This is a genomic window from Cognatiluteimonas lumbrici (genome assembly GCF_006476065.1).
Lineage (GTDB): Bacteria > Pseudomonadota > Gammaproteobacteria > Xanthomonadales > Xanthomonadaceae > Cognatiluteimonas > Cognatiluteimonas lumbrici.
The window spans coordinates 52,289-108,184 of sequence record NZ_ML636798.1 but is presented as its reverse complement, the minus strand read 5'-3'; the positions used below and the strand labels follow the sequence as shown (position 1 = coordinate 108,184).

Genomic DNA, 55,896 nt, shown 5'->3' with positions numbered 1-55,896 from the left:
CCCATGAGCAGTTTCCTCGGTTCGGTCTGGTGGATGATCGTCAGCATCGGCGTGCTGGTGACCTTCCACGAATTCGGCCACTACTGGGTCGCGCGCCGCTGCGGCGTGCGCGTGCTGCGCTTCTCGGTCGGCTTCGGCAAGCCGCTGTGGCTGCGCCGGGGGCGCGACGGCACCGAGTACGTGGTCGCCGCGATCCCGCTCGGCGGCTACGTGAAGATGCTCGACGAGCGCGAGGCCGAGGTGCCGCCGCAGGAAGCCGGGCGCGCGTTCAACCGCAAGCCGGTCTGGCAGCGCATCGCGATCGTCGCCGCCGGCCCGCTCGCCAACCTGCTGCTGTGCGTGCTGTTCCTGTGGGCGATGTTCGTGATCGGGCGGCCGGACTACGCGCCCGTGGTCGGCCACGCCGATGGCATCGCCGCCGCCGCGGGGCTGCACGAGGGCGACACCCTGCTGGTCGTCGGCGGCCGCGCGACGCCGACCTGGAGCGAGGCGGCGATGGCGCTGACCACCGCGGCCATGGACCGCGAGGACGTCCGCATCGAGGTGCGCACCGCCGGTGGCGCGCCCGCCGACCGGAAGCTCGCGCTGTCGCGCCTGCCGGCCGACACCGACGAGCGCCGCGCGGTCCAGGCGATGGGCCTGACCCCGCGCCACTTCCTGCTGCCGCCGGTGATCGGCCGGGTCGAGCCGGGCAGCGCCGCCTGGGGCGTGCTCGCCGAGGGCGACCGCATCACCGCGATCGACGCCTCCCCGGTCGACGACTTCGCCGACATCAGCCCGCTGCTGCAGGCGATCGGCGGCGAGCCGGCGATGGTCGAGGTCGAGCGCGACGGCGACCGGTTGGCGCTCGAGGTCACCCCGCAGCGCCGCGACGACGGCGAGGGCGGCAGCTACTGGGCGCTGGGGGTCGCGCCCGCGCCGTCGCAGGTGCCGGACTACGACGCGGAGCTGCGCGTGGGCCCCTGGGCCGCCGTGCCCGCCGCATTCACCGAGTCCTGGCGGCTCGCTCGCGATTCCGTCGCCATGATCGGCCGCCTGCTGACCGGCCGCGCCTCGGTCGAGAACGTGTCCGGGCCGATCACCATCGCCCGCTACGCCAACGCGTCGGCGCAACTGGGCACGGCCTGGTTCCTGAACTTCCTCGCCCTGCTCTCGCTCAGCCTGGCGATCATCAACCTGCTGCCGATCCCCGTCTTGGACGGCGGCCATCTCTTGTACTACCTTATCGAGCTGGCCAAGGGCAGCCCGTTGAGCGAGCGGGCCATGATGGCCGGGCAGTACCTGGGCCTCGCCCTGCTGGCCGGCCTCATGGGCCTGGCTTTCTACAATGACATCCTGCAACTGTTGCGCTGAGCCGGGCAGCAGGTCGAACAGGAACGTCCAACCCCGGAAGTGACGATGACGCGACTCCCCCCACGCCGCCTGCTTGTCCTCGCCCTGGCCGCAGCCGCCTCCACCGGCGCCGCCCCCGCGTTCGCGCAGTCGTCGAACCCCTTCGCGGTGCCGGGCGCGCCCGCCGCGGCCCCGGTCGCGCCGGACCCGGAGGCGTTCACCGTCACCGACATCCGCGTGGACGGCCTGCAGCGGATCTCCGCCGGCACCGTGTTCACCTACCTCCCGGTGGAGCGCGGCGACACCGTGGGCCGCAACCGCATCGCCGAGGCGATCCGGGCCCTGTACGGCACCGGCTTCTTCGAGGACGTGCGCATGGACCGCCAGGGCTCGATCCTGGTGGTGACCGTGACCGAGCGCCCGGCGATCAACAAGCTGACCCTGGTCGGCAACAAGGACATCAAGACCGAGGACCTGACCAAGGGCCTCGCGGACATCGGCCTCGCCGAGGGCGACACCTTCAACCGGCTCAGCCTGGACCGGGTGGTGCAGGAACTGAACCGCCAGTACAACAACCGCGGCAAGTACAACGTGGTCATCACGCCGACCGTGACCCGGCTCGACCGCAACCGCGTCGACATCACGATCGACATCAAGGAAGGCAAGGCCGCCGAGATCCGCCACATCAACCTGGTCGGCAACGAGAAGTTCGACGAGGAGCAGATCCGCGACAACTGGGAGTCGGCCGAGACCAACTGGCTGAGCTGGTACCGCAACGACGACCAGTACTCGCGCGAGAAGCTCTCCGGCGACCTCGAGAAGCTCAACGCCTGGTACCTGGACCGCGGCTACGTGGACTTCAGCCTCGACAGCACCCAGGTCGAGATCAGCCCGGACAAGCGCGACATCTTCATCACCGCCGGCATCACCGAGGGCGAGCAGTACACCGTCTCCAGCGTCGAGCTGACCGGCGACACGGTGCTGCCGAAGGACCTGGTCGAGAAGCGCCTGCTGGTGCGCAAGGGCCAGGTGTTCTCGCGCCGGCTGCTGGACGCCACCTCCAACTCGATCACCCTGACCCTGGCCAACATCGGCTACGCCTTCGCCACCGCCAACGTGATCCCGACGGTGGACCGCGACGCGCGCACCGTGGGCATCACCTTCAACGTGATCCCGGGCCCGCGCGTGCAGGTCCGCCACATCGACTTCAAGGGCAACACCCGCACCGCCGACGAGGTCATGCGCCGCGAGATGCGCCAGTTCGAGGGCGCCTGGTTCTCGCAGGCGGCGGTGGACCGCTCCAAGATCCGCCTGCAGCAGCTGGGCTACTTCGAGACCGTGGACGTCGAGAAGATCCCGGTCGCGGGCAGCCCGGACGAGGTGGACGTGGTGTTCACGGTCAAGGAGACGACCTCGGGCAGCTTCATGTTCGGCGTCGGCTACTCGCAGCTCAGCGGCGTGACCACCTCGGTGCAGCTGTCCGAGAACAACTTCCTCGGCACCGGCAACCGGGTCGCGGTGGCGGCGCAGCGCAGCTACTACCAGAAGGCCTACAACTTCTCGTTCCTCAACCCGTACTTCACCGACGACGGGCTGTCGCTGGGCTACAACCTGCGCTGGAGCGAGTTCGACTACTCGAACTTCAACGTCGCCCAGTACTCGACCAGCAGCGGCAGCGCGCAGGTCGTGCTCGGCGTGCCGATCACCGAGTGGGACCGCTTCTCGGCGATGCTCGGCATCGACAGCAACGAGATCCTGACCGCCGGCGGCAACATGCCGAAGGAGTTCAACGACTACCTGAAGGCGGTCGGCCGGCGCACCTTCCACGCCTGGCGCGGCCAGCTGGCGTGGGCGCGCGACACCCGCAACGACTACTTCATGCCGAGCATCGGCACCTACCAGCGGGTCTCCGCGGAGGTCGCGCTGCCCGGCTCCACGGTCGAGTACTACAAGCTCGAATACGAATACTCCAGGTACTGGCCGCTGAGCCCGTCGCTGGTGCTGCGCACCGGCGTGAACCTCGGCTACGGCGACAGCTACGGCTCGCCGATCACCAGCGACATCTGCTGGACCAGGCCGCAGCCGCCGGTGCCGCCGACCGAGGAGAACCCGAACCCAGAGCAGCCGCCGCCCCCGCCGCCGCCGAGCGATCCGTGCACCACCGACTCGCCGGACTACGTCGAGACCCTGACCGCCGACGGCCTGCCGTTCTTCGAGAACTTCTACGCCGGCGGCATCAGCTCGGGCGGCCGCGTGCGCGGCTTCGTGGACAACACGCTCGGCCCGCAGGTGGCCAACGCCTTCGGCTTCCTGCGCCCGTCCGGCGGCGCGCTGAAGACGGTGGGTTCGCTGGAGATGTTCTTCCCGCGGCTGTTCGACACCAACGCCGCGCGGATCTCCGCGTTCCTCGACTTCGGCAACGTGTACCGCGACATCGACAGCTTCGACGCCAGCCTGCTGCGCGCGTCCGCGGGCGTGGCGCTGCTGTGGCGCTCGCCGATGGGCCCGATCCAGATCAGCTACGCGTTCCCGGTCAAGACCGAGCCGGGCGACCGCACCGAGCGCCTGCAGTTCTCCTTCGGCGGTACGTTCTGACGGCGGCGGGGGCGCCTGCATGCCGTCGTTCACCGCCGCCGAACTCGCCGAGCGCCTCGGGCTCCGCGTCCAGGGCGATGCCGCGGCCCGCGTGAGCGGGGTCGCGACGCTGGCCCGCGCCGGCGCCGGCGACCTCGCCTTCCTGGCCAACCCGCGCTATCGCTCCCAGCTCGCCGGCACCGCTGCCGGGGTGGTGGTGATGCGCGCCGGCGACGCCGAAGGCTACCCCGGCACCGCGCTGGTCGCCGACGACCCCTACGCCGCGTTCGCCCGCGCCTCGGCGCTGTTCGAGGTGCGCGAGGCGCGCGAGCCCGGGATCCATGCCTCGGCCGACGTGCATCCCACGGCCCGCATCGATCCCGGCGCGCACGTGGCCGCGTTCGCCAGCATCGGCGCGCGCAGCGTGGTCGAGGCCGGCGCCGTGGTCGGTCCCGGCTGCGTCGTCGGCGAGGACTGCGTGGTGGGCGCCGGCAGCGAGCTGGTGGCGCGCGCCACCCTGGTCAGGCGCGTGCGCCTGGGCAAGCGCGTGCTGGTGCACCCGGGCGCGGTACTGGGCGCGGACGGCTTCGGCCTGGCGATGCACGGCGGCCGCTGGACCAAGGTGCCGCAGCTCGGCGGCGTGGTGGTGGGCGACGACTGCGAGATCGGCGCCAACACCTGCATCGACCGCGGCGCGCTCGACGACACCGTGCTCGAGGAGGACGTGCGCCTGGACAACCTGGTGCAGGTCGCGCACAACGTCCACATCGGCGCGCACACGGCGATGGCCGGCTGCGCCGCGGTCGCGGGGAGCGCGCGCATCGGCCGCCACTGCCTCATCGGCGGCGGCGCCGGCATCGTCGGCCACATCGAGCTGTGCGACCGGGTGGTGGTGACCGCGATGAGCCTGGTCACCCACTCCATCCGCGAGCCCGGCGAATACTCCTCGGGCACGCCGCTGATGCGCAACCGCGACTGGCGCCGCGCCGCGGCCCGTTTCCGCCGCCTCGACGCGCGGGCCCGCCGCGCGGGCCCTTTGCGCGATAATCCGGACGAGTGACCGCAGCCCCGGCTGCCTGGACAGGGAACCACACCGTGCAATTGCCGATCGACGCCATCGCCATCCAGCGGATGCTGCCGCACCGCTATCCGTTCCTGCTGGTCGACCGGGTGGTCGAGTTCGAGCCGGGGGGGAAGATCGTCGGCATCAAGAACGTGACCGTCAACGAGCCGTTCTTCCAAGGCCACTTCCCCGGCCGCCCGGTGATGCCCGGGGTGCTGGTGATCGAGGCGCTGGCCCAGGCCGGCGGCCTGCTGACCCAGCTCTCCAACGAGGCCGACGCCAGCGGCAAGGTGTTCTACCTGGTCAAGATCGACAACGCGAAGTTCAGCCGCATGGTGGTCCCGGGCGACCGCCTCGAGCTGTGCGTGGCGCTGAAGCGCACCATCCGCAACATGGCGCTGTACGAGGGCGTGGCCCGGGTCGACGGCGAGCAGGTCGCCTGCGCCGAGATCCTCTGCGCCGAAGTGCAGGAGTGACCGTGGCCCCCGCGGCCGGCATCCACGCCACCGCGCTGGTCGACCCGTCGGCCCGGATCGGCGACGGCGTCTCGATCGGGCCCTACACCGTGGTCGGCGCCGGGGTCGAGGTCGGCGACGGCACCACCATCGGCGCGCACTGCACGCTGCAGGGCCCGACCCGGATCGGCCGCGACAACCGCATCCACTCGCACGTGGCCATCGGCGGCGACGCGCAGGACAAGAAGTTCGCCGGCGAGCACGCCGAGCTCGAGATCGGCGACCGCAACGTCATCCGCGAGTTCTGCACCATCAACCGCGGTACCGGCCACGGCGGCGGCTGCACCCGCATCGGCGACGACAACTGGCTGCTGGCCTACGTGCACGTCGCCCACGACTGCCGGGTCGGCAACGGCTGCGTGTTCTCCAACAACGCCACCCTCGCCGGGCACGTGGAAGTCGGCGACCAGGTGATCCTGGGCGGGTTCGCCGGGGTGCACCAGTTCTGCCGCATCGGCGCGCACGCATTCATCGGCATGGGCGCCTTCGTCAACGGCGACGTGCCGCCGTTCGTGCTGGTGGCGCAGGAAGGCTACAGCCGCCCGCGCGGGGTCAACGTCGAGGGCCTGAAGCGACGCGGCTTCGACCCGTCGCGCGTGGCCGCGATCCGCCGCGCCTACAAGGCGCTGTACGTCTCCGGGGCGAAGCTCGAGGACGCCCGCCAGCGACTCGAAGAGCTGGCGCGCGACAGCGAGGACGTGCGCGCGCTGCTCGAGTTCATCGGCTCCGGCGAGCGACCGCTGCTGCGATGAGCGGCCCTCGCAAGCGCTTCGCGCTGGTCGCCGGCGAAGCCTCCGGGGACCAGCTGGGCGCCGGCCTGGTGGCGGCGCTGCGCGAACACCATCCCGACGCGGAGTTCGCCGGCATCGGCGGCGACGCGATGCGCGCGGCCGGCGTGGACACTTGGTTCGACGCCGGCGAGCTCGCGGTGATGGGGCTGGCCGAAGTGCTGCGCGAACTGCCGCGCCTGCTGCGCCTGCGCCGCGAGCTGCGGCGGCGGGTGCTGGCCTGGCAACCGGACGTGTTCACCGGCATCGACGCCCCCGACTTCAACCTCGGCGTCGAGCGCTGGCTCAAGCGCCGCGGCGTGCGCACCGTGCACTACGTCAGCCCCTCGGTGTGGGCCTGGCGCGAATCGCGCGCGGCCAGGATCGGCGAGAGCGCCGACCGGGTGCTGTGCCTGTTCCCGATGGAACCCGCGATCTACGCGCGCCACGGCGTGGACGCGCGCTTCGTCGGCCATCCGCTGGCCGATGCCATCCCGCTCGAACCCGACCGCGCCGGCGCGCGCGAGGCCCTCGGCATCCCGTTCCATGCCCCGGTGCTGGCGGTGCTGCCCGGCAGCAGGCTCGGCGAGATCCAGCGCATGCTGCCGGTGTTCCTGGAAGCCGCCGCCGGCGTCGCCGGACAGGTGCCCGGCCTGCAACTCGTGATTCCCGCCGCCACCGCAGCCTGCCGCGCGTCGATCGAAGCGACGATCGACCGTTCCCCGTTCCCCGTTCCCCGTTCCCTGCTCCTCGACGGCCAGGCCCAGCGCGCCATGATCGCCGCCGACGTGGTCCTGCTCGCCTCCGGCACCGCCGCCCTGGAAGCCATGCTGTGCAAGCGGCCGATGGTCGTCGGGCACCGCATCGCGCCCACCACGCACCGCATCGTGCGCGGCCTGGGCATGCTCAAGTCCGCGCACGTCAGCCTGCCCAACGTGCTCGCCGGCGAAGCGCTGGTGCCGGAGCTGCTGCAGGACGACTGCACCGCGCCTGCGCTGGCGGACGCGGTGTTGCGCTGGTTCCGCGAGCCGGAAGCGGTCGCGGCGCTGCGCCCGCGCTTCCGCGCACTGCATGAACAGCTCAGGCGCGATGCCTCGCGCCAGGCCGCCGAAGCTGTCGCGGAACTCGCCGCGCGCGCTTGAGATTGCCGCGTGCCCGGCAGGTCGGCGACACTGTCGGCATGCCGCTCGCGTTCGCCACGCCCGCCCCCGATGCGCCGTTGCCGGTGGCCGGCGTCGACGAGGCCGGGCGCGGCCCGCTGGCCGGGCCGGTGGTCGTCGCGGCAGTGGTGTTCCCGCGCGGGCGCACGCCGGTCAACGGCCTCGACGATTCCAAGGCGCTGAGCGCGGAACGGCGGGAGCAGCTGTATCCGCGCATCATCGAGCGCGCGCTGGCCTGGCAGGTGGTCTCGATCGAGGTCGAGGAAATCGACCGCCTCAACATCTACCACGCCACCATGCTCGGGATGCGCCGGGCGATCGAGGCCGTGGCCGCGCGGGTCGGCGCGGTCGAGGCGCTGGTGGACGGCAACGCGCTGCCGAAGGGATTGCCGTGCCGCGCACGCGCGATCGTCGGCGGCGATGCCAGCGAGCGCGCGATCATGGCCGCCTCGATCCTCGCCAAGGTGAGCCGCGACCGGTACATGCGCGAGCTGCACGCACGCTGGCCCGACTACGGTTTCGACGAGCACAAGGGCTACGGCACGCCCGCGCACCGCGCCGCGCTGCAGCGGCTGGGACCCTGCCCCGCGCACCGGCGCAGCTGGGCCCCGGTGCAGGCGACGCTGCAGGCGCCGGACCTGTTCGCTGAATGCGTCCCGGGCTGACTTGCCTGAACGATTGCAGTACTGCCACTCGTTGGGCGACTTCCGGGAGGGGACCGGCGCCGTGCAACCGCGCAACCTCGACGTGCATCCAAGGAAAAACGTCCCCCCGCCAGCGGAAGAGGTGCGCCATGGCCGCCGTCGATCCCGTCTTCGCACACGCCCCGTTCCAGCCCGCCGGACTCGACGAACTGCTGGAGGGCCTCGACCCCGAGGCCGCCGACGTCCTGTTGCGCGAGTACCTCGCGGAAGCCGCGCTGCGCCGCCACCTGCGCGCCATCCACGACAGCCACTACGCCAGCGAGAGCCCGCAGCCGCGCGCGCTGTTCCGGATCGCCTGAGCGCATCGCTGGTGCATCCCGGCGGGCGTCGCCGGCGCGGCTGTCAAGCCTTGTCCGGCGCTGGGCGGGGGGCTAGGCTGGGGCGATCCCCCCGCAGCCGCCCATGACCCTCCGGGAAGGCATGCCCGCCCGTTTCGCACACCTGCACCTGCACAGCGAGTACTCGCTGGTCGACTCCACCATCCGCATCCCGGAACTGGTGGCGCGCTGCGTGGAGCTGGGCCAGCCCGCGGTCGCGGTCACCGACCACAACAACCTGTTCGCGCTGGTCAAGTTCTACAAGGCGGCCGAGAACGCGGGGGTCAAGCCGATCGCCGGCGCCGACGTGCTGCTGGCCGGGGACGACGAGGCGCCGACCCGGCTCACCCTGCTGTGCCGCGACCGCGAAGGCTACCTGACGCTGTCGCGGCTGCTGACCCGGGCGTGGATGCAGGGCCAGCGCCACGACGGCGTGGTGGTGCGCCCGGAGTGGCTGCGCGAGGGCAACGGCGGGCTGTTCCTGCTCGCCGGCCCGCACAGCGAGGCCGGGCGCCTGGCCGCGGCCGGCAAGCACGAGCTCGCGGAGCAGTGGCTCGCCGACTGGCAGCGCCACACCGGCGAGCGCCTGCACCTCGAGCTGGTGCGCACCGGGCGCGAAGGCGAGCAGGCGTTCAATGCGTTCGCGCTGCATGCGGCCAGCGCGCGCGGCATCCCGGTGGTCGCCAGCAACGACGTGCGCTTCCTGGATCGCGACGGCTTCGAGGCGCACGAGGCGCGGGTGTGCATCGCCTCCGGGCGCGTGCTCGACGATCCGCGGCGCCCGCGCGACTACACCGCCGAGCAGTACCTCAAGTCAGGCGACGAGATGGCGGCGCTGTTCGCCGACGCCCCCGACGCGGTGGACAACGCGATCGCGCTGGCCACGCGCTGCAACCTGGAACTGTCGCTGGGGACCTACTTCCTGCCGGCGTTCCCGGTGCCGTCCGGGGAGACGCTGGACAGCTGGATCCGGGCCCGCGCCCGCGAAGGCCTGGAGCGGCGCCTGGCGCGGCATCCGCTGGCGCCGGGCAAGACCCGCGCCGACTACGACGCGCGCCTGGAGTCCGAGCTCGACGTGATCGTCGGCATGGGCTTCCCCGGCTACTTCCTGATCGTGGCCGACTTCATCAACTGGGCCAAGGACCACGACATCCCGGTCGGCCCCGGCCGCGGCTCCGGTGCGGGCTCGCTGGTGGCCTGGGCGCTGGGGATCACCGACCTCGACCCCCTGCCCTACGACCTGCTGTTCGAGCGCTTCCTCAACCCCGAGCGCGTGTCGATGCCGGACTTCGACATCGACTTCTGCATGGACCGGCGCGACGAGGTGATCGACTACGTCGCCGCCAAGTACGGCCGCGACCGGGTCAGCCAGATCATCACCTACGGCACCATGGCGGCGAAGGCGGTGGTGCGCGACGCCGGGCGCGTGCTCGGCTTCCCCTACGGCTTCGTGGACGGCATCGCCAAGCTGGTGCCGATGACCCTCGGGATCTCGCTGGACGACGCCCTCGGCCGCACCGAGAAGTCGCGCCACGACGAGAACTGGCGTTCCGACGAGCTGATCGCGCGCTACCAGGCCGAGGACGACGTCCGCGACCTGATCGACCTGGCGCTGCAGCTCGAGGACCTGACCCGCAACGCCGGCAAGCACGCCGGCGGCGTGGTGATCGCGCCCTCGCCGCTCTCCGACTTCTGCCCGCTGTTCGCGGAACACGACGGCCAGGGCGGCGGCCGCAACCCGGTGACCCAGTTCGACAAGGACGACGTCGAGACCATCGGGCTGGTGAAGTTCGACTTCCTGGGCTTGCGGACGCTGACGATCATCGACTGGGCGGTGAAGGCGATCAACCGGGGGAAGGCGGGAACGGGGAACGGGGAACGGGGAACGGTAAAAGCGCTGGACATTTCGGCGATTCCGCTGGACGACCCCGCCACCTACGAGCTGTTCGCGCGCGGGGACACCGTGGCGGTGTTCCAGTTCGAGTCGCGCGGCATGCGCGAGCTGTTGCGGCGGGCGCAGCCGGACCGCTTCGACGACCTGATCGCGCTGGTCTCGCTGTTCCGCCCGGGCCCGATGGACCTGATCCCGGACTTCATCGAGCGCAAGCACGGGCGCGCCGAGGTCGAGTATCCGCACCCGCTGCTGGAGCCGGTGCTGGCGCCCACCTACGGCGTGGTCGTGTACCAGGAACAGGTGATGCAGACCGCGCAGATCCTGGCCGGCTACTCGCTCGGCGGCGCCGACCTGCTGCGCCGCGCGATGGGCAAGAAGAAGCCCGAGGAGATGGCCAAGGAACGCGCCAAGTTCGAGGCCGGCGCGCTCGAGCACCACGGCCTGCAGCCGAAGGACTCCGGCCCGATCTTCGACCTGCTGGAGAAGTTCGCCGGCTACGGCTTCAACAAGTCGCACGCCGCCGCCTACGCGCTGGTCTCCTACCAGACCGCCTGGCTCAAGGCGCACTACCCGGCCGAGTTCATGGCCGCGGTGCTGTCCAGCGACATGGACAACACCGACAAGGTGGTCGGCTTCCTCGACGAGGCGCGGGCGATGGGGCTGGAGGTGCTGCCGCCCGACGTCAACGCCTCGGCCTACATGTTCGAGGCCAAGGCCGCCGACACCATCCGCTATGGCCTGGGCGCGGTGAAGGGCGTCGGCCGCGGCGCCTGCGAGGCGATCGTCGAGGCACGCGAGGGCGGCGGCGCGTTCGCCGACCTGCTCGACTTCTGCAAGCGCGTGGATTCGACCCGGCTCAACAAGCGCGCGCTCGAAGCCCTGGTCAACGCCGGCGCGCTGGACGGCCTCGGCCGCAACCGCGCCTCGCTGATGCTGCAGCTGCCCGAGGTGCTGAAGGCGACCGAGCAGCTCGCGCGCGAGCGCGAAGCAGGGCAGGTCTCGTTGTTCGGCGGTGGCGGCGAGGAGCCGGCGCTGCGGATCGAACTGCCGGAAGCCGGCGAGTGGCCGCTGCTGCAGCGGCTGCAGGGCGAACGCGAGACCCTCGGCCACTACCTCAGCGGCCATCCGGTCGATCCCTACCGCGAGGAGCTGCGCGCGCTGCTCGGCCACGACCTCGGCGACCTCGACCGCCTCTGGCAGGCGCGGCCGCAGGAGGAGCGCCGCGGCTGGCGCCAGGAAACGCCGGCGATCGTCGCCGGGCAGGTGGTGGCGATGCGCAAGCGCGGCGAATCGCAGGCCTTCGTGCAGCTCGACGACGGCCGCGGCCGGATCGAGTGCGCATTCTTCGCCGAGGCCTGGCAGGAGCACGCCGCGCTGCTGACCCGCGACCGCATCCTGGTGGTCGAGGGCGGCCTGCGCGAGGACGAGTTCAGCGGCGGCTTCTCGCTGCGCGCGCGCCGCTGCTGGGACTACGCGCAGCTCTGCCAGCAGCATGCCCAGGGCCTGTCGGTGCGGATCGACCTGCGCGAGGGCGACGCCCTGGCGCGGTTCCTGGAAGCGCTGGAAGGCCACGCCGGCGCCACCCCGCTGCTGGTCGAGGCGATCACCGAGGCGGCGGTGGGCCGGCTCAGCATCAACTCCGGCCGCGGGGTGCTGGCCGACGCCGCGCTCCCCGGCCTGCTGCGCGCCCTCCCGGGCGTGCGCAGCGCCCGCCTGCACCTGAACAAGCCGTGGGCGGGCTAAACTGGACGGATGAACCCGAACTACCTCGACTTCGAGCAGCCGATCGCCGACCTGGAAGCCAAGATCCAGGAGCTGCGGCACGCCAGCCACGGCCCGGCCGTCAACGTCGACGCCGAGGTGCACGCGCTGCAGGACAAGCTGCGCACCCGCACCGCGCACATCTTCCGCGACCTCAGCCCCTGGCAGGTCTCGCAGCTCTCCCGCCATCCGGCGCGGCCCTACACCCTCGACTACCTGCGGGTGATCTGCGACGAGTTCCAGGAACTGGCCGGCGACCGCGCCTACGCCGACGACGCCGCGATCGTGGGCGGGCTGGCGCGGATCGACGGGCGCCCGGTGGTGGTGGTCGGGCACGAGAAGGGCCGCGACACCAAGGCCAAGCTCAAGCGCAACTTCGGCATGCCGCGCCCCGAGGGCTACCGCAAGGCGTTGCGGCTGATGAAGCTGGCCGAGCGCTTCAACCTGCCGCTGCTGACCTTCATCGACACCATGGGCGCCTACCCCGGCATCGGCGCCGAGGAGCGCGGCCAGTCCGAGGCGATCGCGCGCAACCTGATGGAAATGGCCGGGCTGCGCACCCCGATCGTGTGCACGGTCATCGGCGAGGGCGGCTCCGGCGGCGCGCTCGCGATCGGCGTCGGCGACCGCACCCTGATGCTCGAGTACAGCACCTACTCGGTGATCACGCCGGAAGGCTGCGCCTCGATCCTGTGGCGCTCGGCGGACAAGGCCAAGGACGCCGCCGAGCAGCTCGGCCTGACCGCGAAGCGGCTCAAGGAGCTGGGCCTGGTGGACAAGGTCATCCGCGAGCCGATCGGCGGCGCGCACCGCAACCCGATGCAGATGGCCAAGCGCCTGAAGGCGGTGCTGCTGAACGAGCTCGATGCGCTCGTGGACGTGCCGCTCGACGAGCTGGTGCAGCGGCGCTACGAGCGCCTGCGCGGCTACGGCGCCTACGAGGCGGCGTGAGTGGCGCGCCGCCGCTGATCCCGCAGCCCGGCGAACCGCGCCCGGTCCTGCTGGGCTTCAGCGGCGGCCTCGATTCCACGGTCCTGCTGCACCTGCTGGCGGCGTCGCCGTCGCTGCACGGCGGCCTGCGCGCGCTGCACGTGCACCACGGGCTGCAGGCCGCGGCCGATGCCTGGCAGGCGCACTGCGAGGGCGAATGCGCCCGGCTCGGCATCCCGCTGCAGGGCGTGCGGGTGCAGGTCCCGCGCAATGCCGGCACCGGGCCCGAGGCCGCCGCGCGCGCGGCGCGCCACGCGGCCTTCCACGCGGCCCTGCGCGAGGGCGAGGTGCTGGCGCTGGCCCACCACGCCGACGACCAGGCCGAGACCTTCCTGCTGCGCGCGCTGCGCGCGTCCGGGCCGGACGGCCTCGCCGCGATGCAGGCCTGGCGCGCGCACGGCCGCGGTTGGCTGTGGCGGCCGCTGCTCGATGCACCGCGCGACGCCCTGCTGGCGTGGGCGCGCGGGGAAGCCCTCGACTGGATCGAGGACCCCAGCAACGCCGACGACACACTGGATCGCAACTACCTGCGCGCCCGCGTGCTGCCGCTCCTGCGCGAGCGCTGGCCGCACGCCGGGGCGGCGTTCGCGCGCAGCGCGGCGCTTGCGGCGGAGGCCGTGGGATTGCTCGAGGCGGAGGATGCGCGGGCACTGGACTCGGTCCGCGCCGGCGCGGCCGACGAACTCGACGCGCGCGCGCTGCAGGTCCTGCCCCGGGCACGACGCGCACGCGTGCTGCGCCGCTGGATCCACGCGCTGGGATTGCCGCCGCTCCCCGCCAGCGGCGTCGCCAGCGTCGAATCCGACCTGCTCCAGGCCGCGCCCGACTCGGGCGCGACCTACGCCTGGGCGGATGCCTGCCTGCAGCGCTGGCGCGACCTGCTGCATGCCGGCCGGCAACGCGAGCCGCTGCCGCGCGACTGGCGCACGACCTGGGACGGCCGCACTCCGCTGGCACTGCCCGGCGGCGGCGTGCTGCGCCTGGAGGGCGCCGTGTTCGAGCACCCCGTGACCGTGCACGCGCGCCAGGGCGGCGAACGCATCACCCTGCCCGGGCGCAGGCACTCGCACGCGCTCAAGCACGTGCTGCAGGAGCGCGCCGTGCCGCCTTGGGAGCGCGCGCAACTGCCGCTGCTGTCGGACGCGGAAGGCGCCGTGCTCGCGGCCGGCGACCGCATCGTCTCTGCGGCGCTGGCGGCCTGGCTGGAGGCCCGCGGCGCGCGCCTGGCCTGGACCCGGCCCGCGGGGAACGTGTAGGAGCGGCGCCCGCGCCGCGATAGAATCGCGCCATGGTCAAGGACAACGCCGAGCGCTCCCCCGTCGCCGACTTCGAGCGCTCGCTCGACGCGCTCGAGAAGCTGGTCGAGAAGATGGAGCACGGCGACATGAGCCTCGAGGAATCGCTGGCCGCCTACGAGTCGGGCGTCGGCCTCTACCGCCGCTGCCAGGCCGCGCTGGAGCAGGCCGAACTGCGCGTGCGGCTGCTCGGCGACCCGGACGATCCCGAGGGCGCGAAGCCGTTCCCCCCGGCCGGCGACGGCGGCGATGCCTGACGCCGGCGGCGACGCGCACGCGGGCTGGCGCGCGCGCACCGAAGCCACGCTCGAAGCCGCCCTGCCCGACCCCGCGGCCGAACCAAGGCGCCTGCATGCGGCCATGCGCCATGCCGCCCTCGACGGCGGCAAGCGCATGCGCCCGCTGCTGGTCTACGCCACCGGCACCGCGTTCGGCTGCGGCGAGGAGGCGCTGGACCACGCCGCCGCGGCGGTCGAACTGGTGCATGCCTACTCGCTGGTGCACGACGACCTGCCGGCGATGGACGACGACGACCTCCGCCGCGGCAAGCCGACCGTGCACGTGGCCTTCGACGAGGCCACCGCCATCCTCGTCGGCGACGCGCTGCAGTCGCTGGCGTTCGAACTGCTCGCCGCCGCGCCGCTGCCGGCCACGGCGCGCGTGGCGATGCTGGCGGAACTGGCGCGCGCCGCCGGCGTGCACGGCATGTGCGGCGGGCAGGCCCTGGACATCGATGCCACCGGACGCGCGATCGACGCCGACGCCCTGCAGCGCCTGCATGTGCTGAAGACCGGCGCGCTGCTGCGCGCGGCGGTGCGCCTGGGCGCGATCGCCGCCGGCGTGGACGCGCCCGCGCGCGCACGGCTCGACGACTACGCCGACGCGCTCGGCCTCGCCTTCCAGGTGCGCGACGACCTGCTCGACGTCGAGGGCGACAGCGCCACCCTCGGCAAGACCGCGGGCCGCGACGCGGCGCGCGACAAGGCGACCTTCCCCGCGCTGCTGGGCGTGGACGCCGCGCACGCGCGGCTGCAAACGTTGAGCGCCGCGATGGACGCGGCGCTCTCCGGCTTCGGACCGCGGGCGGACGGCCTGCGCCGCCTCGCCCGGCTCGCGGTCGAACGCGACCGCTGAGGCTTCAGCGGGCCCCGGCGTCCTTCAGCCGGGCCAGGCCGTCGAGGTCCATGCTCCCGACCATGCGCTTGAGCTGGCCCATGTCGGCCACCTGGCCGCTGGCTTCGACCTGGAAGCGGTCGCCGACCAGCACGCTGTACTCGCCGTACCCGCTGGTGGCGTCCCAGCGCTCGTGGATGCGCTGGCCGTCGCGCACGTAGGTGCGCTCGTAGCCGCTCTCGCTTTCGCTCTCGGACTCGCCGCCGAACGCGGTCGCCATCGCCATCATGCCGCCGAGCGCGACCAGGTCGGTCACTTCGATCTCGACCCGCTGCGCGTCGTCGGCGTAGGTCGCCGAGGCTTCGCTGACCTGCATGCCCATCGCGGCCTGGCGGTTGGCCGAAAGCGACTGGCGCTCGAGTCCGCCGAGGGTGCCCGGCAGGAACGCCTTGAGCTGGTCGGGCGCCAGCGACTCGGCCGGCTGGCCGTCCTCGCGCCCGGCCATGGCCCCCATCATCGCGGCCATGGCCTGCGCCTGGACCTGCGGGTCGTCGCTTTCCGCGGCCTCCTTGTTGGCTTCGGCGGCGGCCTCCATGCGCCGCGACATCTCGGCCAGGCGCCCGAGGCGGCTGTCCTTGTCGAAGCTGACCTCCGCGCCGTCGCCGCCCATCGCGGCCGCGCCCGCAAGCCCGCCCATGGCGGTGATGCCGCCGACCACCAGCGCCAGGATCCAGCTCAGCACGATGGTCACGATCACGCTGACCGCCGTGTAGCCGATCGCCTTGTCCGGCGGGCACTTCATGGTGTGCGGCAGGCCCAGGTACAGCAGGTAGATGCTGTAGATGCCGCCGGCCAGCAGCACCAGCCAGCCGATCCACGGCACGATGTTCGCGATGCCCGCGACCCAGGACGCGGTCCAGGCGTACACCACCGTCTTCAGCGCCTGCACCTGGTCCTTCTCGCCGCCGAAGCTCGGCGCCAGCGCGTTCACCACCAGCGCGACCACGTACAGCATCGCCAGGCCCAGCGCGTAGCCGACGACCATGCCGACCAGGCCCGCGGCGATCGGCGTGGTCACCGTGACCCCGAACAGGCTGTGCCCGATGAAACTGCCCTTGATGAAGCCGAACACCGCCGGGATGGCGGCGAGGATCATCGCGTAGCCGGTGTACAGGCCCTTGACCGTCGCCGGCTCGCCGGCGATGACCGGCCATTCGGCCTTCGGCGCGAGCAGGATGCCCTTCACCCGCGCGATCAGTGCATTCGAATCCATTGCAATTCCCCTCCCCAGGGCAAGTCCGTGATTGCAGCTTTCCAACTCCGCGCGGAGCATAGCAAAGGGCCGGGACGCAGTATCCTCCCCCTGCAACCCGTCGCACGGGCCGGGCAAGGGGAGACCGAATGCGCTGGACGACGCGCGTCGCGCGCCGGTTCGAGGCCGCCATGGCCTGGGCCAGCTTTACCTTCATCACCCGCTGGGGCGCGCTCGAGCGCGGCTACCGGCGCCCGTACGCGAAGCTCGCGCTGCGCCTGAAGTTCGCCTTCTACCCGTTGCTCGCGGTGGCGGCGCTGGCGTGGCTGGGCTGGGACTGGAGCCATGCGCGCAACCTGGCCGCGGCCGAGGACGCGGTGTTCGACACCGTGATCGGCCTGCGACCGACCGAACCGGTGCCCTCGGGCAAGGTCGTGGTGGTGGAGATCGACGACTGTTCGATCGAGTACTACCGCGCGCGCGGCGAAGGCGGCTGGCCCTGGAGCCGGCAACGCCACGCCGACGTGCTGGACGCGCTCGACCGCGCCGGAGTGCGCGCGGTCGGCTACGACATCCAGTTCATCGAGGCCTCGCGCACCGACCCCATGGGCGACATGGTGCTCGAAGCCATGGCCGAGGGCGGCAACGGGCGCTTCGTGTTCGGCTCGGCGACCGTGGACGAGTCGTTCGCGAATGCCGGCAACACCACGCCCGCCTCGCTGGCGCCGAACGCGTTCGCGCTGGTGCCGGACCCGGCCGTCCCCGGGCCTGGCCTGGTGCTGATGCAGCCCTACGGCGAGGCGATGCGCGCGCACAGCGCCCTGCTGGACGTGGACCGCGGCAACGACGGCGTGCTGCGCGACGTCGGCCTGCGCCACGAAGCCGGCGACTGGGCGCTGCCGTCGCTGGCGCTGCAGGTCGCCAGCGCCGCGAGCGGGCGCCCGGCGGCCTCGTACCCGGCCTCCATCCGGGTCAACTGGCGCGAGCACAGCCGGCTGCCGTTCGCCAGCGCCGCCGACCTGATCGAGGGCGAGCCGGTGTGCGGTGACGCGCTCCCGGACCTCGCCGGCGCGGTCGCGCTGGTCGGCTACACCGCCTCCGGGCTGAACGACGCCAAGCCCACGCCGGTGGACGCCGCCATGGCCGGGGTCGAGGTCCACGCCGAGGCGGTCGAGGCGTTGCTCGCCGGCACCGCGGTGCGCATGCCGCCGGCCTGGTTCAAGTACGTGTTCGCGGCGCTGCTGTCACTGTTCTCGTGCTTCGTGTTCTGGCGCGGCGAGCCGTCCTGGGACATGGACGCGATCTTCGTCGCCAGCAACCTGCTGCTGGTCGGCGCCGCGTTCGTCGGCCTGAGCACGTTCGGGGTGTTCTTCGACATCTTCGCCGCGATCGGTTTCGTCAGCCTGGTGTTCGGGCTGTGCCGCAGCTATGCCGCAACCCAGCGCGGGCGCGCGGTCGGCAACGACGACTACCGCCCGCAGTTCGATCCCGACAACGACCACTGGCTGGCGCTGGTGCGGCTGCGCTTCGACCCGCACGAGGCCGACCTGGGCAGGCGCGAGAGCCGCCGACGTGTCCGCGAGTACCGGCGCCGCCTGCGCGGCTGGCTGTACCGCGGCGCCGAGGCGGTGGCGATCGAGGGCATCGTCGAATACAAGCACTTCCTGTACGAGTCGCTGATGGACATCAACGTGCTGATGTGGCGCGGCCACGACCGCGCCGAGGTCGCGGCGCTGGCCGAACGCGAACTGCGCTCGCTGCGCGACTACCTGGCGGCGAAGGACCAGATCCTGTCGGCCGACGGCGAGGTGCTGGTCGCCAGCCTGATCAGCGCCGCCGTGCACGAGGACGAGACCGCGGAGCAGACGCGCGTCCGCGTGTGCCGGGTCCTGGGCCGGCTGCTCGCGGCCGAGGCCGAGCGCCCGCTGTCGGCCTTCGATGCCTTCGCCGCGGACGAGGCGCCGGACCAGGCTGAATGCGCGGCTGGCGCGCCCGTGTCGCACCCGGGCCCCGGAATCCGTAGTCTTGCAGGAACCACCGCGCCAGCCACGGACAAGGAGTGCAGTCATGATGCGGGCAAGTAGCGGCCCCCGGGGCCTGACCGTCGTCCTCGCCACCCTCGCGCTGCTGTGCGCGGCGGCCCTGCCGGCGGCCGCCGCCGAAATGGCGGCGACCGTGCACAAGCCGAAGGCGGAGGTTCGCCAGGCACCCGACTTCGACGCGCCGAAGGTGGCGGACCTGCGCCGCGGCGACAGCGTCTCGGTCTCGGCGCAGGAGGGCCTGTGGTTCAAGGTCGCGCTCGCCGACGGCGCCAGCGGCTACCTCCGCGTCACCGACGTGCGCATGGATTACGCGGCGCAGGAAGGCGGCGACGCCAACGTGCGCGCGCTGTTCACCGGCCAGGCCGGCAAGGGCCGCGTCACCGAGACCGCGGGCGTGCGCGGGCTGGACGAGAGCACGCTGCAGTCCGCGGCCTTCGACGGCGGACAGTTGCAGGCGATGGAAGCCAACCGCGTGGATGCCGCGACCGCCGCCGCGCACGCCCGTGCGCAGGGCTGGGAAGCGACCCGCTTCGAGTACGCCGCCGAGGCCACCACCGGCAAGCGCGGCGGCGCCACCCAGGCCAGCAAGCGCAAGGGCTTCGGCCTGGCGCGCAGCCTGCTCGGCAGCCTCACCGGCAACACGCTGGGCAATGCCGGCGACGCCGCGCTCGATGTCGCCGACGCCACGATCGGCAAGTCCGAGGAAGAGATCCTGGCCGAGGAGCTGGCGTTGGGGCCGGAACTGGCCGGACGCGTCCTCGGCGCGGCGCCGCTGTGGCAGGACGCGGCGGCGCAGCGGCGGGTGAACGTGCTGGGGCGCTGGGTCGCCTCGCAGACGACCCGCCCCGACCTGCCCTGGGCCTTCGGCGTGATCGATTCGCCGGACATCAACGCCTTCGCCGCGCCCGGCGGCTACGTGCTGCTGACCCGCGGCCTGTACGAACTGCTGGCCAACGACGCCGAAGTCGCCGCGGTGCTCGGGCACGAGATCAGCCACGTCGTCCAGCGCGACCACTACAACGTGATCCACAAGCAGCAGGTGACCCAGGCCGGCGTGCGCGCCGCCGCCAGCCAGGTCTCCACCGGCAACCTAGCCGAGCACTACGCCAAGGAATACGCGACGAAGTTCGGCGCCAGGGCGCTGCTGGCGGGGCTGGACCGCGATGCCGAGTTCCGCGCCGACCAGGCTGCCGAGGTCTACCTGGTGCGCTCGGGCTTCAACCCGCTCGCGCTGTACGCGGTGCTGCAGAAGATGACCGCGTTCGGCACGGAGTCGGCGAGCCTGGCGCAGCTGTACCGCACGCACCCGCCGCTGGACGACCGCCTCGACCACATGGACCGCGGCGGCGTGCCGGGGCTGGAGCGCTACGCCGGCCGCTAGGCAGGTCGCTCAGAGCAGGCGAATCGTGAACGGGTAGCGGTACGGCTCCCCGTTCATCGCCTTGACCGCGGCGATGATGCTGCACACCAGCCAGACCACCGCCACCACCGCGATCGCGAGCAGCAGCACGATCCCGGCCGGCAGCGTCAACAGCAGGCCGATGCCCAGGGTCAGGACCGTGGCGCCGAGCAGCGCGATGCCGATCGCGCACGCGACCAGCGCGTACACGAACATGCTCAGGTTGAAGTTGAACGCCTCGCGCGCGTGCTGCGCGGCGAACGGCGAGTCGTCGCGCTTCAGCAGGTAGACCACGCCGGCGCCGAGCATCCCGGCGACGCCGGCCAGCCAGCTCGTGCACAGCGCCAGGACCAGGGCCGCGACGTGCGCGGCCGCGGCCCAGGTGCGCTCGCCGGAAGCGGGCGCGTCCACCCTACTTCACCAGCCGCAGGGTCATCGGATAGCGGTAGCTGACGCCATCGTTGGCCTTGATCGCGGCGATCACGGTGAACACCAGCCAGGCGATGCCGACGATGATCATCAGCGGGGCGGTCAGCAGGATGCCGATGCCGAGCGTGCCGATGGTGAGCAGGAGCAGCACCAGGAACACGAGCGCCACGGTGATGTTGAAGTTGAGCGCCTCCTTGGCCTGGTCGTCGACGAAGGGCATGGTCTCCTTCTTCACCAGCCAGATCACCAGCGGGCCGAGGAAGCAGCCGATGCTGCCGGCCCAGCCGGCGGTGACCAGGCCGCCGACGATCGCGGACAGGTGCGCGAACATCGCCCACTGCCGCTGCTCCGCCGGAATGCCGCCCTCGACGCTGGCCGGCGCCGGATTGATGTCGTTCATTGCGATGTCCCCTCCATGCGGCGCCACCCGGCGCCTTCCGGCACTCTCGGGGCGGGCCGGGGCCGAGTCAAGCCCCGGCGACGGTCATGCGCCCGACCAGCACCGGGCCGACGCGCAGGTGCGAACGGGTGTCGGCCTCGGCGCCCACGGCCTCGATCGCGGCGAACATGTCGCGCAGGTTGCCGGCGATGGTGATGCCGTCCACGGGATGGGCGATCGCGCCGTCCCTGACCAGGAAGCCGGCGGCGCCGCGCGAGTAGTCGCCGGTGACCGCGTTGACGCCCTGCCCCATGAGCTCGGTGACCAGCAGGCCGTTGCCCATGCCGCGCAACATCGCCTCGAGGTCGCCGGCATTGGCGCCGACTTCGAGCTCGTGCACGCCGCCGGCATTGCCGGTGGTCCGTAGCCCCAGCTTGCGCGCCGAGTAGCTGCCGAGGACGTAGCGCTGCAGCACGCCGCCCTCGACCAGCGGCGACTCGCGCGTGGCCACGCCGTCGGCGTCGAACGCGCTGGAGCGGAAGCCGCGCGGCAGGAACGGCCGTTCGACGATGTCCAGCCAGTCCGGGAACACCTGCGTGCCGGCGCTGTCGAGCAGGAAGCTCGCGCGCCGGTACAGCGCGCCGCCCGACACGGCGCCGACCAGGTGGCCGAGCAGCGAGCGCGCCATCTCGGCGCTGAACAGCACCGGCATGCTGCCGGTGGCGAGCGGACGCGGATCGAGCCGCGCCGCGGTGCGCTCGGCCGCGCGCCGCCCGATCGCGGCCGCGCCTTCCAGGTCCGCTGCGGCCACCGCGGTGCTGTACCACCCGTCGCGCTGCATGTCCTCCATCCGGCCGGCGATCAGCGCACAACCGATCGAGTGCCGCGTCCCGCGCGAGCGTCCGACGAAGCCGTGCGTGTTGGCGTACACCGAGAGCGACTCGCCGGTCGACACCGAGGCGCCATCGGAATTCTCGATCCGGGGATGCTCGCGCCCGGCGTGCTCGCATTCCAGCGCCAGCGCGATCGCGCGCTCGGCATCGAGCTCCCAGGGGTGCCAGCCGTCGAAATCCGGGAAACCGCCTTCGGGCGGGCGCGCCATCAGCGCGGCGTCCGCGAGCCCGGCGGCGGGATCCTCCTCGGTGTGGCGGGCGATGGCGCAGGCCTGGGCCACGGTGGCCTCGAGGCTCTCCTCGCGCAGGTCGGCGGTGCTGGCGCTGCCCTTGCGCTTGCCGAAGTACACGGTGACGGCGATGCCGCGGTCGCGGGTGGATTCGACCGTCTCCACCTCGCCCATGCGCACGTCCACGTTCAGTCCGCGCTCCTCGCTGCAGCTGACCTCGGCCTGGCTGGCGCCCAGCGCGCGGCAACGGTCGAGCAGGCGGGTGGCGACGTCGGCGAGGCGGTCGAGGTGGGCGTGGCCGTCGCGGCCGTTGCGGCCTGTCTGGGGGGGCATGACTTATCCTTGTGCAATGAGAGGACGCGACGAGGACAGCGGCGAGTTCCACGCCCCCAGCCGCAGCGAGCGCCGGCGCGCGGCGCTGGACGTGCTGTCGCTGGGCGAGACCCTGGCCGGGCTGCCGCCGGCGCGGCTGGCGAAACTGCCGGTGCCCGACGCGCTGCTGCCGCACATCGAGGACACCCGCCGCATCACCTCGCACGTCGCGCGCAAGCGCCAGCTCGGCTTCCTCGCCAAGCAGATGCGGCGCGAGGACGAGGAGGTGCTGGAAGCGATCCGCGACGCGCTGGAGGCCGGCGGCGAGTCCGCGCGCCGGGAGACCGCGCTGCTGCATCGCGCCGAGGCCGCGCGCGAGGAGCTGCTGGAAGGCGGCGACGCGGCGCTGTCGGCGTTGCTGGCGTCGCATCCCGGCGCCGACCGCCAGCGCCTGCGGCAACTGGTGCGCAATGCCCTGGACGAGCGCGCGAAGGGCAAGCCGCCGAAGGCGTTCCGGGAGCTGTTCCGGGAGCTCAAGGCGCTGATGGCGGAGTAGCCGGCGCTCACGCCCGCGTCCCGCCCACGATGATCTCGTCCACCAGCAGCGACGGCTGGCCGACGCCGACCGGCACGCTCTGGCCGTTCTTGCCGCACACGCCGACGCCCTCGTCGAGCGCGAGGTCGTGGCCGACCATCTTCACCCGCTGCATGGTCTCCGGGCCGTTGCCGATCAGGGTCGCACCCTTGACCGGCGCGGTGACCTTGCCGTCCTCGATGAGGTAGGCCTCGGTCGCCGAGAACACGTACTTGCCGCTGGTGATGTCGACCTGGCCGCCACCGAAGTTGACCGCGTACAGGCCGCGCCTGACCGAACGGATCATCTCTTCCGGGTCGTGGGTGCCGGCCCGCATGTAGGTGTTGGTCATGCGCGGCATCACCAGGTGCGCGAACGACTCGCGGCGGCCGTTGCCGGTGGGCTGCATCCCCATCAGCCGCGCGTTGAGCGTGTCCTGCATGTAGCCGACCAGCACGCCGTCCTCGATCAGCGTGGTGCAGTTCGAGGGCGTGCCTTCGTCGTCGATGTTGAGCGAGCCGCGGCGTCCGTCGAGGGTGCCGTCGTCGACGATGGTCACGCCCGGCGACGCGACCCGCTGGCCCATGCGACCGGCGTAGGTCGAGGTGCCCTTGCGGTTGAAGTCGCCCTCGAGGCCGTGGCCGACCGCCTCGTGCAGCAGCACGCCGGGCCAGCCGCTGCCGAGCACCACCGGCATCGCGCCGGCCGGGGCGTCCACCGCCTCCAGGTTCACCAGCGCCTGGCGCAAGGCCTCGCGCGCGAGCTTCTCGGGCCGGCCGTCGGTGAACAGCTCGGCGTAGGCATGGCGCCCGCCGCCGCCGGCGTACCCGGATTCGCGGCGGCCGTTCTGCTCCACGATCACCTGCACGTTCAGGCGCACCAGCGGGCGCACGTCGGCCGCGAGCACGCCATCGCTGCGCGCGACCAGCACCGTGTCCACGACCCCGGACAGGCTCGCCACCACCTGCTTCACGCGCGGGTCGGCCGCGCGCAGCAGGCGGTCCAGCGCGCGCAGCAGCTCGACCTTGTCCTCATTGCCGATGCCGTCGATCGGATCGATCGCGGGATACAGCGCGCGCCCCTGCCCCGCGACCAGAGCGCGCGGCGCGGTGGCGTCGCCCGCGCGCGCGATCGCGCGCGCCGAGCCGGCGGCCTCGAGCAATGCCGCGGCGTTGATGTCGTCCGAGTACGCGAAGCCGGTCTTCTCGCCGGCGATCGCGCGCACGCCCACGCCCTGCTCGATCGCATGCGCGCCGTCCTTGACGATGCCGTCCTCCACCGTCCAGCTCTCGCGCCGGGAATGCTGGAAGTACAGGTCGCCGAAGTCGATGCCGGGGCCGAGCAGCGCGCCGAACGCGCGTTCCAGGCCGCCGGCGTCGAGGCCCGCGGGCAGCAGGAGGCGGGACTCGGCGATTTGCAGCGACTGGGACATGCGGGGTTTCCGTGGCGCGACGGGACGGTCGTCCCCATGATCTGCGGGCGCCGCGGCGTGGATCAACCCGCGGGCGAGGGCCCCGCCACCGCGGTCGCCGCCGGCGGGCCGCGACCGACCACTTCCACCTCGGGATCCTTCCACGGGCCGGTCACGCGGTAGGTCTTCGCCGACAGCTCGCCCAGCGGCTTGCGCAGCACGGCGTTGGCGGCGGCGCCGATGGCCGCGCCCATCGGCCCGCCCGCGATCGCGCCGACCGCGGTCAGCAGGTTGCCGGTGCGCGGCACCACTTCGATCACCTGGTCGAAGGTCTGCGCGCGCAGGTCGGCGCCGCCGCGGATCGTGATCTCGGCCGCGGGCCCGGCGATGGTGATGCGCTCGGTGTTGGCGCGCGCGCCGGCCAGGCGCACGCTGCCGTGGATGCGGTCGAAGGCGAAGCCGCGCTCGAAGAAGTCGCTGAAGTCCAGGGTCAGGCGCCGCGGCAGCTGCGCGATGCCGAGCAGGCCGAGCACGCGGCCCGCGCCGGGCTCGATCTCGGTGAGCTGGCCGTCGCGCGCGTCGAGCTCGAGCGTGCCGTCCAGCGCGAGCAGCGAGAAGCCGGCCGGGCTGCCCGGCCAGGTGGCGTCGAGGGTGGCGGTCCCGCTGCCACCGTCGAGCTGGCCGCCGTAGCCCAGGCCGCCGAGCAAGGCACCGAAATCCTCGGTCTGCACGGCCACGCCGACGCGGGTGCGGGCGCGCGCGCCGCTGCCGAGCCAGTCGCCCTGCACGTCGATGCGCTGCCCCGGCGCGGTGGCCTGCAACTGCACGATGCGCAATCCGGCGGGCACCGGACGCGTGCGCACCACCGCGCTGCCGAGCGCGGCGTCGCCGACCTTCAAGGCGTCGATGTCAACGGCGAACGGCGGCAGGGACGCCGGGTCGAGCGTCGCATCGTCGCCACCCGCGGCCACCGCGGTGCCGGGCGGCGACAGCGGCCAGTGCACGCGCTGGAAGCGCCCGGAGACGGTGGCCCCGGTGGCGTCGGGGACGCGGATCTCGCCGGCGATGCCGGCGCCCTCGACCCGTGCCAGCAGGGCACCGGCCGCGGGTTCCAGCTGCAGGCGCGTGTCGGCGAAGCTGGCGCCCAGCAACTGCAGGCGCGATGCGTGCACGTCGATCCCGCGCAACGGGAACGCAGGCGCCGATGGCGCTGCGGTCGGCGACGGCTGCGCGGACGCCGCGCGCGCCGGAGACGCGGTGGCCGCGCGCGCGATGCCGATCCAGCCGAGCGCGTCGAGCGTTCCGGTGCGCCCCGCCACCACCAGTCCCGAGGCCGGCGGCGCCTGCGCCACGGTGTCGCTGCCGAGTACCACGCGCACGCCGGTCGCGCCGCCGCTGCGCGCGCGCACCGCCATGCGCGAACCGAGTGCGACGGTGACCTCGCCCGCTTCCACCGGCAACGCGGTCTCGATCCTGGCCGGCAGGCCGATGCCGGCCACCTTGTCCAGCGGCGCCGGCAGTGCCAGCGCGGTACCGGCGAGGTCCGACTGCAGTTGCAGGCGCGCGGTCCCGGTGCCGTTGCCGGCGCGCGGAATGCTGAGCCGCGCGCTCCAGTCGGACCGGCCGCTCACGTGCGGGCGCAGCCAGTCGAGCGCGTCGACCCGGCGCAGCAGGTCGGCCGCGGCCAGGTTCGCGCGCAGTTCGGCCTCGAAGGCCTGGCCGCGGTCTCGGGTGTCGTCGCCGGCGCGCAGGCTCAGAGTTCCGGGCTCGCCGTCGTGGCGCACCGCGAGGCGCTCGGCCCTGAAGCCGCCGCTGCCGTAGGTGGCGCGCCCGCGCACGTCCTCGAAGGCGAGGTCCCAGCGGCGGTCGGCGAGTTTCGCTCCGGCCAAGGTGACGGTACCGGTGATGTCGGCCGGCGGGGCCTTGGCGTGCAACGGCAGTTCCATCCCGAAGGTCACCGAGGCGAGCCCGCTCGCGCGCAGGTTGTCGAGGGTGTCGCCGTGGCTCGCGTGCAGCGGACTCGCGCGCAGCAGCGACAGCAGCCGCGCGGCATCGCCGCCGCCCTGCGCGGCGACCTCGAGCACGGCGTGGCCGAAGCTGCCGATGCCGGCGTCGAGGCTGCGGATGCCCACGCCCGCGAGCACGCCCTTGCCGTCCAGGTGGAAGCCGTCGGCGACGAACGAGACGTCGGCGTCCACGTGCTCGGCGGCGGGCCAGTCGGGCGCGAACGCGAGGGTGGCGTCGGCGATCCGCGCATCCACCTGGAAGCGCCCGGCGTGCTGGTCGTCGCGGAACGGCCAGTCGTCCAGGTCGCCCGACACCACCGCGCGCGCGCCTTCGAGGCGGCCGCCCTGCAGCGCCTGGTCGAGCCAGTGCACGGTGGCCGGCGGCATCAGGTGGTGCAGCCAGAAGCCGCGCGCCGTGGTCACCGCGGTCGGCTGCACGTGCGCCGCCAGGTCGATCCACGGCCGCGTGCCGTCGCCCTGGAACCACATGCCGCCGCGCACGTCGAGGCCGAAGTCGTCGCCGCGCACCCGCAGCGCATCGGTGCCGACGCGCCAGCCCTCGCCTTCGCGCCAGCCGTTGATGGTGCCGGCGAGGCTGGCCTCGTGGGGAACGCCGAAGCCGCTTGGCCATTCGAAGCGGAAGCGCGCGCGCGGATCGAGTTGCAGGGACAGTGCGTTGCCGTCGCCGAGCAGCCTGCCCGCCAAGCCATGGAAGCCGGGCGCGTCGCCGACCGGCGCGTAGCCCGCGTCGCGCACGGTCGCCGAGGCGCGCAGCGCACCGCCGGGCGCGAGGCCGAACTCCACGTCGTCCAGGCTGGCCTGCGGGCGCGCGGCCAGCAGCCAGCGGCGCATGTCGGGCTGCACGCGGTCGCTGAGCGCCGCGATCGCGAACAGCGGGCCGGCATCCAGGTGGTCTGCGGCGAACGCGGTGCGGCTGCCGCCGGCCAGTGCCAGCCCGTCGAGGACCTGCGCGTCCTGGTCGCTGCCGAAGCGCAGCACCGGAGCGTCGATGCGCCAGTCGCCGCCCTCGCGCTGCCAGCGCGCGCGCGCCTGCACCCGCTCGAAGCGCAGCCGCGGCCGGGTCGTCCCGTCGAGCACCGCGCCGCGCAGGGCCACGTCGTGCGCGTCCGCGTCCACGATCGCGCGCTCGACCCGGTGCCCGCGCAGCAGCACCCAGGCCTGGCCGCGGCCGCGTCCGGCTTCGGTGGCCACGCCCGCGAACCGGAACAGCGGCGACCACGCCGTCAGGTCGAGCCCTTCGGCGCGCACATGGCCGCGGCCGTCGCCGCTGCCGCGGTCCAACTCGAACGTTCCAGAGAGAGGCCCGCCCGCCAGCGGCGCGCCCGCGGAATCCATCCGCGCGCGCAGGCCGGCGCGGACGCGGTCGCCGTCCACCCGCAGGCGCAGGTCCACGCGCGGGACCCGCGCATCGATGTCCAGCGCCGGGGCGAGCACGCGCAGGCGCCCGCCGACGACCTGCAGCTCGCCGAGTCCCTCGAGCGCTGCGAACGGGTCGCCCCCGGACTGCGCCTGGCCCGGCAGGCCGCGCACCTGCCAGGTCCCGTCGGGCTGCCGCTCGACGGTCAGGTCGAGGCCGCGCAGCCGCAGTTCGGTGAACGAACGGCCGGGCAGCAGGCCGGCGTACTGCGACACCAGCACTTCCGCGTCGCCGATCGCGATCGCCTGGTCGCCCTCGCCCAGGCGCAGGCCTTCCAGCCGCAACAGCGGCCCGCGCCGGGTCCAGTCGGTCTCCACGCGCGCGAAGGCGACATCGCGCCCGGCGCGCTCGCCGAGCCAGCGCGCGATGAGGTCGGGATGGCGCTCGGCCAGCGGCAGCAGCTGGCTGAACAGCGCCGAGCCGAGCGCCATCAGCACGAGGCCGATGGCCAGCGCGTACCAGAGGCCGCGGCGCGCGAGTCGCAGGCGGCGGCGGGCGACCGGACTCATCGCGGCCGTCCCGCGGGCTCAGAGCAGCACGACATCGAACTGCTCCTGCATGTACTGCGCGTCGGCCTGGAAGCGGATCGACTTGCCCAGGAACTCCTCGAGCTCCGCGACAGCGGCCGATTCCTCGTCGGTGATGCGCGACACCACCTTGGGCGATGCGATCACCAGCAGCCGCGCGGCGTCGAACTGGCGCACCGCGCGGGTGATCTCGCGGAACACCTCGTAGGTGACGGTCTCGGCCGTCTTCAGCATGCCGCGGCCGCCGCACTCGTGGCAGGGCTCGCACAGTTGCCGCTCCAGCGATTCCACGGTGCGCTTGCGGGTCATCTCCACCAGACCCAGCGGCGAGAAGTCGTACACCGTGGTGCGCGCATGGTCGCGCGCCAACGACTTCTCCAGCGTGCGCAGCACCTGGCGCCGGTGCTCGGCGTCGTGCATGTCGATGAAATCGATGATGACGATGCCACCGAGGTTGCGCAGGCGCAGTTGCCGCGCCACCGCCTGCGCCGCCTCGAGGTTGGTGCGGTAGACGGTCTCCTCGAGGTTGCGCTGGCCGAGGAACGAACCGGTGTTCACGTCCACCGTGGTCATCGCCTCGGTCTGGTCGAACACCAGGTAGCCGCCGGACTTCAGCCGCACCTCGCGCGCCAGCGCGCGCTGGATCTCGTCCTCGATGCCGTACAGGTCGAAGATCGGGCGCGCGCCGGAGTAGTGCTCGATCAGCGCGGCGAGATCGTCCTCTTCCGGCGACATCGCCGACATGTATTGCGCCGCGAACTCGCGCAGGCGCTCGAAGGTCTCGCGCGAATCCACGCGGACCTTCTCGACGTCGCGGCGCATCAGGTCGCGCACCGCGCGCATCGGCAGGCTCAGGTCCTCGTACACGCAGCTGCCGACCGCGGCCTCGCGCACGCGCTCGCCGACCAGTGCCCAGGCACGGCTCAGGTAGGCGATGTCCTCGGCCAGCGCCTCGGCCGGCTGGCCCTCCGCGTTGGTGCGCACGATGTAGCCGAAGCCGCCGTGCGGCGCCGCCAGTTCTGTGACCAGCGCCTTCAGCCGCGCGCGCTCGTCCTCGTCCTCGATCCGGGCCGAGATCCCGACCACCTGCGACTGCGGCAGCAGCACCAGGTAGCGCGACGGAATGCTGATCTGGGTGGTCAGGCGCGCGCCCTTGCTGCCGATCGGGTCCTTGACCACCTGCACCACCACGTCCTGGCCTTCGCGCAGCAGGTCGGTGATCAGCGGCGTCGGCGCGGCCGGCGAGTCGGTGGCATCGGCGCCGCGCGCGGGCAGCGGACGCTGGATGTCGTTGGCGTGCAGGAAGGCGGCGCGCTCGAGGCCGATCTCGACGAACGCGGCCTGCATCCCGGGCATCACCCGCTGGACCTTGCCCTTGTAGATGTTGCCGACCACGCCGCGCGCCCAGCCGCGCTCGATGTGCAGCTCCTGCAGCATGCCGTTCTCGACCACCGCCACGCGGGTCTCGCGCGGGGTGACGTTGACCAGGATCTCCTCGCTCATGCCGCGGCCTGCAGCGTCGGGCGCAGGCCGAAGCCAGCGAGCAGCGTGGCGGTGGCGTGCAACGGCAGGCCCATGACCCCGGAGAAGCTGCCGGAGACGTGCCCGATGAAGGCCTGCGCGCTGCCCTGGACGGCATAGCCGCCGGCCTTGCCGCGCCATTCGCCGCCGGCGACGTAGGCCGCGATCGTCGCGTCGTCGAGTTCCGCGAACCGGACCTCGGACACGTCGAGCGCCTGCAGCTCGCGGTCGGCCGAGACCAGCGACACCGCCGACAGCACCCGGTGCGTGCGCCCCGACAGCCGGCGCAGCATGGCCTCGGCGGCACCCGCGTCGGCCGGCTTGCCGAACACCTCGTCGCCGAGCACCACCTCGGTATCGGCGCCGATCACCAGCACGCCCGGGTTGCCGGCCACCTGCAGCAGGCCCGCGCCGGCCTTCTCGCGGGCCACCCGGCGCACGTAGTCCTCCGGCGCCTCCCCGGGTTCGCGGATCTCCGGGACCTCGGGCGACAGGGTGCCGAACGCCAGCCCGAGCCGGGCCAGCAATTCGCGGCGGCGCGGCGATTGCGAGGCGAGATAAAGCATTGGTCGAAGAATAACCCGCGCCCCCTCGCCGGACCTGCAACCCAGGTCGCGCCGGCAGCGGGCGACTCACCGCCCGTTCACCCCGCCCCCACCAACCTTCACGGGCTGACGAGGCCCACGCCAAGGAGTCCCAATGCGTCGTTTCCGCTCCGCCGCCCCGCTTTTCGCCCCGCTTTTCGCCCCGCTGTTGCTTGCCCCCCTGCTGCTGGCCGTGGCCGGCGCCGCCTGGTCGCAGGTCCCCGCAACCGACGGCACCCTGGTCTCGGTGTCCGCCCAGGCGGAAGCCACCCGTGTTCCCGACATCGCCACCGTCTCCGCCGGCGTCGTCACCCAGGCCGCCGACGCCAATGCCGCGATGCAGGCGAACGCGAAGCAGATGGACGGCGTGATGCGCGCCATCCGCGACGCCGGCATCGCCGAACGCGACGTCCAGACCAGCGGCATCACCCTCAACCCGCAGTACCGCTACGCGGAGAACCAGCCGCCGGCGATCACCGGCTACCAGGCCAGCAATACCGTGAGCATCAAGGTGCGCGACATCGGCAAGCTCGGCCGGGTGCTCGACGCGCTGGTCGCCAGCGGCGCCAACCAGGTGTACGGCCCCGCGTTCGAGATCGACAAGCCCGAGGCGGCCTACGACGAGGCCCGTCGCGCGGCGCTGGCCAAGGCGCAGGCGCGCGCGAACATGTATGCCGAAGCGCTCGGGATGCGCGTGCGCCGGATCGTCAGCATCGACGAGGGCGGCGGGTTCCAGCCGCCGATGCCGATGCCGATGATGGCCATGGGCCGCGCCGAGAAGGGCGTCGCCTACGACACCGCGGTGTCGCCGGGCGAAAGCACGTTGACGGCCCACCTCAACGTCGTGTTCGAGCTGGGCCGCTGACATGGCAGGCACGCACGCGGGCGGCAAGCAGGCGCCCCCGGACGCCGATCCCCGCCCCGGCAGCGAGCCGGGCTACCCCGAGGACCAGCCGCGCGATCCGGACGACGCGCGCCGGGACGGCAAGCCGTCGCAGCCCTCGCCGGACGTCCCGCGGGATCCCACGGGACGCCCGGACGACGAGGCCTAGCGCAGCCTGAAGTCCACCGGCACCAGGCCGATCGCCTGCACCGCCCGGCCGTTGCGCATGGCCGGGCGGAAACGCCAGTGCTGCAGCACCTGGTCGCGGGCCGCGGCATCGAGCCTGCGGTTGCCGCTGCTCTCCCGGACCAGCACGTCCAGCGGGCGGCCGTCGGTGCCGACCAGCACTTCCAGCAGCACGGTGCCCTCGATGCGGGCGCGGACGGCCGCGCGCGGATAGTCCGGCGCCGGCGCGTGCAGGTACTCCAGGCGCACCCCGGCCACCGGACCCGCCGGCGGCCCCATGTCCGCCACCGGGCCTGCAACCGGCGCGACGACCGGCGGGGCCGGCTCGCTGCCCTCCGCCACCAGCACCGGGGCCGGGTCGGCGACCGGCGCCTCCGGGGCACGCGGCAGCACCGCCTCGGGTTGCGGCAGGCGCGGCCTCGGGCGCTCGACCGGCGTCGGCGGGGCCGGTGGAACCACCGGGACCGGCTCGGCCTCGTACCAGATGATCCGCGGCCCCTCGTCGGCTGGCCCGGGCCAGTCGATGCCGCCCTGCATCGGTGCCACCAGGGCCATCAGCAGCAGGGCGTTGAAGCCGAATGCCAGCGCGTATCCGGCGATGCGCTTCGGGTCGGGACGGACTGCACGGGTCGCATGCGTCATGGCCACCTCCTCTGGCGCGGCTGGCTGCCGCACCCCGATCCTGCTCCCGTACGCCTCGGTACGGGGCCGCCCGGGGCCTTCCCGGACAGGCGCCATTCAGCGTCTCAGGCGCGGTGGTAGGGGTGGTTGGCCAGCAGCGCGGCGGCCCGGTAGAGCTGCTCCGCGACCACCAAGCGCACCAGCATGTGCGGCAGGGTCAGCGGGCCGAGCGACCAGGTCTCGGCCGCGGCGTCGAGCACCTCCGGCGGGTGGCCCTCGGGGCCGCCGACCAGGAAGGCGAGGTCCTGCCCGCCCTGGCGCCACTGCTCCAGGCGCGCCGCGAGTTGCTCCGAGGTCCAGGCCTTGCCGCCGCCGTCCAGCACCACGACGCGCGCGTTCTTCGGCAGCGCCGCCAGCACCCGTGCGCCCTCCTCGGCCATGGCCCGTGCCGGGTCGCGGCCCTTGCCGCGCACCCCGGGAGCGACCTCCACCAGCTCCAGCGGCAGCCAGTGCGACAGGCGCTTGCGGTATTCGGCGAAGCCTCCCGCGACCCAGGCGGGCGCGCGCTCACCGACCGCGACCAGCCGCGCCTTCACCGGCGCAGGAAGCGGTAGTAGGCCAGGTCGGCCGGGGTGGTCACCTTGAGGTTCGCCTCGCTGCCTTCGACCAGCAGCGGGCGCACGCCCTGGCGCTCCATGGCCATGGCCTCGTCGGTGACCGCGACCCCGTCGCGGGCCGCGGCCTGCAGCGCGCGCGTGAGCTGCAGGCGGCGGAACAGCTGCGGGGTGAAGGCCCGCCACAGGCGCTCGCGCGGCTCGGTGGCATCGATGCCGCCGTCGTCGCCGGCGCGCTTGAGGGTGTCGCGCACCGGCGCGGCGAGGATCGCGCCCACCGGGTCGGCGCGGCCGCGCTCGAGCAGGCGGTCGAGGTCGGCGCGCGCGAGGTTCGGGCGCGCGGCATCGTGGACCAGCACGAAATCGTCCGCGCGCACGCTCTCCGGTAACGCCTCCAGTGCCGCCAGCACCGAATCGGCGCGGCTGTCGCCGCCGGTGCAGGCGATCACCGGCTTGCCTTCGAACTCGCGCCAACCGGGCCAGTGCGGGTCGCCGTCGGCGAGCGCGACGACCACGCCCTGCACCGCCGGATGCGAGAGCAGCGCGCGCAGCGCGTGCGCGATGAGCGGCTCGCCGTCCACCTCGAGGTACTGCTTCGGCAGTTCGCCGCCGAAGCGCGTGCCGAGGCCGGCGGCGGGAACGATCGCCCAGGTCACGGCGCCGGCTCCACGGCATCGGCACCGGACCCGGGCGGCGGGGGCGCATCGGGCTCCACCACGCGGTAGAAGGTCTCCCCGGGCTTGATCATCCCGAGCTCGTTGCGCGCGCGCTCCTCGACCGCGGCCTCGCCGGACTTGAGGTCCTCGACCTCGGCGGCGAGCGCGTCGTTGCGCTGCTGCAGTCCGGCGTTGTCGCGCGCCTGCGCTTCCACGCGGGCCTCCAGCGCCGCCACCTCGCGCTCGCCGCCGCTGCCGAACCACAGCCGGTATTGCAGCCATGCCAGCAGCACGATCAGCAAGACCAGCAGGATCCGCAGGCCGCGCATGGCGGTCGCGTCAGCGCTTCAACGAGACGAACGCGTCGCGGCCGGCGTACTTCGCATCGGCGCCGAGCATCTCCTCGATGCGCAGCAGCTGGTTGTACTTGGCCACGCGGTCGCTGCGGCACAGCGAACCGGTCTTGATCTGGGTCGCGGTCGTGGCCACGGCGATGTCGGCGATGGTGGTGTCCTCGGTCTCGCCGGAGCGGTGCGAGATCACCGCCGCGTAGCGCGCGGCGTCGGCCATCGCGATCGCCTCGAGGGTCTCGCTCAGGGTGCCGATCTGGTTGACCTTGATCAGGATGGCGTTGGCCACCCGCTGGTCGATGCCGTCGCGGAAGATGCGCGGGTTGGTCACGAACAGGTCGTCGCCGACCAGCTGCACGCGCTCGCCCAGGCGCTCGGTCAGCAGCTTCCAGCCGTCCCAGTCGTCCTCGGCCATGCCGTCCTCGATGGTGGCGATCGGGTACTGCGCGCACCAGTTGCCGAGGAAGTCGGCGAACTGCTCGCTGGTCAGGCGCTTGCCCTCGCCGGTGAGGTTGTACTTGCCGTTCTCGTGGAACTCGGTCGAGGCCACGTCCAGGCCGAGCAGGATGTCCTCGCCGGCGGTGTAGCCGGCGCGGCCGATCGCCTCGAGGATGGTGTCCAGCGCTTCGGCGTTGCTGCGCAGGTCGGGGGCGAAGCCGCCCTCGTCGCCGACCGCGGTGGACAGGCCGTGGCCCTTCAGCACCGACTTCAGCGCATGGAAGATCTCGGTGCCGGCGCGCAGCGCCTCGGAGAACGAATCGAAGCCCACCGGCAGGATCATGAACTCCTGCAGGTCGACGTTGTTGTCGGCGTGCGCGCCGCCGTTGACGATGTTCATCATCGGCACCGGCAACGAGACCGCGCGGCCGTTGGCGAGGTGCTGCCACAGCGGCATGCGCTTCGAGGCCGCGACCGCGTGCGCGTAGGCCAGCGAAACGCCCAGCAGCGCGTTGGCGCCGAGGCGGCCCTTGTTCTCGGTGCCGTCCAGGTCCACCAGGCGCTTGTCGAGCGCGGCCTGGTCGCCGTCGAAGCCGGCGAGCGCCTGGGCGATGGTGGTGTTGACGTTGGCCACCGCCTTGCGCACGCCCTTGCCGCCGAAGCGGACGCGGTCGCCGTCGCGCAGCTCCACCGCCTCCTTGCTCCCGGTCGAGGCGCCCGAGGGCACCATCGCGCGGCCAAAGCTGCCGTCGGCGAGCGTCACCTCGGCTTCGAGCGTCGGATTGCCCCGGCTGTCGAGGATCTCGCGGGCATGGATCTTGGCGATGTTCGTCATCTCTCTCGTCTTGTCACACTTGGAATGGGAATTTTTTTAGCCACAGATTTCACAGATTGAAAAGGATTAAAAAAAGAAGTGCTTTTGCTGTTGTTTCTTATCCTTTTTTCATCTGTGTGATCTGTGGCAAAAATTATGTCTGGCTCTCGAGGAAGCCGGAGCGCTTGGTGGTCTGGTCGATGGCGATGAGGGTTTCGAGGAGGGCTTCCATCTTGCCCAGGGGCCAGGCGTTGGGGCCGTCGCTGAGGGCCTTGTCGGGGTCCGGGTGGGTTTCCATGAAGATGCCGGCGATGCCGACAGCCATGGCGGCGCGGGAGAGTACCGGCACGAATTCGCGCTGGCCGCCGGACTTGCCGCCGGCGCCGCCGGGCAGTTGCACGGAGTGGGTCGCGTCGAACACCACCGGGCAGCCGGTGTCGCGCATCACCGCCAGCGAGCGCATGTCGCTGACCAGGTTGTTGTAGCCGAAGCTCGCGCCGCGCTCGCAGGCCATGATCTGCTGGTTGCCGGTGGCCCTGGCCTTGTCGGTGACGTGCTTCATCTCCCACGGCGACAGGAACTGCCCCTTCTTGATGTTGACCGGGCGGCCGGCGCTGGCCACCTTCTGGATGAAGTCGGTCTGCCGGCACAGGAAGGCCGGCGTCTGCAGCACGTCCACCACCGCGGCGACCTCGTCCATCGGCGTGTACTCGTGCACGTCGGTGAGCACCGGCACGCCGACCTGGCGCTTCACTTCCGCGAGCACCTTCAGGCCCTCCTCCAGCCCGGGTCCGCGGAAGCTGGTGCCAGAGGTGCGGTTGGCCTTGTCGAAGCTGGACTTGAAGATGAAGGGAACGCCGAGGCGGTCGGTGATCTCCTTCAGCCTGCCGGCGGTGTCGAGCTGCAGCTGCATGGACTCGATCACGCAGGGACCGGCGATCAGGAAGAACGGACGATCGAGGCCGACCTCGAATCCACACAGCTTCATGCGCGCCGCTCCTGCTGCTGGCCGCTGCCCGCCTTGTACGCGCGGGCCGCCTCGATGAACCCGATGAACAGCGGGTGTCCGCTGCGCGGGGTGGACAGGAACTCGGGATGCGCCTGGCACGCCAGGAACCAGGGATGCACCGATTGCGGCAGTTCCACCATCTCCACCAGCAGGTCGTCCATGGACTTGGCGCTGATCACCAGGCCGGCCTCCTCGAGCTGGGTGCGGTAGCGGTTGTTGAACTCGTAGCGGTGGCGGTGGCGCTCGCCGACCACGTCCTTGCCGTACAGCGCGTGGGCCAGGGTGCCGGGCTTGATGCGCTGCTCCTGGAGGCCCAGGCGCATGGTGCCGCCGAGGTCGGAGTCCTCGCTGCGGCGCTCGATGTCACCGCTCGCGGTGCGCCACTCGGTGATCAGGCCGATCACCGGGTGTGGGGTCTGCTTGTCGTTCTCGGTGCTGTTGGCGCCCTCCAGCCCGGCCACGTGGCGGGCGTAGTCCACCACCGCGGCCTGCATGCCGTAGCAGATGCCGAAGTACGGGATGCCCTGCTCGCGCGCGTGCCTGGCAGCGAGCACCTTGCCCTCGAAGCCGCGATCGCCGAAGCCGCCCGGCACCAGGATGCCGTCGAGCCCCTGCAGCGCCTTCGCGCCGTCGCGCTCGACCTCGCTGGACTCGAGCCAGCGCAGGGTCACGCGCGTGCGCTGGCGCAGGCCGCCGTGCTTGAGCGCCTCGGCCAGCGACTTGTAGGCGTCCTGGTGGTCGACGTACTTGCCGATGATGCCGATCGTGACCGCGTCCACCGGGCGCTCGACCGCGTCCACCACCGCCTGCCACTGCGACAGGTCGGCCTCGGGCGCGGCCTTGTCGCCCAGGCGCAGCGCGTCCACCACGATCCGGTCCAGGCCCTGGCCGTGGAGCCACATCGGGATCTTGTAGATGTTGTCCAGGTCCACCGCCGAGATCACCGCCTTCTCCGGCACGTTGGTGAACAGCGCGATCTTGCGGCGCTCGCTGTCGGGCAGCGGCTGCTCGCTGCGGCAGACCAGCACGTCGGGCTGGATGCCGATCGAGCGCAGTTCCTTGACCGAGTGCTGGGTCGGCTTGGTCTTGAGCTCGCCGGCGGCGGCGATCCACGGCACCAGGGTCAGGTGCATGAACAGCGCCTTGTCCGGGCCGCGCTCGGTGCGCAGCTGGCGGATCGCCTCGAGGAACGGCAGCGACTCGATGTCGCCGACGGTGCCGCCGATCTCCACCAGGGCCACGTCGTAGCCGGCGGTGGCGTCGTCGATCGAGCGCTTGATCTGGTCGGTGATGTGCGGGATCACCTGCACGGTGCCACCGAGGTAGTCGCCGCGGCGCTCCTTGCGGATCACGGCCTCGTAGACCTTGCCGGCGCTGATCGAGTTGCGCCCGGACAGGCGGGTGTTGACGAAGCGCTCGTAGTGGCCGAGGTCGAGGTCGGTCTCGGCGCCGTCGTCGGTGACGTAGACCTCGCCGTGCTGGAACGGGCTCATCGTGCCCGGGTCCACGTTGATGTACGGGTCCAGCTTCATCATCGTGACCCGGAGGCCGCGCGCCTCGAGGATCGCGGCGAGCGAGGCCGCTGCGATTCCCTTGCCTAGCGAAGACACCACGCCCCCGGTGACGAAGATCAGGGGGGTGACGGGGCTTGCAGGATTCATGGCGCCGGCGGCTCGCTGGAAAGCCACATTCTACCGGATGGGCAGGCCGCGCAGGACGGGCTGGACCGGGCGGCCACGGTTTACCATGGGCTCCTTTTCCACGGGGGAATCCGATGCGCCTCATGTTCCTGTCGTGCAGCGCCGCGCTGCTGCTCGCCACCGCCGCGGGCGCCGCGCAGGCCCAGCAGCGCCCGCAGGCGCGCCCGCCCGAACAGGTGCAGGTCAACGACCTGCTCTCGGAGATCCAGGTCACCAGCGGCTCGACCAGCACGCTGGACCTGGTGTGGTGGATGCCCCCGGCCTTCTGGGACGTGTCGCTAGCCCAGCAGGGCGGGATCCCCGACGACATGCGGGCGGAGATCAACGCGCTGTTCTCGCAGTACGTGGTGCTCGCCGCGGTCAGCGGCTCCATGGGCAACCTGGGGGCCGCGTCGTACATGGGCGAGGCGGAACTGCGCGACAAGCTGGTGCTGGTGGCGCCGGACGGAAGCACCCACAGGCCGCTGCCTCCGGAGGACGTGGATCCGCGGATGGCGGTGCTGGTCGGCGCGCTCAAACCCATGTTCGCCAGCACCCTCGGCCCCGTCGGCAGCAACCTGAACTTCTATGCCTTCCCCGGCCGTGCCGCGGACGGCACGCTGCTGGTCGACCCACTCAGCGACGGCACCATGACGGTGCGCATCGCCGAGACCGAGTATCCATTCCGGCTGCCGCTGGCCAGCCTGTTGGCCCCGGCCCGGGATCCCGCGACCGGCGAGGAATTCCCGGGCAACTACCGCTTCAACCCCTTCACCGGCGCACCGCTGCAGGCGGCGCAGGCCAACCGACCAGGAAACGAATGAGCCGTTACGACGCAGCAGACATCGAGGTCCTTTCCGGGCTCGATCCGGTCCGGCGCAGGCCGGGGATGTACACCGACACCTCGCGCCCCAACCACCTTGCCCAGGAGGTGGTGGACAACGCGGTGGACGAGGCCCTGGCCGGCCACGCCCGCGAGATCGAGGTGGTGCTGCACGCCGACGGCTCCTGCGAGGTCTCCGACGACGGCCGCGGCATGCCGGTGGACGTGCACCCTGAGGAAGGCGTGCCCGGCGTCGAGCTGATCCTCAGCCGCCTGCACGCCGGCGGCAAGTTCAACAACCGCAACTACACCTTCTCCGGCGGCCTGCACGGCGTCGGCGTCAGCGTGGTCAACGCGCTTTCGAAGCGGCTGGAGGTGTGGATCAAGCGCGAGGGCAGCGAGTTCCACATGGCCTTCGCCGATGGCGAGCGCGCCAGCGCGCTGGACATCGTGGGCAGCGTGGGCAAGCGCAATACCGGCACCCGGCTGCGCTTCTGGCCCGACCCGAAGTATTTCGACAGCCCGAAGTTCAACCTGCGCGCGCTGCGCCACCTGCTGCGCGCGAAGGCGGTGCTGTGCCCCGGGTTGACCGTGCGCCTGCACGACGAGCCCAGCGGCGAGCGCGACGAGTGGCGCTACGACGAGGGCCTGCGCGCCTACCTGTCGAGCGAACTGCAGAAGGGCGGGCTCGCGAAGACCGAGCTGCTGCCGCCCGACCTGTTCACCGGCTCGCTCCAGAAGGAGACCGAGATCGTCGACTGGGCGATCGCCTGGGTGGCCGACGGCGACCTGGTGCAGGAGAGCTACGTCAACCTGATCCCGACCGCGCAGCACGGCACCCACGTCAACGGCCTGCGCACCGGCTGCACCGACGCGCTGCGGGAATTCTGCGACTTCCGCAACCTGCTGCCGCGCGGGGTGAAGCTGGCGCCCGAGGACGTCTGGGACCGGGTCGCGTTCGTGCTCTCGCTGAAGATGACCGAGCCGCAGTTCAGCGGCCAGACCAAGGAGCGCCTGTCCTCGCGCCAGGCCGCCGGCTTCGTCGAGGGCGCCGCGCACGACGCGTTCTCGCTGTGGCTCAACGCGCACGTGGAACTCGGCGAGAAGATCGCGCAGCTGGCGATCGAGCGCGCCAGCGCGCGCCTCAAGACCGAGAAGCAGGTGACCCGCAAGAAGGTCACCCAGGGCCCCGCCCTGCCCGGCAAGCTCGCCGACTGCATCAGCCAGGACCTGTCGCGCACCGAGCTGTTCCTGGTCGAGGGCGACTCGGCCGGCGGCAGCGCGCGCCAGGCCCGCGACAAGGACTTCCAGGCGATCCTGCCGCTGCGCGGCAAGATCCTCAACACCTGGGAAGTGGCCTCGGGCAGCGTGCTCGCCTCCAGCGAGGTGCACGACCTCGCGGTGGCGATCGGTTGCGATCCGGGCAAGCCGGACATCTCCGGCCTGCGCTACGGCAAGATCATCATCCTCGCCGACGCCGACTCCGACGGCCTGCACATCGCCACCCTGCTCTCGGCGCTGTTCCTGCGGCATTTCCCGGCGCTGGTGGAGGCCGGGCACGTGTTCGTCGCGATGCCCCCGCTGTTCCGCGTGGACGTGGGCAAGCAGGTGTTCTACGCGCTCGACGAGGAGGAGAAGCGGCTGCTGCTCGAGCGGGTGGAACGCGAGAACATCAAGGGCGCGGTGCACGTCACCCGCTTCAAGGGCCTGGGCGAGATGAACCCCTCGCAGCTGCGCGAATCCACCATCCACCCGGACACCCGCCGGCTGGTGCAGCTCACCGTGGACGACGCCGTGGAGACGACCGCGCTGATGGACATGCTGCTGGGCAAGAAGCGGGCGGGCGACCGCAAGAGCTGGCTCGAGGACAAGGGCGACCTCGCCACGCTGGAGGTGTAACCTTCCGGCAGGCCCGGGGAGGGCCTGCAGACAAGGGGACACAATGGAACAACGCATCGCTGCCTGGATCGGCGGCTTCCTGCTGTGCACGGCCAGCGCGACCGCGGCCGCGCAGGTACCGGTCGAGGACTTCGCGCGGCACGAGGAAATCTCGTCCGCCAGCCTGTCGCCGACCGGCGAGTACGTGGCGCTGGCCGTGCCTACCGAGGACGGGATGGAGACGCGCCTGCACGTGGTCAGGCTGGACAACGGCGACACCCAGGTGCTGCGCTTCGCGCGCGGCCAGCACGTCACCGACCTGGTGTGGAGCGACGACGAGCAGATCGTCGTGGCGCGCGCGAAGATGGAGCCGCTCAAGGCGCGCCCGTACAGCTACGGCGAACTGATGAGCACCGACGTCAAGGGCCGGAACCAGGAGACGCTGTTCGCGTACGTGCCCGACTCCGGTACGCGCCGCGGCCGCCGCAAGGACGAGGGCTTCGCCTCGGTGGTGAAGGTGCTCGAGCAGGAGCCCGGCATGGTGCTGGTGGATTTCACCGCCTGGGCGGACTCCCGCCGCGACGAGGACCGCACCACCTCCATCTACAAGGTCGACACCCGCACCGGTCGTCGCGAGATGCTCGAGCAGACGCGGGAAACCGCGACCTTCCAGTTCGACCATTCCGGCCGCCCGCGCCTCAGGATCACCACCGACGACAACGACGACCCGGTGCTCGCCTACCGGCCGACGCCTGGGAGCGACTGGCAGCCGGTGCCCGGGTCGCTGGCCGGCTACGCGATGTCGCTGCGCTACGTGGCGCCCGACGACAACACCGCCTGGGCCATGATCGTGGACCGGGACGAGCCGGCGCAGCTGTACCGCGTCGACCTCGCGAAGGGCACGCGCGAGCGCCTCGCCGGGCGCCCCGACGTGGAGATCGCCTCGCTCATGTACGCCGGCCACGACGGCCCGCCCTTCGCGGTGGTGTACCGCGAGGACAAGCCGATGGTGCAGTACCTCGACACCGCTTCCGAGTGGGCGGGGCTGCACGCCGGGCTGCTCAAGGCCTTTCCCGGGCAGATGGTGTCCATCCTCGAGTGGACCCGGGACGACCGCAAGCTGCTTTTCTTCGCATGGAGCGACCGCAATCCTGGCAGCTACTACATCTTCGACCGCGACACCAACCGGGTGAAGCTGGTCAACGCGCTGCGGCCGTGGATGGATGCCGCCACGCTGTCGCCCAGCCGGCCGGTCAGCTTCCAGTCGCGCGACGGGCTCACGCTGCACGGCGTGTACACCGCGCCCGCCGGCGACGGCCCCAAGCCGCTGGTGGTGTTGCCGCACGGCGGTCCGCACGGCCCGTACGACACCTGGGGCTACGACAGCGACGTCCAGTTCCTGGCCAGCCGCGGCTACGCGGTGCTGCAGGTGAACTACCGCGGCTCCGGCGGCCGCGGCCGTGCGTTCATGGAGCGCGGCTACGGGGAGTGGGGCGGAAAGATGCAGGACGACATCGCCGACGGCGTGCGCTGGGCCATCGACGAGGGCCTCGTCGACGCCGACCGCATCTGCACCTACGGCGCGAGCTACGGCGGCTACGCCGCGATGATGCAGCCGATCCGCTACCCGGAGCTGTACAAGTGCGCGATCGGCTACGTCGGCGTGTACGACCTCGAGGTCATGAAGCAGGAGGGCGACATCACCGACCGCGCCTCCGGCCGCCGCTACCTCGACCGCGTGCTCGGCACCGACACCGCGCGGCTGAAGGCATGGTCGCCGGCGCAGAACGTCGACAGCATCACCATCCCCGTGCTGCTGGTCCAGGGCAACATCGACAAGCGCGTGCCGATGGAACAGTTCGACGCGCTGCGCAAGGCGTTCGAGGCGCGCGGGGTCCCGGTCGAGACGCTGGTTGCCCGTGGCGAGGGCCACGGCTTCTACAAGCCGGAGAACCGCGCCGAGCTCTACCGGCGCATGGAAGCGTTCCTGGACAAGTACATCGGCGACTGAGCACGCCTGCGGCGGCTGCCCCGGCCGCCGCCGCTACAGCGTGGCTTCGAGCAGGCGGCGCAACAGGGGTTGCAGCCGCGCCGCCCTGTCCGGCTCGTAGGCCCGGCTGTCCTCGTCCATGTAGGTGCGCTGGCTGGTTTCCATCTGCACCGCCTGCACGCCTTCGGCAGGATTGCCGTAGTGGCGGGTGATGTAGCCACCCTTGAAGCGGCCGTTGGCCACCCAGTCGTAGTCCGCCTGGGCCCCGAGCACGGCTTCCAGGCGGGCCTGGAGTTCCGGGGTGCAGCTCGTGCCCCCGGCGGTACCGAGGTTGAGGTCCGGCAGCCGGCCCTCGAACAGGAACGGCACCTCGCCGCGGATCGAATGCCCTTCCCACAGCACCGCGCGGCCATGCTCGGCGCGGATCCGCGCCAGTTCGCTGCGCAGGGCCTGGTGGTAGGGCCGCCAGTAGGTCTCGACCCGCGCCTGCACCTCGGCGGCGTCCGGCTCCGCGCCGGCGCGATAGACCGGTTCGCCGCTGAAGCGGACCGCCGGGCACAGGCCGGTGGTGTTCTGGCCCGGGTACAGCGAGGTGTCGTCCGGGGGCCGGTTGAGGTCCACCACGTAGCGCGAGAAGCGCGGCACCAGCACCGAGGCGCCGAGCTCGCGCGCGAAGTCGTACAGGCGCGAGACGTGCCAGTCGGTGTCCGGCGCCTGGCGCGCCGCGTCGGTCATGCGCGCGGCCAGGCTGGGCGGGATCTCGCTGCCGTCGTGGGGCAGGCTGAGCAGCAGCGGGACGCTGCCGCGGTGGAGCGTGAACACGTCCATGCGCCTGATTTTACGGTATTTCAGGCCCCGACCCGGCGGCGCTCCGCCTCCATGTCGGCGACCGGGCGGACTTCCAGGCTGCCGTAGCGCGCCCACGGGAAACCTCGCGCGATGCGCATCGCCTCCTCCTCGTCGCGGGCATTGATGAGGTTGAAGCCCGCCAGCAGCTCGCGGGTCTCGGCGAACGGGCCGTCGGTGACCCGCTCCTCGCCGCCGCGCTGGCGCAGGGTGCGGGCGGTGGACGGCGCCTCGAGCTGCTGGGCCATGACCAGCGTCCCTTGCGCCTTGAGCTCGTCCGCGTGGCGCAGGCAGCCGCGCATCAGCGCGTCGTATTCGTCGTCGGGGAGCGCCTCGATCAGCGCCTCGTCGATGTTGACCAGGATCAGGAATTGCATGGCAACGGGAAGCTCGGGCGGGGCCCCATGATGCCCCAGCCCGGTCCCGCCCGCGCGGGATGTCGATTTCGTGGCCGCCCGCGCGTCGTACGGAGTGAAGGGCGCGGATTCCCCGGCCCGAAGAAGAGGAAACCGACATGAAGGTGATGGTGCTGGTGAAGGCGACCCCGGAAACCGAAGCCGGGCAGATGCCCTCGACCGAGGAACTGCGGGCGATGGGCGAGTTCAACGACGAACTGATCGCGGCGGGGATCATGCTCGCCGGCGAAGGGCTGCATCCGACGTCAAGGGCGCGCCGGGTGCGCTTCGACGACGGCGGCCGCCATCGCGTCACCGACGGCCCCTTCGCCGAGACCCGCGAACTGCTCGCCGGCTACTGGCTGTGGCAGGTGCGCTCGCTCGACGAGGCCACCGAGTGGATCAAGCGCGCCCCCTTCCAGGCCGGTGCCGAACTGGAGCTGCGACCGGTGTTCGAGATGGAGGACTTCGGCGAGGCCCTCACCCCCGAACTGCGCGCCGGGGAACAGCGCCAGCGGCAACTCACCGGCAACCATTGAACGAGGACGTGGCATGAAACTGATTCCCTTCCTGAATTTCCAAGGCCAGGCACACGATGCGATGGCGTTCTACGCACATGCCCTGGGCGGCCAAGTGGTGTCCGAGACCAGGTACCGCGACTTGCCGCCAATGGACGGAGGCGACGACGGGGGCGACGAAGGATGCGGCGGGATGTCGCCCGAGTCCCTCGACCAGGTGGCGCATTGCCAGGTGGATGCCGGCGGCGCCGTGCTGATGGCAGCCGACGGCCCGCCGCTCGGCGACGGTGCCGACCCCGCGGCCGCCACCACCATCAACGTGGATGTCGGCGACGTCGGCGAGGCGGAGCGGGTGTTCGCGGCGCTGGCGGACGGCGGCAAGGTGCTGATGCCGCTGGGCGAAACGCCGTGGGCGCACCGCTGGGGACTGTTGCTGGACCGCTACGGCAAGCCGTGGATGGTCAATTGCATGAAACAGGGGTGAGGTGCTTTGATCGGCGCATGGACGCGGCCGCGCTGCACGACATCCTGGGCACGCTCTGGCGCATGGAGTCGCCGGGGCTGATCGCGCGGCTGGCGCGCCAGCTCCGCGACCTGGACCAGGCCGAGGACCTGGTCCAGGACGCCTGGATCGCGGCGCTCGAGCACTGGTCGGCCCACGGCGTGCCGGACAACCCCGCCGCGTGGCTCACCACCACCGCGCGCAACCGCGCGATCGACGCGATCCGCCAGCAACGGCGCATCCGCGAGAAGCACGAGCACTGGGGCCCGGAGGAAACCGCGCCGCAAGCCATGACCGCACCCGACGACAACCAGGCACTCGAGGACGATATCGGCGACGACCTGTTGCGGCTGGTGTTCGTCGCCTGCCACCCGGCCTTGTCCGCGGACGCGCGGGTCGCGCTCACGCTGAAGCTGCTGTGCGGCCTGTCGACCCCCGAGATCGCGCGCGCGTTCCTGGTTCCGGAGGCGACCATCGCGCAACGCATCGTGCGCGCCAAGCGCACGCTCGCGCGCGAGCAGGTGCCGTTCGAGGTGCCGCGCCGCGACGCGCTCCCCGAGCGCCTGGAGTCGGTGCTGGAGGTGGTCTACCTGGTGTTCAACGAAGGCTACGCGGCCAGTGCCGGTGACGCCTGGATGCGCACGGGCCTGTGCGAGGAGGCGCTGCGCCTGGGCCGCATCCTGGCCCATCGCATGGCGGACGAGGCCGCGGTGCACGGACTGCTGGCGCTGATGGAACTGCAGGCCTCGCGCAGCGCCGCGCGGGTCGGCGCTGACGGCAACCCGGTCCTGCTGGACGCGCAGGACCGGCGGCGCTGGGACCACGGCCAGATCGCGCGCGGCCAGGCCGCGCTGCAGCGCGCGCTCGCACTCGGCGGCGCGCGCGACAGCTACGTGCTGCAGGCGGCGATCGCCGAATGCCATGCCCGCGCGCGACGCGCGGAGGACACCGACTGGCCGAGGATCGCGGCGCTGTACACCGCGCTGGCCCGGGCCCACCCTTCGCCGGTAGTGGAACTCAACCGGGTGGTCGCGGTGTCGCGCTCGCAGGACGCCGACGCGGCCTGGGTCCTGCTGCAGCCGCTGCTCGGGGAACCGAAGCTGCAGCAGTACGCGCCGCTGCACGCGGTACACGGGGACCTGCTGCAGCGGCTGGGGCGCGCGCGCGAAGCCGGCGAGGCCTTCTCCCGTGCCGCGGAGCTGACCGCGAACGCGGGCGAGAAGGCGGTGTTGTCGGCGCGCGCGGAAGCCGCGCTGCGCTGACCGCTACATCAGCACCACTTCCTCGGCCGAGGTCGGGTGGATCGCCACCGTCGCGTGCAGGTCGGCGAGGGTGATGCCGCGCTTCAGCGCCACCGCGAATCCCTGCAGCATCTCGTCGGCGGCGTCGCCGAGCAGGTGGATCCCGACCACGCGCTGCTCCTCGCCGACGCAGACCAGCTTGAACAGGCTGCGCTGGGGCACATCGGCCAGCGCGTTGAGCATCGGCCGGAAACCGCTGCGGTGCACCGTGACGGTGTCGCCGTGGCGCTCGCGCGCCTGCTCTTCGGTCAGCCCGACCACGCCGACCGGGGGATGCGAGAACACCACGGTGGGCACGTCGTCGTAATCCAGCCTGGCCTCCGCCTGGCCGCCGAACAGGCGGTCCATCAACCGGCGCGCGGCGGCGATCGCGACCGGGGTCAGCTCGATGCGGCCGGTGACGTCGCCGACGGCGTGGATGCCGTCCACGCTGGTGCGCTGGAAGGCGTCCACCACGACGTGGCCGCGCGCGTCCAGCGCCACCCCGGCCTCCTCGAGGCCGATGCCGGCGGTGTTGGGGCGGCGCCCGGTGGCGAAGACGACGCAGTCGAACGCGTCGCTCTCGCGGCCGTCGCCGCCGCGCACGGTGACCGCGCCCGGGCTGCCGCCCAGACCCAGCACCGCGTGCCCGAAGTTCAGGCGCAGGCCCTGCTGGCGCAGGTCCTCGCCGAGCTGCGCGGCGATCTCGCCGTCGAAGCCGTTGAGCAGGCGCTCGCCGCGCACGAACAGTTCGACCCGGCTGCCGAGCGCCTGCAGCACCGCGCCCAGCTCGACCGCGATGTAGCCGCCGCCGACCACCGCGACCCGCGCCGGCGCCGCGGTGAGGCCGAAAAAGCCGTTGGAGTCGATCCCGAGCCCGGCCCCGGGGATGTCCGGCCGCCAGGCGTGTCCGCCGGTCGCCAGCAGCACCTGGCCGGCGCGCAGGCTGACGCCGTTGTCGCAGGCCACAGTCCCCGGCCCGGCCAGCCGCCCGCGCACAGGCATCAGCGCGATCCCGGCCTCGTCCAGGCGCCGCAGGTAGCTCTGGTGGATGTTGCCGATGTAGCGCTGGCGGAAGGCGATGAACGCCGGCCAGTCCAGCGCCGGCGGGCCGTCCGGCAGGTCGAAGCCGAGTTGCTTCGCGATCGCCAGCCTGTGCGCGAGGTCCGCCGCCAGCCACATCGCCTTCTTCGGCACGCAGCCGACGTTGACGCAGGTGCCGCCGAGGTCGCCCGGTTCGAGCAGCGCCACCCGCGCCCCGTGGCGCGCCGCGCGGAAGGCACCGGCGAGCCCACCGGAACCGCCGCCGACGACCACGAGGTCGAAGTCAGTGCCGTCGAAATCCGTGCCCATGCGCCCACCCTACCGCCAACTTGAACCCCGGCGCCATCTCCAAGACCATGGTCCTTCACGCAATGGAAGGAAGCACGATGCACGCACGCACCGGCCAGGTCGCCGGACACCCGTCACCCGCGCTGCACCGCGAAATCGTCCTGGCGGACGAGCATTCCCGGTTCCAGCACATCCGCGTCATCCGGCACCCGCAATACGGCGGCCAGCTGTACCTGGACGGGGACCTGCAGGTCTCCGAATCCGACAGCGCCTACGGGGTGGCGATGACCAGCCCGCTGCTGCAGCTGCGGCGGCTCGAGCGGGTGGCGATCCTGGGGGGTGGCGACGGTGGCGTGCTGTGCGAATTGCTGCGGACCCTGGAACCGCTGGGCCCGATGCCCGCGGAGATCAGCATGATCGAGATCGACGCACGCGTGATGGAGCTGTCGCGCGAGCACCTGCCCGGGACCTGCGGCGACGCCTTCGACAGCCGGCACGCCAAGGTCGTCGTCGGCGACGCCTTCGGCTGGATCGAGCGCGCCCGCGACCTCGACGCGGTGGTCTATGACCTGACCATGGACCCGGTGCGCGAAGGCCAGGGCCGCGCCGAGTTCATCGAGCGCATCATCGCCAACATCGCCCGCGCGCTGCGTCCCGGCGGCGTGCTGAGCATGCAGTGCTGCGGCCACGGCCTGCACGACGCCGGCGACCGCGCCACGCGCCGCGAGCTGCTGCCGCAGATCCGCGCGGCGGTGGACGCGCATTTCGAAGGCCGCTGCGAGCAGGACGTGCTGGTGCCCTCGTACCGCGACCTGTGGACGTTCCTGAGCGCGCGCAAGCCCGCCTGACGCACCTTCAGCGCCAGCCCGGGCGCAACGCGTAGGCCTCGTCGAACAACGCCTCGAGCCCGGCATGGGTGCCGCGGAGGCGGTCGACCACGGCCCGGGCCCAGTCGAAGTATTCGCAGCGTCGCTCGAGCGACCAGCCCTGCGGCGGGGCCGCGACCAGGTCGCGCAGGTTGGCGATCTTGTCCGCGAGCTCCACCAGCCGCGCATCCTCCGGCAGTACGGCGGCGCGCTCCACCTGCGTGCGCTTGCGCTCCTCCTTCGGCAGCGTCTTGTCGTCGCTGCAGGCCTGGACGCAGGCGAGCACCCGCTCGCCGAAGCGCTGGCGCAGGATGTCCGACCCCTCCGCCACGGAGGGTTGGCCCGAGCGGCCGCAGCAATCCTCCAGGTAGTCGTGCAGGACCGCCGCGACCAGCACGTCGGGGTCGCCGACGCCGCCCTCCACCGCGAGCAGCCAGACCAGTTCGATCGGATGGTTGATGTAGGGCGTGACGCGGTCCTTGCGCCGCTGCTCGCGGTGCGCGTCGGCAGCGAACTGCAAGGCGTCGACGACCCGGGCAAGCAGCATGGCCCTGTCGCTGTCCATCGTGTTTTCCCCTGTTCCCCATCATCGAAAGACGGCGGACCGCCGGCAAGCCGGTCAGGCCTTGTCCGCGAACTGTGATGGCCGTCGCAGATGCCCTGCGAACGGCGACGGAGGCGTTAACATCCCGGCATGTCCTCCCTGCCCTGGCTCGCGCCTTCCGCCGCCGCCCCGGAGCTCCGCATCGCCGTGTCCTCGCTGGTCGCGGCACTGGCGATCTTCGTGGCCGCCTGGCTGTTCAACTGGCTGGTGCGGCGCGCGCTCGACCGGCTGTGCAAGCGCTACGACTTCGCGCCGGCGTTCGCGATCGGCACGCGGCGGGCGATCGGCTTCCTGGTCTACACGATCGCCTTCGTGGCGATCCTGCAGCGGCTGGGCGTCTCGGGCTCGGCTCTGTGGGGCACGCTCACCGGCTTCGTGGCGGTCGGCGCGGTGGCCTTCTTCGCGGCCTGGAGCGTGCTCTCGAACATCTTCTGCACGCTGCTGATCCTGACCACGCGCCCGTTCCGCCTCAACGATCGCATCGAACTGCTCGAGAACGGCGAGAAGCCCGGGCTCAAGGGCCGGGTGATCGACATCAACTTCGTCTACACCACGCTGCACGAGACCGCGGAGGACGGCAGCGACACGGTGCTGCAGATCCCGAATTCGCAGTTCTTCCAGAAGATCACCCGGCGCTGGCGCGGCGGATCCGACTAGCGCGCCAGCTCGACCCAGGTGGGGGCGTGGTCGCTGGCCTTGGGCAGGCCGCGCACCCAGCGGTCGACGCCGGCGGCCTTCAGCCGCTTCGCGAGCACCGGGTTCAGCAGCAGGTGGTCGATACGCAGCCCGGCGTTCCTGGGCCAGTGGTCGCGGAAGTAGTCCCAGAAGGTGAACACCTGCTCGTCGGGGAACAGCGTGCGCAGGGAGTCGGTCCAGCCCTGCGCCAGCAATGCCGCGTAGCGTTCGCGCGATTCCGGCTGCAACAGCGCGTCCTTGCGCCAGGAGCGCGGGTTGTAGATGTCGAAGTCCGTGGGCACGACGTTGTAGTCGCCGACCATCGCCACCGGGTGCTCACTGGCCACCAGCGACCTGGCATGGCGCAGCAGCCGGTCCATCCAGCGCAGCTTGTAGTCGAACTTCGGACCCGGCTGCGGATTGCCGTTGGGCAGGTAGAGGCAGGCGACCATGATCCCGTGCACGGCGGCCTCGAGGTAGCGGGCTTGTTCGTCCTCGCGCTCGCCGGGCAGCCGGCGGCGGCTTTCGACCGGCTCGGAGTCGCGCGCGAGGATCGCCACGCCGTTCCAGGACACCTGCCCCTGCCACAGCGCGCCGTAGCCGGCGGCTTCGATCTCGGCGCGCGGGAACGCCTCGTGGCGTGCCTTCAGTTCCTGCAGGCAGGCGATGTCGGGGCGTTCCCGCTCGAGCCACTGCAACAGGTGCGGCAACCGCGAGCGGATGCCGTTGATGTTGAACGTCGCCAGGCGCAGCGGCTGCTTCTTGCGGGGCACCCGCGCAGCCTGTCACCGCCGGCGTGACGGCGCCTTGACGGCCGCCGCGTCCGGGCGCGCGTCAGGCCCAGGGATCGCGCAGGACGATGTTCGCGTCGCGGTCCGGCCCGGTGCTGACGATCGCCAGCGGGCTGCCGGCCAGTTCCTCCAGCGCGCGCAGGTAGGCGCGCGCGGCGGGCGGCAGCCGGTCCCACTCGGTGATGCCGTGGGTGGACTCCTCCCAGCCCGGGAACTCCAGGTACACCGGCTTGCACTCCTCCCAGCCTTCGGCGTCGAGCGGGGCGTACTCGGTGCGCTTGCCGTGGTACTCGTAGGCGATGCAGATCTTCAGCGTCTCGAAGCCGTCGAGCACGTCGAGCTTGGTGATGCACAGCCCGTTGATGCCGTTGATCGCGACCGCGCGCTTGAGCGCGACGATGTCCATCCAGCCGCAGCGCCGCGGGCGGCCGGTGGTGGCGCCGTATTCCTGGCCGCGGTCGCGCAGGCGCTGGCCGTCGTCGTCGAACAGCTCGGTCGGGAACGGCCCGCCGCCGACGCGGGTGGCGTAGGCCTTGGCGATGCCGAGCACGTAGTCGATCGCGTCGGCGCCGACGCCGGTGCCGGCGAGCGCGCCGCCGATGGTGGTGTTGGACGAGGTGACGTACGGATAGGTGCCGTGGTCGATGTCGAGCAGCGAGCCCTGCGCGCCCTCGAACAGCACGCGCTTGCCCTGCTTGCGCAGCTCGTGCAGGACGCCGGCGACGTCGGACTTCATCGGCTCGATGTACTCGCCGAACGCGACCGCCTCGTCGAGGGTCTGCTGGAAGTCCACCGGCTCGACGCCGAGGTACTTCGTCAACACGAAGTTGTGGTAGTCGAGGGTGCCGCGCAGGGTCTCGGCCAACTCGTGCGGGTAGCGCAGGTCGGCGACGCGGATGCCGCGGCGCGCGACCTTGTCCTCGTAGGCCGGGCCGATGCCGCGGCCGGTGGTGCCGATGGCCTTGCCGCCGGCGGCCTTCTCGCGCGCCTGGTCGAGGGCGATGTGGTACGGCATGATGATCGGCGTCGCCGGGCTGATCTTCAGCCGCGAGCGCACGTCCACGCCGGTCGCCTCCAGCTCCTCGATCTCCTTGCGCAGCGCGCCCGGGTGCAGGACCACGCCGTTGCCGATCAGGCACAGCGCGTCGGGCCGCATCATCCCCGAGGGAATCAGGTGCAGGACGGTCTTCTTGCCGTTGATGACCAGCGTGTGGCCGGCGTTGTGGCCGCCCTGGAAGCGCACGACCGCGCCGATGTCCTGCGTGAGCAGGTCGACGATCTTGCCCTTGCCTTCATCGCCCCACTGGGCACCGAGGACTACGACTGACTGACCCATTCACATGCTCCTTGGTGGTGCCGGTGTGGGAGCGCGCCTTGCGCGCGATCGCGGCCAAGGGCCGCTCCCACAGGTCGCGGCGCGAGCGCCGCTCCTACAGTGCCTATGATCGCACGAGCATCAGGGCCAGCAGGCCGCCGGCCATCACCACCGCCCCCAGGCTGCGCAGGGCCCGGTTGGGCAGCGCGTGGAGCTGCTCCGCGGCCCGGCGCCAGGCGTCGGGCATGGCGAACAGCATCAGCCCCTCCAGCACCGCGACCAGGCACAGGGCCGCCCACAGGTCGCTCATCGGTCGTCGCGCAGGTACTCGAGGAAGGGATCGTCCTCGTCCAGCACGATCGCCGCGTTGCCGCCGTCGAAAGCCTTGCGGTACGACTCGAGGCTGCGATGGAAGGCGTAGAAGGCGGCGTCGCGGCCGTAGGCATCGGCGTAGATCCGCGTGGCCTCGGCGTCGCCCTCGCCGCGCAGCTTCTGCGCGTCGCGTTCCGCCTCGGCCAGGATCACCCGCCGCTGGCGGTCGGCCTCGGAGCGGATCTGCTGCGACAGCTCCTCGCCCTCGGCGCGCAGCTGCGCGGCGACCTGGTGGCGCTGCGCGCGCATGCGCCGGTACACCTGCTCGATCACCTCGCCGCCCGGCGGCAGGTCGATGCGCTTGATGCGGATGTCCACGATGCGGATGCCGAGGGTGGCGGCGCCGCGATTGATGGCGTCGAGCTGCTGCGCGACCATCTGGTTGCGGTCGCCAGACACCACCTGCTGCAGCGTGCGCGAGTTGATCTCGTTGCGCAGCGAGTCCTTGATGATCGGTGCCAGGCGCGCCACGGCGATGGTCTCGTCGCCGCCGGTGGCGCGGTAGAAGGTGGTCACGTCCTCGATCTTGCCGATCGAGAAGAAGTCCACGCTCACGTCCTTCTTCTCGCTGGTCAGGTAGCGCTCGGGCTCGGCGTCGAGCACCTGCAGGCGTTCGTCGTAGACGTGCGCGGTCTCGACCAGCGGCCACTTGAAGTGCAGGCCCGGGCCGACGTCGGCGCGGACCACGCGGCCCAGGTTGAGCACGATGCCGACATGGCCTTCGCGCACGACGTAGGTCGAGCTCATCAGCAGCAGCACGGCGGCCACCGCGGCGGCGATCCAGAGGTTCAGTCTCACGGGCGGGCCTCCCCGCGTCCCGACGGACGCGGCTCGCGCACCGGGCGCGTGGTGGTGGGCGGGTTGCTGTCCACGGTCGGCGAGATCATCTCCGGCGTGAGCAGCGGCGGCGTCGCGGCGCTGGCCGGGGACCCCTGGCCCGGCGCCATCGGCACGTAGATCAGCTGGTTGCCATCGGCGCCGACGATGGTGCGGTTGCCTGCCAGCACGCTCTCGACCGTCTCCAGCCACAGCCGCTTGCGCGTCACTTCGGGCGCCTGGCGGTAGGCGTCCAGCAGCAAGCTGAAGCGCTCCGCGTCACCGGTCGCCTCGGCGATGGCGGCGGTCTTGTAGCCCTCGGCCTCGGTGCGCACGCGCGCGGCCTGGCCGCGCGCCTCGGGCACGATCTTGCTGGCGTAGGCCTCGGCCTCGTTCTCCAGCCGCTCCTTGTCCTGCTGCGCGGAGTTTACGTCGTCGAACGCGGGCTTGACCTCCTCCGGAGGCCGCGCGTTGGGCAGGTTGAGCTCGGTCACGATCAGGCCGGTCTGGTATTCGCCCAGCGCCGCCTGCAGGCGCTCGCGCGCCGAGACGGAGAGCGCGCTGCGGGCGCTGAGGACGGTGTCGAGGTCGGAGCGGCCGACCTGCTCGCGCACCGCGCTCAGGGTCGCCTGCTGCAGCACCTCGTCGGCGTTGCGGGTGCCGAACAGGTACAGGATCGGGTCGTCCACGCGGTACTGCACGTTGACCTCGACGGTGACGATGTTCTCGTCGCGGGTCAGCACCGGCACGGTGTCGTTGAAGTTCTTGATCGAGGTCGCGTCCACCTTGGCCACGCGCTCGATCGGCCACGGCCACTTCAGGTGCGGGCCGGGCTGCATCACGCGCGCGACCTCGCCGAAGCGCAGCACCACGCCGCGCTGCTGCTCGGCGATCAGGGTGAAGCTGTTGAACAGCAGCCAGGCCACGATCGCGATCGCGATCCAGCGCGCCGGGCCGGCACCGCCGCCATCGCCGTCGCCGCCGAACACGCCACGCAGCGGGTCGAGGAGCCGGTCGAGGGGGCTGCCGCCGCCGCGCCGACGCGGGTTGCGGCCGTCCTTGCCGGACCCGCCGGGGATGTTCCAGGCCATCTGATCTCCAAGTGGGCACGCCGCCGGGGCATGCGCGAGTCGTTCGATTCTAGGCGGGGGGTCCGCCCTGCTCAACCAGCAGCGGCTGCAGCGGCGCGCCCCAGTCGTGGTGCGCGAGGCGCACGGCATCGGCATGCGCGAGGTCCAGGTCGAGGGTCCAGCCGTGCTCGTCGTGGGCTTCGCCGCGGATCGCGCCGATCTCGTGCAGGCGCGCGCGCAGCCGCCCGGAATGCGGCGGCAGGCGCAACTCGGCGCGGATCCGGCGCAGGCCGAGCCGGGCGCCGAGCGCGGCGCGCAGCAGGTCGACGCCGAGGCCGTCGCGGGCCGAGACCCAGACCCGCTCGCGGCTGCCCGGATCGCCGGCCACGGCCGGCGCGTCGTGGCGCGGGGCCGCCGCGCCGCCCTCGAGCCGGTCGATCTTGTTGTAGACCAGCAGTTGCGGGATCTCGCCGGCGCCGATCTCGGCCAGCACCGCGTCCACCTGGGCGATGCGCTCCTCGCGCAGCGGATCGGCCGCGTCCACCACGTGCAGGAGCAGGTCGGCCTCGCGCGCCTCGCTCAGGGTCGAGCGGAACGCGGCCACCAGCTCGTGCGGCAGGTCGCGCACGAAGCCCACGGTGTCGGCCAGCACCACGGTGCCGCCGGGAAGCACGATCCGGCGCACGGTCGGGTCGAGGGTCGCGAACAGCTGGTCGGCGGCATAGGCGCCGGCCCCGGTCAGGGCGTTGAACAGCGTGGACTTGCCGGCGTTGGTGTAGCCGACGAGGGCGACGCGCGGCAACTCGCTGCGCACGCGCGCGCGGCGCATCTGGTTGCGTTGGACCTCGACCTTGTCGAGGCGCTTCGACAGTTGCTCGACCCGCTTCTGCAGCAGGCGCCGGTCGGTCTCGAGCTGGGTCTCGCCGGGGCCGCGCAGGCCGATCGAGCCGCCGCGCTGGCGCTCCAGGTGGGTCCAGCCACGCACCAGCCGCGTGGCGATGTGGCGCAGTTGCGCCAGCTCGACCTGCAGCTTGCCCTCGGCGCTGCGCGCGCGCTGGGAGAAGATGTCCAGGATCAGCCCGGTGCGGTCGACCACGCGCCGCTCCAGCGCCTTCTCCAGGTTGCGCTCCTGCACCGGGGTCAGGGCATGGTTGACCAGGATGAGGTCGGCGCCGGTGGCGTCCGCCGCGGCCTTGACCTCGTCCAGCTTGCCGCTGCCGATCAGGGTCGCGGGGTTGGGCCGGTCGATGCGGGCCGGCAGCATCACCGCCACGGTGGCCCCGGCCGAGCGCGCGAGCTCCGCGAACTCCTCGACCACGCCGTCGTCGGGCGGGCCGCCCGCGTGGGGCTGGATCAGCAGCGCGGTCTCGCCCTTGCGGGAACGTTCGAACATGCTGTCCCAGATGGGGGCTGCGCCGGCAGATTCAATCGCGGCGCCAGCGCCGCTCCTACGCCAGCTCTTCGGCCTCGGCCTCTTCCGCCGCGCTCCCGCCCAGGCGCACGTTGCGCGCCGGCACCACGGTGGAAATGGCGTGCTTGTAGACCATCTGGCTGACGGTATTGCGCAGCAGGACGACGAACTGGTCGAACGACTCGATCGTGCCCTGGAGCTTGATGCCGTTCACCAGGTAGATCGAGACCGGCACGCGCTCGCGCCGCAACGCATTGAGGAATGGATCCTGCAAGGACTGCCCCTTGGACATGTGTACTCCCCTACCCCTGGGCTTCTTCTGAGTGTTGTTGGGCCCCGAGCGCCGATCTTAACCCGGTTTTCACAAAAAGTTTCACAGGAACCTGGCGACGGAAGCGTTCAGTTTCGCGGCGTCTGCGGCCGGATCGAACCAGCGCGCGCCCAGTTCGCCGCGCAACCACGTGAGCTGGCGCTTCGCCAGCTGGCGAGTGGCCGAGATCGCGCGTTCGCGGAACCCGGCCGCGGTGGTGGCCCCGTCCAGGTGCTCCCACGCCTGGCGGTAGCCGACCGCCCGGATCGCGGGCAGGTCCAGCGGTGCGGGGTGGGCGGCCAGCTCCGGCAGCGCGCGCAGGGCCCGCACCTCGTCGAGCAGGCCCTGGGCCAGCATCTGGTCGAAGCGG

The 55,896-nt window shown here is 72.0% G+C and carries 53 protein-coding genes and 1 pseudogene (2 of these 54 only partly in view); 27 read left to right on the top strand and 27 right to left on the bottom strand.

Annotated elements, in window-relative coordinates; all coding sequences use genetic code 11:
* The 14 genes and pseudogenes from E4F25_RS00590 to E4F25_RS00525 all read left to right on the top strand — a co-directional run.
* Positions 1–7, top strand: the 3' portion of a protein-coding gene (locus tag E4F25_RS00590) for a 1-deoxy-D-xylulose-5-phosphate reductoisomerase (protein ID WP_140908355.1). It extends 1,178 nt beyond the left edge of the window; 7 of the gene's 1,185 nt are visible here — the last part of the coding sequence; its start codon lies beyond the left edge, outside the window; its stop codon occupies positions 5–7.
* Positions 4–1,353: an RIP metalloprotease RseP gene (gene rseP / locus E4F25_RS00585; RefSeq protein ID WP_140908354.1), complete on the top strand. Its 1,350-nt coding sequence runs from the start codon at positions 4–6 to the stop codon at positions 1,351–1,353. The genes E4F25_RS00590 and rseP overlap by 4 nt, the downstream gene beginning before the upstream one ends.
* A gap of 195 nt (positions 1,354–1,548) precedes the next feature.
* Positions 1,549–3,927: pseudogene (bamA, locus tag E4F25_RS00580) on the top strand (outer membrane protein assembly factor BamA); the annotation flags it as partial.
* Between the two features lie 19 nt (positions 3,928–3,946).
* Entirely contained in the window at positions 3,947–4,966 is a 1,020-nt protein-coding gene (gene lpxD, locus E4F25_RS00575; RefSeq protein WP_140908352.1) for a UDP-3-O-(3-hydroxymyristoyl)glucosamine N-acyltransferase, read from the top strand.
* Positions 4,967–5,001: 35 nt separating this feature from the next.
* Positions 5,002–5,445, top strand: a complete 444-nt coding sequence (gene fabZ, locus E4F25_RS00570) for a 3-hydroxyacyl-ACP dehydratase FabZ (protein ID WP_281283936.1) — start codon at positions 5,002–5,004, stop codon at positions 5,443–5,445.
* A 2-nt stretch (positions 5,446–5,447) separates the two neighbouring features.
* A complete protein-coding gene (gene lpxA, locus E4F25_RS00565; RefSeq protein WP_140910239.1) occupies positions 5,448–6,236 on the top strand; it encodes an acyl-ACP--UDP-N-acetylglucosamine O-acyltransferase in 789 nt (262 codons plus the stop codon).
* Positions 6,233–7,393, top strand: a complete 1,161-nt coding sequence (lpxB, locus tag E4F25_RS00560) for a lipid-A-disaccharide synthase (protein WP_140908351.1) — start codon at positions 6,233–6,235, stop codon at positions 7,391–7,393. The genes lpxA and lpxB overlap by 4 nt, the downstream gene beginning before the upstream one ends.
* 38 nt (positions 7,394–7,431) lie before the next feature.
* Complete coding sequence (locus E4F25_RS00555) at positions 7,432–8,076, top strand: ribonuclease HII (RefSeq protein WP_140908350.1); 645 nt, start codon at positions 7,432–7,434, stop codon at positions 8,074–8,076.
* A gap of 128 nt (positions 8,077–8,204) precedes the next feature.
* Positions 8,205–8,414, top strand: coding sequence for a hypothetical protein (locus E4F25_RS00550; RefSeq protein ID WP_140908349.1), 210 nt, complete (start codon positions 8,205–8,207; stop codon positions 8,412–8,414).
* Positions 8,415–8,535: 121 nt separating this feature from the next.
* Positions 8,536–12,069 (top strand): DNA polymerase III subunit alpha, encoded by a 3,534-nt coding sequence (gene dnaE / locus E4F25_RS00545; RefSeq protein WP_140908348.1) that lies wholly within the window; start codon positions 8,536–8,538, stop codon positions 12,067–12,069.
* 9 nt (positions 12,070–12,078) lie between these two features.
* Positions 12,079–13,038, top strand: a complete 960-nt coding sequence (locus tag E4F25_RS00540; RefSeq protein ID WP_140908347.1) for an acetyl-CoA carboxylase carboxyltransferase subunit alpha — start codon at positions 12,079–12,081, stop codon at positions 13,036–13,038.
* Complete coding sequence (gene tilS, locus E4F25_RS00535; RefSeq protein ID WP_140908346.1) at positions 13,035–14,333, top strand: tRNA lysidine(34) synthetase TilS; 1,299 nt, start codon at positions 13,035–13,037, stop codon at positions 14,331–14,333. Before E4F25_RS00540 ends, tilS begins: the two co-directional genes overlap by 4 nt.
* A gap of 32 nt (positions 14,334–14,365) precedes the next feature.
* Positions 14,366–14,629, top strand: a complete 264-nt coding sequence (locus tag E4F25_RS00530) for an exodeoxyribonuclease VII small subunit (protein ID WP_140908345.1) — start codon at positions 14,366–14,368, stop codon at positions 14,627–14,629.
* Positions 14,622–15,506, top strand: coding sequence for a polyprenyl synthetase family protein (locus E4F25_RS00525; protein WP_140908344.1), 885 nt, complete (start codon positions 14,622–14,624; stop codon positions 15,504–15,506). Before E4F25_RS00530 ends, E4F25_RS00525 begins: the two co-directional genes overlap by 8 nt.
* A 4-nt stretch (positions 15,507–15,510) precedes the next feature.
* Here the strand turns inward: E4F25_RS00525 and E4F25_RS00520 are convergent, their stop codons facing one another.
* The gene (locus E4F25_RS00520) at positions 15,511–16,758 is read right to left on the bottom strand and encodes a Yip1 family protein (protein WP_140908343.1); all 1,248 of its coding nucleotides are present in this window, start codon (positions 16,756–16,758) and stop codon (positions 15,511–15,513) included.
* Between the two features lie 128 nt (positions 16,759–16,886).
* Here E4F25_RS00520 and E4F25_RS00515 point away from each other — a divergent pair, with 128 nt between their 5' ends.
* Positions 16,887–18,821 (top strand): CHASE2 domain-containing protein, encoded by a 1,935-nt coding sequence (locus E4F25_RS00515; protein ID WP_140908342.1) that lies wholly within the window; start codon positions 16,887–16,889, stop codon positions 18,819–18,821.
* Positions 18,805–20,160: a M48 family metalloprotease gene (locus E4F25_RS00510; RefSeq protein ID WP_181168165.1), complete on the top strand. Its 1,356-nt coding sequence runs from the start codon at positions 18,805–18,807 to the stop codon at positions 20,158–20,160. The genes E4F25_RS00515 and E4F25_RS00510 overlap by 17 nt, the downstream gene beginning before the upstream one ends.
* 9 nt (positions 20,161–20,169) lie before the next feature.
* On the opposite strand, the gene E4F25_RS00505 is transcribed toward E4F25_RS00510, so the two are convergent.
* The 3 genes from E4F25_RS00505 to pmbA all read right to left on the bottom strand — a co-directional run bounded on the left by E4F25_RS00505 (position 20,170) and on the right by pmbA (position 22,442).
* Positions 20,170–20,589 carry a DUF4870 domain-containing protein gene (locus E4F25_RS00505; RefSeq protein ID WP_140908340.1) on the bottom strand — a complete coding sequence of 140 codons (420 nt, stop codon included), beginning with the start codon at positions 20,587–20,589 and terminating at the stop codon, positions 20,170–20,172.
* 1 nt (position 20,590) lies between these two features.
* Positions 20,591–20,938, bottom strand: coding sequence for a DUF4870 domain-containing protein (locus E4F25_RS00500; RefSeq protein WP_140910238.1), 348 nt, complete (start codon positions 20,936–20,938; stop codon positions 20,591–20,593).
* A 136-nt stretch (positions 20,939–21,074) separates the two neighbouring features.
* Positions 21,075–22,442: a metalloprotease PmbA gene (gene pmbA / locus E4F25_RS00495; protein ID WP_140908339.1), complete on the bottom strand. Its 1,368-nt coding sequence runs from the start codon at positions 22,440–22,442 to the stop codon at positions 21,075–21,077.
* A gap of 16 nt (positions 22,443–22,458) precedes the next feature.
* Between pmbA and yjgA the strand changes: the two genes are divergently transcribed.
* Complete coding sequence (gene yjgA / locus E4F25_RS00490) at positions 22,459–22,977, top strand: ribosome biogenesis factor YjgA (RefSeq protein ID WP_140908338.1); 519 nt, start codon at positions 22,459–22,461, stop codon at positions 22,975–22,977.
* 7 nt (positions 22,978–22,984) lie between these two features.
* On the opposite strand, the gene tldD is transcribed toward yjgA, so the two are convergent.
* The 4 genes from tldD to E4F25_RS00470 form a co-directional block, all read right to left on the bottom strand.
* Entirely contained in the window at positions 22,985–24,427 is a 1,443-nt protein-coding gene (gene tldD, locus E4F25_RS00485) for a metalloprotease TldD (protein WP_140908337.1), read from the bottom strand.
* A gap of 62 nt (positions 24,428–24,489) precedes the next feature.
* Positions 24,490–28,359: a YhdP family protein gene (locus E4F25_RS00480; protein WP_140908336.1), complete on the bottom strand. Its 3,870-nt coding sequence runs from the start codon at positions 28,357–28,359 to the stop codon at positions 24,490–24,492.
* A gap of 18 nt (positions 28,360–28,377) precedes the next feature.
* A complete protein-coding gene (gene rng, locus E4F25_RS00475; protein WP_140908335.1) occupies positions 28,378–29,880 on the bottom strand; it encodes a ribonuclease G in 1,503 nt (500 codons plus the stop codon).
* Complete coding sequence (locus E4F25_RS00470) at positions 29,877–30,464, bottom strand: Maf family protein (RefSeq protein ID WP_140908334.1); 588 nt, start codon at positions 30,462–30,464, stop codon at positions 29,877–29,879. Before E4F25_RS00470 ends, rng begins: the two co-directional genes overlap by 4 nt.
* Before the next feature lie 133 nt (positions 30,465–30,597).
* On the opposite strand from E4F25_RS00470, the gene E4F25_RS00465 reads away from it, so the two are divergent.
* Positions 30,598–31,347 (top strand): SIMPL domain-containing protein, encoded by a 750-nt coding sequence (locus E4F25_RS00465; RefSeq protein ID WP_140908333.1) that lies wholly within the window; start codon positions 30,598–30,600, stop codon positions 31,345–31,347.
* Position 31,348: 1 nt separating this feature from the next.
* Entirely contained in the window at positions 31,349–31,534 is a 186-nt protein-coding gene (locus E4F25_RS00460; protein ID WP_140908332.1) for a hypothetical protein, read from the top strand.
* Here the strand turns inward: E4F25_RS00460 and E4F25_RS11670 are convergent.
* From E4F25_RS11670 to E4F25_RS00425, 7 genes are all read right to left on the bottom strand, one after another.
* Complete coding sequence (locus E4F25_RS11670; protein ID WP_342776924.1) at positions 31,531–32,193, bottom strand: energy transducer TonB; 663 nt, start codon at positions 32,191–32,193, stop codon at positions 31,531–31,533. The genes E4F25_RS00460 and E4F25_RS11670 overlap by 4 nt on opposite strands.
* A gap of 104 nt (positions 32,194–32,297) precedes the next feature.
* The gene (gene rlmH, locus E4F25_RS00450) at positions 32,298–32,768 is read right to left on the bottom strand and encodes a 23S rRNA (pseudouridine(1915)-N(3))-methyltransferase RlmH (RefSeq protein ID WP_140908331.1); all 471 of its coding nucleotides are present in this window, start codon (positions 32,766–32,768) and stop codon (positions 32,298–32,300) included.
* Positions 32,765–33,442 carry a 2-C-methyl-D-erythritol 4-phosphate cytidylyltransferase gene (ispD, locus tag E4F25_RS00445; protein ID WP_140908330.1) on the bottom strand — a complete coding sequence of 226 codons (678 nt, stop codon included), beginning with the start codon at positions 33,440–33,442 and terminating at the stop codon, positions 32,765–32,767. Before ispD ends, rlmH begins: the two co-directional genes overlap by 4 nt.
* Positions 33,439–33,771, bottom strand: a complete 333-nt coding sequence (ftsB, locus tag E4F25_RS00440; RefSeq protein ID WP_140908329.1) for a cell division protein FtsB — start codon at positions 33,769–33,771, stop codon at positions 33,439–33,441. The genes ispD and ftsB overlap by 4 nt, the downstream gene beginning before the upstream one ends.
* A gap of 10 nt (positions 33,772–33,781) precedes the next feature.
* On the bottom strand, positions 33,782–35,065 hold the full coding sequence (gene eno / locus E4F25_RS00435) for a phosphopyruvate hydratase (protein WP_140908328.1): 1,284 nt from the start codon (positions 35,063–35,065) through the stop codon (positions 33,782–33,784).
* A gap of 133 nt (positions 35,066–35,198) precedes the next feature.
* On the bottom strand, positions 35,199–36,032 hold the full coding sequence (gene kdsA / locus E4F25_RS00430) for a 3-deoxy-8-phosphooctulonate synthase (RefSeq protein ID WP_140908327.1): 834 nt from the start codon (positions 36,030–36,032) through the stop codon (positions 35,199–35,201).
* Positions 36,029–37,714 carry a CTP synthase gene (locus tag E4F25_RS00425; RefSeq protein ID WP_140908326.1) on the bottom strand — a complete coding sequence of 562 codons (1,686 nt, stop codon included), beginning with the start codon at positions 37,712–37,714 and terminating at the stop codon, positions 36,029–36,031. Before E4F25_RS00425 ends, kdsA begins: the two co-directional genes overlap by 4 nt.
* A 113-nt stretch (positions 37,715–37,827) precedes the next feature.
* On the opposite strand from E4F25_RS00425, the gene E4F25_RS00420 reads away from it, so the two are divergent.
* The 3 genes from E4F25_RS00420 to E4F25_RS00410 are packed head-to-tail and all read left to right on the top strand — an operon-like array spanning position 37,828 to position 42,444.
* Positions 37,828–38,556, top strand: coding sequence for a hypothetical protein (locus E4F25_RS00420; protein WP_140908325.1), 729 nt, complete (start codon positions 37,828–37,830; stop codon positions 38,554–38,556).
* Positions 38,553–40,454 carry a DNA topoisomerase IV subunit B gene (parE, locus tag E4F25_RS00415; RefSeq protein ID WP_140908324.1) on the top strand — a complete coding sequence of 634 codons (1,902 nt, stop codon included), beginning with the start codon at positions 38,553–38,555 and terminating at the stop codon, positions 40,452–40,454. The genes E4F25_RS00420 and parE overlap by 4 nt, the downstream gene beginning before the upstream one ends.
* A gap of 43 nt (positions 40,455–40,497) precedes the next feature.
* Positions 40,498–42,444, top strand: a complete 1,947-nt coding sequence (locus tag E4F25_RS00410; protein WP_140908323.1) for an alpha/beta hydrolase family protein — start codon at positions 40,498–40,500, stop codon at positions 42,442–42,444.
* Between the two features lie 33 nt (positions 42,445–42,477).
* On the opposite strand, the gene hutG is transcribed toward E4F25_RS00410, so the two are convergent.
* Both hutG and E4F25_RS00400 read right to left on the bottom strand, forming a co-directional pair.
* Positions 42,478–43,251: an N-formylglutamate deformylase gene (hutG, locus tag E4F25_RS00405; RefSeq protein WP_140908322.1), complete on the bottom strand. Its 774-nt coding sequence runs from the start codon at positions 43,249–43,251 to the stop codon at positions 42,478–42,480.
* Between the two features lie 20 nt (positions 43,252–43,271).
* A complete protein-coding gene (locus E4F25_RS00400; RefSeq protein ID WP_140908321.1) occupies positions 43,272–43,646 on the bottom strand; it encodes a YciI family protein in 375 nt (124 codons plus the stop codon).
* Positions 43,647–43,783: 137 nt separating this feature from the next.
* Between E4F25_RS00400 and E4F25_RS00395 the strand changes: the two genes are divergently transcribed.
* The 3 genes from E4F25_RS00395 to E4F25_RS00385 are packed head-to-tail and all read left to right on the top strand — an operon-like array spanning position 43,784 to position 45,946.
* Positions 43,784–44,203 carry a YciI family protein gene (locus tag E4F25_RS00395; protein ID WP_140908320.1) on the top strand — a complete coding sequence of 140 codons (420 nt, stop codon included), beginning with the start codon at positions 43,784–43,786 and terminating at the stop codon, positions 44,201–44,203.
* A 13-nt stretch (positions 44,204–44,216) separates the two neighbouring features.
* Complete coding sequence (locus E4F25_RS00390; protein ID WP_140908319.1) at positions 44,217–44,666, top strand: VOC family protein; 450 nt, start codon at positions 44,217–44,219, stop codon at positions 44,664–44,666.
* Between the two features lie 17 nt (positions 44,667–44,683).
* Positions 44,684–45,946: an RNA polymerase sigma factor gene (locus E4F25_RS00385; RefSeq protein ID WP_246069674.1), complete on the top strand. Its 1,263-nt coding sequence runs from the start codon at positions 44,684–44,686 to the stop codon at positions 45,944–45,946.
* 3 nt (positions 45,947–45,949) lie between these two features.
* Here E4F25_RS00385 and gorA read toward each other — a convergent pair whose 3' ends face one another.
* Positions 45,950–47,317 (bottom strand): glutathione-disulfide reductase, encoded by a 1,368-nt coding sequence (gene gorA, locus E4F25_RS00380; protein ID WP_140908318.1) that lies wholly within the window; start codon positions 47,315–47,317, stop codon positions 45,950–45,952.
* A gap of 77 nt (positions 47,318–47,394) precedes the next feature.
* On the opposite strand from gorA, the gene E4F25_RS00375 reads away from it, so the two are divergent.
* Complete coding sequence (locus E4F25_RS00375) at positions 47,395–48,144, top strand: spermine/spermidine synthase domain-containing protein (RefSeq protein ID WP_246069672.1); 750 nt, start codon at positions 47,395–47,397, stop codon at positions 48,142–48,144.
* A 7-nt stretch (positions 48,145–48,151) separates the two neighbouring features.
* Here E4F25_RS00375 and E4F25_RS00370 read toward each other — a convergent pair whose 3' ends face one another.
* Positions 48,152–48,727: an HD domain-containing protein gene (locus tag E4F25_RS00370; RefSeq protein ID WP_220433160.1), complete on the bottom strand. Its 576-nt coding sequence runs from the start codon at positions 48,725–48,727 to the stop codon at positions 48,152–48,154.
* 129 nt (positions 48,728–48,856) lie between these two features.
* On the opposite strand from E4F25_RS00370, the gene E4F25_RS00365 reads away from it, so the two are divergent.
* Complete coding sequence (locus E4F25_RS00365) at positions 48,857–49,423, top strand: mechanosensitive ion channel family protein (RefSeq protein ID WP_140908317.1); 567 nt, start codon at positions 48,857–48,859, stop codon at positions 49,421–49,423.
* Here E4F25_RS00365 and xth read toward each other — a convergent pair.
* The 8 genes from xth to miaA all read right to left on the bottom strand — a co-directional run.
* Positions 49,420–50,214, bottom strand: a complete 795-nt coding sequence (gene xth, locus E4F25_RS00360) for an exodeoxyribonuclease III (RefSeq protein ID WP_220433159.1) — start codon at positions 50,212–50,214, stop codon at positions 49,420–49,422. The two genes, E4F25_RS00365 and xth, sit on opposite strands and share 4 nt — an antisense overlap.
* Positions 50,215–50,275: 61 nt before the next feature.
* Complete coding sequence (locus E4F25_RS00355) at positions 50,276–51,568, bottom strand: adenylosuccinate synthase (protein WP_140908316.1); 1,293 nt, start codon at positions 51,566–51,568, stop codon at positions 50,276–50,278.
* A gap of 103 nt (positions 51,569–51,671) precedes the next feature.
* Positions 51,672–51,857: a DUF2065 domain-containing protein gene (locus E4F25_RS00350; RefSeq protein WP_140908315.1), complete on the bottom strand. Its 186-nt coding sequence runs from the start codon at positions 51,855–51,857 to the stop codon at positions 51,672–51,674.
* On the bottom strand, positions 51,854–52,717 hold the full coding sequence (hflC, locus tag E4F25_RS00345) for a protease modulator HflC (RefSeq protein WP_140908314.1): 864 nt from the start codon (positions 52,715–52,717) through the stop codon (positions 51,854–51,856). Before hflC ends, E4F25_RS00350 begins: the two co-directional genes overlap by 4 nt.
* Positions 52,714–53,826 carry an FtsH protease activity modulator HflK gene (hflK, locus tag E4F25_RS00340; RefSeq protein ID WP_140908313.1) on the bottom strand — a complete coding sequence of 371 codons (1,113 nt, stop codon included), beginning with the start codon at positions 53,824–53,826 and terminating at the stop codon, positions 52,714–52,716. Before hflK ends, hflC begins: the two co-directional genes overlap by 4 nt.
* Positions 53,827–53,875: 49 nt before the next feature.
* On the bottom strand, positions 53,876–55,198 hold the full coding sequence (gene hflX, locus E4F25_RS00335; RefSeq protein WP_140908312.1) for a ribosome rescue GTPase HflX: 1,323 nt from the start codon (positions 55,196–55,198) through the stop codon (positions 53,876–53,878).
* Between the two features lie 55 nt (positions 55,199–55,253).
* Positions 55,254–55,508 carry an RNA chaperone Hfq gene (gene hfq, locus E4F25_RS00330; RefSeq protein WP_140908311.1) on the bottom strand — a complete coding sequence of 85 codons (255 nt, stop codon included), beginning with the start codon at positions 55,506–55,508 and terminating at the stop codon, positions 55,254–55,256.
* 81 nt (positions 55,509–55,589) lie between these two features.
* Positions 55,590–55,896, bottom strand: partial view of a tRNA (adenosine(37)-N6)-dimethylallyltransferase MiaA gene (gene miaA / locus E4F25_RS00325; protein WP_140908310.1) — the 3' portion only. 632 nt of this gene lie beyond the right edge of the window; the window shows 307 of its 939 coding nt (coding positions 633–939); the start codon falls outside the window, past its right edge; it ends in the stop codon at positions 55,590–55,592.

Bases quoted from the DNA above. Each gene is read 5' to 3' on its own strand.
- tldD (WP_140908337.1), bottom strand. From the start codon at position 24,427: ATGTCCCAGTCGCTGCAAATCGCCGAGTCCCGCCTCCTGCTGCCCGCG.
- E4F25_RS00355 (WP_140908316.1), bottom strand. From the start codon at position 51,568: ATGGGTCAGTCAGTCGTAGTCCTCGGTGCCCAGTGGGGCGATGAAGGC.
- ftsB (WP_140908329.1), bottom strand. From the start codon at position 33,771: ATGCGCGGCCTGCGGATCCTGCTGGTCTTGCTGATCGTGCTGCTGGCA.
- gorA (WP_140908318.1), bottom strand. From the start codon at position 47,317: ATGGGCACGGATTTCGACGGCACTGACTTCGACCTCGTGGTCGTCGGC.
- rseP (WP_140908354.1), top strand. From the start codon at position 4: ATGAGCAGTTTCCTCGGTTCGGTCTGGTGGATGATCGTCAGCATCGGC.
- lpxD (WP_140908352.1), top strand. From the start codon at position 3,947: ATGCCGTCGTTCACCGCCGCCGAACTCGCCGAGCGCCTCGGGCTCCGC.
- E4F25_RS00390 (WP_140908319.1), top strand. From the start codon at position 44,217: ATGAAACTGATTCCCTTCCTGAATTTCCAAGGCCAGGCACACGATGCG.
- E4F25_RS00350 (WP_140908315.1), bottom strand. From the start codon at position 51,857: ATGAGCGACCTGTGGGCGGCCCTGTGCCTGGTCGCGGTGCTGGAGGGG.
- hflX (WP_140908312.1), bottom strand. From the start codon at position 55,198: ATGTTCGAACGTTCCCGCAAGGGCGAGACCGCGCTGCTGATCCAGCCC.
- dnaE (WP_140908348.1), top strand. From the start codon at position 8,536: ATGCCCGCCCGTTTCGCACACCTGCACCTGCACAGCGAGTACTCGCTG.
- kdsA (WP_140908327.1), bottom strand. From the start codon at position 36,032: ATGAAGCTGTGTGGATTCGAGGTCGGCCTCGATCGTCCGTTCTTCCTG.
- E4F25_RS00465 (WP_140908333.1), top strand. From the start codon at position 30,598: ATGCGTCGTTTCCGCTCCGCCGCCCCGCTTTTCGCCCCGCTTTTCGCC.
- E4F25_RS00395 (WP_140908320.1), top strand. From the start codon at position 43,784: ATGAAGGTGATGGTGCTGGTGAAGGCGACCCCGGAAACCGAAGCCGGG.
- E4F25_RS00540 (WP_140908347.1), top strand. From the start codon at position 12,079: ATGAACCCGAACTACCTCGACTTCGAGCAGCCGATCGCCGACCTGGAA.
- yjgA (WP_140908338.1), top strand. From the start codon at position 22,459: ATGAGAGGACGCGACGAGGACAGCGGCGAGTTCCACGCCCCCAGCCGC.
- E4F25_RS00385 (WP_246069674.1), top strand. From the start codon at position 44,684: ATGGACGCGGCCGCGCTGCACGACATCCTGGGCACGCTCTGGCGCATG.
- E4F25_RS00370 (WP_220433160.1), bottom strand. From the start codon at position 48,727: ATGGACAGCGACAGGGCCATGCTGCTTGCCCGGGTCGTCGACGCCTTG.
- parE (WP_140908324.1), top strand. From the start codon at position 38,553: ATGAGCCGTTACGACGCAGCAGACATCGAGGTCCTTTCCGGGCTCGAT.
- hutG (WP_140908322.1), bottom strand. From the start codon at position 43,251: ATGGACGTGTTCACGCTCCACCGCGGCAGCGTCCCGCTGCTGCTCAGC.
- pmbA (WP_140908339.1), bottom strand. From the start codon at position 22,442: ATGCCCCCCCAGACAGGCCGCAACGGCCGCGACGGCCACGCCCACCTC.
- E4F25_RS00520 (WP_140908343.1), bottom strand. From the start codon at position 16,758: ATGGATTCGAATGCACTGATCGCGCGGGTGAAGGGCATCCTGCTCGCG.
- hflK (WP_140908313.1), bottom strand. From the start codon at position 53,826: ATGGCCTGGAACATCCCCGGCGGGTCCGGCAAGGACGGCCGCAACCCG.
- E4F25_RS00470 (WP_140908334.1), bottom strand. From the start codon at position 30,464: ATGCTTTATCTCGCCTCGCAATCGCCGCGCCGCCGCGAATTGCTGGCC.
- E4F25_RS00375 (WP_246069672.1), top strand. From the start codon at position 47,395: ATGCACGCACGCACCGGCCAGGTCGCCGGACACCCGTCACCCGCGCTG.
- E4F25_RS00500 (WP_140910238.1), bottom strand. From the start codon at position 20,938: ATGTTCGCGCACCTGTCCGCGATCGTCGGCGGCCTGGTCACCGCCGGC.
- hfq (WP_140908311.1), bottom strand. From the start codon at position 55,508: ATGTCCAAGGGGCAGTCCTTGCAGGATCCATTCCTCAATGCGTTGCGG.
- lpxB (WP_140908351.1), top strand. From the start codon at position 6,233: ATGAGCGGCCCTCGCAAGCGCTTCGCGCTGGTCGCCGGCGAAGCCTCC.
- E4F25_RS00550 (WP_140908349.1), top strand. From the start codon at position 8,205: ATGGCCGCCGTCGATCCCGTCTTCGCACACGCCCCGTTCCAGCCCGCC.
- E4F25_RS00410 (WP_140908323.1), top strand. From the start codon at position 40,498: ATGGAACAACGCATCGCTGCCTGGATCGGCGGCTTCCTGCTGTGCACG.
- rng (WP_140908335.1), bottom strand. From the start codon at position 29,880: ATGAGCGAGGAGATCCTGGTCAACGTCACCCCGCGCGAGACCCGCGTG.
- E4F25_RS00420 (WP_140908325.1), top strand. From the start codon at position 37,828: ATGCGCCTCATGTTCCTGTCGTGCAGCGCCGCGCTGCTGCTCGCCACC.
- E4F25_RS11670 (WP_342776924.1), bottom strand. From the start codon at position 32,193: ATGACGCATGCGACCCGTGCAGTCCGTCCCGACCCGAAGCGCATCGCC.
- eno (WP_140908328.1), bottom strand. From the start codon at position 35,065: ATGACGAACATCGCCAAGATCCATGCCCGCGAGATCCTCGACAGCCGG.
- E4F25_RS00515 (WP_140908342.1), top strand. From the start codon at position 16,887: ATGCGCTGGACGACGCGCGTCGCGCGCCGGTTCGAGGCCGCCATGGCC.
- E4F25_RS00510 (WP_181168165.1), top strand. From the start codon at position 18,805: ATGATGCGGGCAAGTAGCGGCCCCCGGGGCCTGACCGTCGTCCTCGCC.
- E4F25_RS00425 (WP_140908326.1), bottom strand. From the start codon at position 37,714: ATGAATCCTGCAAGCCCCGTCACCCCCCTGATCTTCGTCACCGGGGGC.
- E4F25_RS00480 (WP_140908336.1), bottom strand. From the start codon at position 28,359: ATGAGTCCGGTCGCCCGCCGCCGCCTGCGACTCGCGCGCCGCGGCCTC.
- E4F25_RS00525 (WP_140908344.1), top strand. From the start codon at position 14,622: ATGCCTGACGCCGGCGGCGACGCGCACGCGGGCTGGCGCGCGCGCACC.
- E4F25_RS00365 (WP_140908317.1), top strand. From the start codon at position 48,857: ATGTCCTCCCTGCCCTGGCTCGCGCCTTCCGCCGCCGCCCCGGAGCTC.
- E4F25_RS00400 (WP_140908321.1), bottom strand. From the start codon at position 43,646: ATGCAATTCCTGATCCTGGTCAACATCGACGAGGCGCTGATCGAGGCG.
- E4F25_RS00530 (WP_140908345.1), top strand. From the start codon at position 14,366: ATGGTCAAGGACAACGCCGAGCGCTCCCCCGTCGCCGACTTCGAGCGC.
- E4F25_RS00555 (WP_140908350.1), top strand. From the start codon at position 7,432: ATGCCGCTCGCGTTCGCCACGCCCGCCCCCGATGCGCCGTTGCCGGTG.
- E4F25_RS00460 (WP_140908332.1), top strand. From the start codon at position 31,349: ATGGCAGGCACGCACGCGGGCGGCAAGCAGGCGCCCCCGGACGCCGAT.